This window comes from Paenarthrobacter sp. RAF54_2 (assembly GCF_052113945.1).
Taxonomy (GTDB): domain Bacteria; phylum Actinomycetota; class Actinomycetes; order Actinomycetales; family Micrococcaceae; genus Arthrobacter.
Window position 1 is genome coordinate 168,847 of sequence record NZ_JBFRDV010000006.1, and the last position, 57,671, is coordinate 226,517.

The window sequence follows — 57,671 nt, forward strand, 5'->3', positions numbered from 1 at the left end:
AGCACGGCCTCCTTCCATTTGGATCGGTTGGTCAAGGACGGCGTCCTGCAAGTGGAGTTCAGAAAGTCCTCCGACAAAGCCGGGCCCGGTTCCGGCCGGCCTGCCAAGCTCTACCGCCCGGCCATGGACGAGGTTGTGGCCTCAGTCCCTGAGCGCCAGTACGATCTCGCTGGGGATCTGATGGCTACAGCGATCACCCGTTCCCTCAAAGGCGAGCTGCCCGTGCGGGACGTTTTGATGGATGTTGCCGACCGCAAGGGCCAGGAAGCGGGCCGGCCCGGCGATTTCCTGGGTGCCCTGGCGGACCTTGGCTATGAGCCAACCGCTGATGACGCCGGAGGATACCGCCTGCTTAACTGCCCTTTCCATCGGCTCTCACAGGATCATGAGGAGGTGGTCTGCGCCATGAATGGCGCGTTCCTTAAGGGCGCGGCCACCGCATCCGGTCTTAGTGCTGACAACGTCCTTCCGGAACCTGGTTCTGGTCATTGTTGTGCCCGGATTAGCAGCCTGGAACCGGGCTCCAAGACCTGACCCCAAAACTGGACACTGACGCCGTCGATGGAATTACGCCGCCGGTAGAATTGCAACGTGCCTGTATACCTCGATCACGCCGCCACCACACCTATGTCGGCCCAAGCCCTTGCCGTCATGACGCGCGAGCTGGCGCGAACCGGCAACCCGTCCTCCCTCCATGGAGCCGGGCGTCGGGCAAGGCGCGCCGTTGAAGATGCACGCGAAACGCTGGCGGCGGCCGCTGGCGCCCACCCGTCCGAGGTAATTTTCACCTCGGGTGGGACTGAGGCCGACAACCTGGCCGTCAAGGGCCTTTTCTGGGCCCGCCATGACGAAAACCCACGCCGGACCCGAATCCTGTGCTCCGCCGTCGAACATCATGCGGTCATGGACACGGTGGAGTGGCTTGAGCGTCATGAGGGGGCCGAAGCCGTGTGGCTGCCTGTCGATGCAGACGGTGCGGTGCAGCTCGATGCCGTGCAGCGCGAACTGGAGCGCGACCCCGACTCCGTTGCGCTTGTCACCGTGATGTGGGCCAACAACGAAGTGGGCACCATCCAGCCCGTTGCAAAGATCGTGGAACTGGCCAGCCGATACGGCATTCCCGTGCACTCGGATGCTGTCCAGGCATTCGGTTCCGTTCCGGTCGACTTCCGCTCGTCCGGGCTCGCCGCGATGTCAGTGTCAGGGCATAAACTCGGCGGGCCCGTCGGAGTCGGCGCGTTATTCCTTGGGCGAGCGATCAAGTTGACTCCGGTTCAACACGGCGGCGGGCAGGAGCGCGATGTGCGCTCGGGAACATTGGATACGCCGGCGATTGCCGCCTTCGCGGCGGCTGCGGAGGCCGCTACGGCTAATCTGGCCGCGGAGGCCGAGCGAATCAGCAGGCTGCGGGACCGACTCATTGCCGGGGTTCGGGAGGCCGTGCCGGACGCGGTGCTCCGTGGGGCACCCGGGGACGGTCGGCTGCCCGGCAACGCCCACTTTACTTTTCCCGGTTGCGAGGGAGATTCTCTGCTGTTCCTTCTGGACCTCGCAGGTGTTGAGTCATCTACGGGTTCGGCCTGCACGGCAGGGGTGCCCCGCCCCTCCCACGTCCTCCTGGCCATGGGGCTGGATGAAGATACTGCCCGTGGTGCCCAACGCTTCACCCTGGGGCACAGCTCAACAGATGCCGATGTTGAGGCACTGCTCAATGCCCTGCCCGAAGCTTGTTCGCGGGCTCGCCAAGCAGGCATGGCCGGTCATGAATCCAGCATCCAGACAGCGGCAACGGTAGCGCGACGGGGCACCACGGAGTTTTAGCCAGGAAATCAGTCGCCAGGCAAAAGCTCCTCAAGGGGAACATCGGGATTTGTCAGGCGGGTTACGTCTACGGGCACCCGGCCAGAAATCAGCGACTTGATCGGCTTCTGCACGCGGCGCATATTCACGCTCATGCCGGCCACCACTTCGCCCTGCTCCTTCTGGCCATCGCGTAGCCAGAACGCGATGAAACTGCCGTCATCGAGCGAACCGCGGATTACAGGCTCTATGCCGGAGGTCAGTGTAGGGAAACCCGAGTATTCCATGCTGAGCGTGAACTGGTCCGTATAGAAATAGGGGACAACGTCCAGGGCGGCATTTTGGTCCAGCATCGTCTTGGCGGCCACTTTGCCGCCGTTAAGTGCGTTTGCCCAGTGCTCACTGCGATGATGCTCTCCGGTGAAGGGATGCAGGGCGTTGGCAACGTCACCTGCTGCAAGGATGTCCGAGGCGCTTGAGCGAAGTGCGGAATCCACCAGGACTCCGTTGTCCAGACGTAGCCCTGCTGTCTCAGCCAACGATGTGTCAGGCACTACCCCAACGGCAATGATGACGATATCTGCGGGCAGGACTTCGCCCGTGTTGGTTCGCACCGCGGAGGCCTGGCCCTCCTTCCCCTCGATGGCAGCAGCGCTCGCGGGCAGCCTGAAGCTCACGCCGTTCTCTTCGTGGAGTGCCCGGAAGTAGTTTCCCAGTTCGGGGCCGATGGCGGCACTGAGGGGGATTTCTTCCAAACCGAGCAGGACCACATCATTGCCGTAGCTGCGGGCCGCCGCGGCCAGCTCCATGCCGATCCATCCGGAACCCACCATGACAACACGCCTGCCGCCGTCCCTGAGCAGGGATTGCAGGCGCAGGCTGTCCTCAAAGGTCCTGAAAGTCATCACGCCCTCCAACTCGCCGCCGGGCAGCGGAATCTGCCGCGGTTGCGCTCCGGTGGCTATCAGCAGTTTGGCGTAGTCAAGGGTTCGGTCGTTCCTTAGGGTTACGGTCCGGTTTCGCGCATCGATGCCCTTTGCGGGGTTGCCCAGCAGGAGTTCGACGTCGTTTTCTTCGTACCAGCCGGCCGGCATCACCGGGACGCTATCTTCGTCGGCCTTGCCCAGAAGGAACTCCTTGGACAGAGGTGGCCGAAGGTAAGGGATCCGTTCCTCGGATGCCAGGAGGGTGATGGGTCCAGTAAAGCCTTCTGAGCGAAGGGTTTTTGCTGTGGTTGCACCGGCCAGCCCGCCGCCGGCGATGACCATCCGTTCATGTGTCATTTCAGCCCACCTTTGTGTTGGCATATTCTAAAACAACTTACTTTGACTTTAGATTTGGTCCTATGGCCAGTCAAGGGATTTAGCGCGGGCATTGGTGCGGGAGCTAGAATAGTTGGGCGTGCCGGCTCGCCTCAGCCGGAATCAAGAGCCAAAACTCCCTAAAACACAGAAAGCCAGCATGCGAGTACTTGCAGCAATGAGCGGCGGAGTCGACTCCGCCGTGGCAGCCGCCCGCGCCGTCGAGGCCGGACACGACGTCGTCGGAGTCCACCTTGCGTTGTCGCGCATGCCTGGCACCCTTCGCACCGGAAGCCGGGGCTGCTGCACCATTGAAGACTCCCGTGATGCGTGGCGAGCCTGCGACGTCCTGGGGATTCCTTACTACGTGTGGGACTTCTCCGAGCGCTTCAAGGAAGATGTCGTTCAGGACTTCATTGACGAATATGCTGCCGGGCGCACGCCGAACCCGTGCATGCGTTGCAATGAGCGCATTAAGTTTGCTGCCTTGCTGGAAAAGGCCATTGCCCTGGGCTTTGACGCTGTCTGCACCGGGCACTACGCCAAGGTAATCGAAGATGCGGATGGCAACCGCGAACTGCATCGTGCGGCCGACTGGGCCAAGGACCAAAGCTATGTCCTGGGCGTCCTGACTCATGAGCAGCTCAAGCACTCCATGTTCCCGCTGGCGGACACCCCCTCCAAGGCCGAAGTAAGGGCCGAGGCCGAGAGGCGTGGTTTGTCGGTGGCCAACAAGCCGGATAGCCACGATATTTGCTTCATCTCCGACGGAGATACGCGTGGCTGGCTGGCCGAGAAAATCGAAATGACAACCGGCGACATCGTGGACGAAACTGGCACGAAGGTAGGCGAGCACCCAGGTGCCAACGCCTTCACCGTGGGCCAGCGCCGGGGACTGAAGCTGGGCACCCCGGCCTCCGATGGCAAGYCCCGGTTCGTCCTGGAAATCCGGCCTAAGGAAAACAAGGTTGTTGTGGGGCCGGAAGCGCTCCTTGCCATCGATGAAATCCGTGGAATCAAGGTGTCCTGGGCTGGTTTGCCCATCTCTGAGGTTGGGACCGGTGCGGAATTCGAGTGCCACGCCCAGGTGCGGGCTCATGGTGACCCTGTGCCGGCCCATGCACACATTGAGCCGGTTGCCGATGACGAGGGTGTTGAGCGGGCCGAACTCGTGGTCACCCTGACCGAACCGCTGCGGGGAGTGGCACCTGGCCAGACCGTTGTGCTGTATCAGGGCACCCGGGTACTGGGACAGGCAACCATCGACGCCGCTCGTTCCCTGCAGAGGGCAATTCTCTAGCCGTTACCGCATTATTGCCTCCGGGTTTGAGGGCCCCCATACTGGCCTAAGCAGCGCACCGCTGCGGTATGTTGGGGTCCGCACTCGGGATGGCGATGACTGTGGCATTTCCAAAGAAGAGCCCTGGAGACATCAAAGCCGGGCAGATGGTCTCCGTGATGGTCCTTGCGGAGGGGCCGATAGGCAGCGGCGGCGCGCCACCGCTGACAGCCCAAGTGCGGATACCCGTAGAGCGGCTCCGGCGTGGTCCCACTGGGCACCGCTACGCGATCCACATCCGGAAGTGGCGTGGAACCAATGTCTCGCCAGTTACCCTGACGCGCCAAGGCGACCCCTGGCAACTGGTTTCAGAACCTCCGCCCACGGACCTTCGCGAACTCCTGGACGATACCCGTTTCCTTGCCCAGCACGTCTACGGCGTGGCCATGAGCACCTTGGATATCTTCGAATCCACGCTCGGCCGGCGGATGCCCTGGAACCCGGAGGGGCGGGTGGTCCTGAAGGCAAGGGATCGCGTCACGGCCATCGACACCGGATATGAGCGCGGTACCAACACCATCCGCTTCGGTTCAGTGGACCGCATGGGCTACAAAGTACCCACTGCGCTGTACAGGGACATCGTTGCCCACGAAGTCACCCATGCGATCCTTGACGGCTTCCGGCCAGCATGGGCAGACCAGCTGGCCACCATGGAGCAACTTGCCATGCACGAGGCACTGGCAGACCTGGTGGCCATACTGTCGGTGTTTTCTTCCCGTGAGGTGGTCTTCCGGGAACTTGAAGCTGCAGGGGAAGGCTTTGAGGCAGGGCAGATCGTGGACGACGCGATCCTGATAAGGTCCCTCTTTGACTTTGCGAGGGACCTTTTCGCCCGTGGTCCCTTGAGGGAACCATTTGTTGGCTCCGTTCCTGAGGGCTGGCAAACCATGCTGGACCCGCACGCCCGCGGGGCTGTGGTGGTTGGGGCAGTACTCCGGGCCGTCCAGCGGTTGTGGTCGGAAAGAAATGCCCGTTTTGGGGACAACCAAAGCCTGCAGCAGAAAGCTGAATCCGGTTCAATTGTGGCCATGAGGGTCCTGCGCATGGTGATCAGGGGCCTTTCCTACATGCCACCCGTGGACGTTACCTGGCGGGATCTCTTGCGTGGCATCATTGCCGCGGATCTGGACATGGTCCCGGAAGACACCTACGGGTATCGGGATGCCCTCCAAACGGAATTCTCGGCCATTGGGATCCGCCGGGTGTCGCTGAACAACATCAGCGGGGTGGATAACTACCAGGGACTTCGCTATCCCATTCGGCTTTCGGCACTGGGATCCGACCCCCAGGAAGTGCAACGCTTCGTGTGGGAAAACCCGAGGCTCTTGGACGCGGCCCGGCTGGAGCGACGTACTCCGCTGAGCTCCACCCGGGTGCGTACGTCCGAACGCGTATCACCGGACGGCTTCGTCATCTCCGAAATCGGGGCATCATTCATTCAAACGGTGCGGATGAGCCGTAAGGAGGCCTACGTCCGCCTTGGCCTGAAGACGCGGCGGGAATTCGTGGACGTCCGTGGAGGAGGAGTCCTGAGGTTCGACGCCGGTGGCCGCCTGGTATACGCCGCCCTCAAACCAGTAATGGACCGGGAGCGGCAGGGAATGCTGTTTGGTTCCGATCAACAGCACGACGCCGAGGAAGCCGCGTCTTCCGGCGTCAGGGACAAGTTCCACGGCACTGGGGAATAAGGGCGCGGAAATAGCTGATGCCCCTGAGGCGACCCCAGTGAAAGTCAGCTGCCCCAGGCAGCCTTGCGTGCCGCCGTCGTGCCTTCCAATTGGGCGACTTGATCAAAACCGCCGCCTTTGAGCCCCTTGCTCACCAGCTTCAGTACTTCCGCCCGCCCTGCTGTGCCGTTGCCCTGCAGGGTCTTCACAAAGTGATAGGTGAAGGCTCCGTTGTAGCGGCCCTCGATCAGGGCGTCCGCAGCCGTCTGATCCGATCGGCAGGCTGCCATCAGCACGGGCTTGGATAACTTTGCTGATTTCACAAGGTCGCGGAGGGTGCGGGAGTCACTGGACTCGTTTGCGACCACAGCCCGGGGCGTTGGGGCAGGCAGGAAACGCGGGCGTCGGCCCGGCAAGAGGTCCAGGGACTTCAGTCCAGTGCCACTGTGGCAAGTGTCCAGGACGACATCCATGAGGACGCCCTCCGGCAGCCGCCCGAAGAGCGTTGCCAACTCGTCATCACTGATCACCGTCTCCGGGTCCCATGAGTCGCCGGCATTGTTGATGTCGTAGCAGGCGAAGGCCTCGTCCAGCCGATCCATCTCATCGCCGCTGGTATCAGGTATCTGCGTGCCATGGCTGGAGAAGGTGAAGACGATGTGGTCGGACTTTCCGTCCACCGCGCTATCGACCAACTTGTTGAGTTCAGCCATCACGGACTTTTTGTTGGCCTTGGCATCCCTCAGGACCTTGATGCTGGAGGAGGCGAACCCATACTGCGCCTCAAGGAGGGCGGCCAGGTCTTCAGCGTCATTAACACAACCGTGAAGCCAGCTCGATTCGGGTAAATACTTGAACTTGTTGATCCCCACACAGAGGGCTGCCTTGCTCATGTTCCTGTCCTTAGGACTGGTACTTGCACCCATTACCGCGGCGGCCCCCTGAACCGCCGCCTGGATGCTGTCCACGGCCGCATTCTGCCTGTCCGTGATCAGCGCTTATCAACTCGGAATAAAGATATTCCGGCGATCCTTCAGTGGCAATCCTTTGGCGTCCCCCGGAAAACCTACTCGTAGGTAAATATTGTGTCTCGAATCATAAAATCAAGGACCCGGCGGCGCTGAAGTCTGATTGAATCGTGGAATCAAGAGTGCGCCCCGTCACAAATATCCCACGGCGGTGCGCCTAATCCATCGAACAGAAGGTTCACAGATGGCACTGAAGAAGAAGGCCCTGCATGGCGTTATCGCGCTGGCGGGCGTTTCCGCCCTCGCTTTGACTGCATGCACGGGCCCCTCCGGCGGCGGTTCCTCGTCCGCCCCGGCTGCCGCCGGCCCGATCGCCTACGGCACCACAGATAAAGTCACGTCATTGGACCCGGCCGGATCCTATGACAATGGTTCGTTCATGGTGATGAACCAGATCTACTCGTTCCTGTTGAACTCCAAGCCAGGGGGTGCTGAACCGGTCCCGGACCTTGCGGAGTCGTCCTCGTTCACGGCACCTTCGGAATACACGGTCAAACTCAAGTCGGGCCTGAAATGGGCCAATGGACACACGCTGGACTCCAAGGACGTCAAGTTTTCGTTCGACCGACAGGTTGCGATCAACGACCCCGCCGGCCCGGCGTCCCTGCTGACCAACATCGCGAGTGTCAGCACTCCTGATGCCACCACGGTGGTCTTCAAGCTGAAGAACGCAAATGACCAGACCTTCAGCCAGATCCTCAGCAGTCCTGCCGCGCCCATTGTTGACGACGAAGTCTTCCCGGCGGACAAGGTCCTTCCGGACGACGAGATCATCAAGGCAAAGGCTTTCTACGGCCAATACACGATCGATAGCTACAAGAAGAACGAACTTGTCAGCTTCAAGGCCTTCGGTGACTACAAGGGTGTCCTTGGCAAGCCCGCCAACGACGAAGCGACCATCAAGTACTATGCCAGCCCCACCAACCTCAAGCTGGACATCCAGCAGGGCAACATCGACGTCGCCTTCCGCAGCCTCAGTGCCACGGACGTCGATGACCTGCGCAAAGACTCCAAAGTCAAGGTGTTGACGGGCCCGGGCGGCGAGATCCGCTACATCACCTTCAACTTTGACACCATGCCGTTCGGCACCAAGGCAGCCGGCGCTGATACCGCCAAGGCGCTCGCCGTCCGGCAGGCCGTAGCCAACCTCGTGGACCGGCAAGCCATCGCCGACCAGGTCTACAAGGGCACCTACCTGCCCCTGTACTCCAACGTGCCCAGCGGATTCCTCGGCGCCAACGAATCGTTCAAGGATGCCTATGGAGACAACGGAAAGCCGAGCCTGGACAAGGCAAAGAAGGTCCTGGCGGACGCCGGAATTACCGAACCCGTTGCCTTGAACCTGCAGTACAACCCGGACCACTATGGCGGATCTTCAGGCGACGAGTACGCCATGATCAAGGAGCAGCTGGAGAAGTCCGGCCTCTTCAAGGTCAATCTGCAGTCTACGGAATGGGTTACTTACAGCAAGGCGAGCCGTGCTGACGAGTATCCCGTTTTCCAGTTTGGATGGTTCCCCGACTTCAGCGACGCCGACAACTACCTCACTCCGTTCTTCCCGGAGGGCGGCTTCCTGAAGAACCACTACAACAACCCCACTGTGAACGACTTGATCGCCAAGCAGCTGACCGAGGCTGACAAGACCAAGCGGGAAGCAGACATTAAGGATGTCCAGAACGCATTGGCCAAAGACATCTCAACCCTGCCCCTGCTGCAGGGCGCTCAAGTCGCGGTGGCCGGAAGTAGCGTGAACGGCGTCGACAAGACGCTGGACGCATCCTTCAAGTTCCGCCTCGGAACAGTTTCCAAGTAACCACACCACTGTGATGGAAAGGGGCGGGACACTGATCCGGTGTCCCGCCTCCTTTGCTGACCACCCTCGTGGCCGGCATGCATGAGCCAATCCCGCGCAATCCACGGGCAGGAAATACAGGTAACAATGACAACAGTTATAGAGGTACCCGAGGCGGAGCCCGGGATAGTAGCTCCCAGGAGCAAGTCCAAGGCCGGGGGAGGCCTTGGAAAGTACATCGTGATCCGGTTCTTCCTGATCATCCCCACCGTCTTCATTCTGGTGACGTTGGTCTTCTTCCTGATGAGGGTCATTGGAGACCCCATCACTGCTGCCCAGGGCGGACGCCTCCCACCGGATGTCCTGGCACAGCGAATCCACGATGCCGGCTATGACAGGCCGATCCTCATTCAGTACTTCGAGTATCTGGGCCAGTTGGTCACTGGTAATTTCGGCACCACCATCACGGACCGCAGGCCAGTAGCCGAGATGATCACGACGTTTGGCGCCGCGACACTTGAACTCAGCATTAACGCCATTGTGGTTGCCCTGATGGTTGGCATTCCCCTCGGGCTCATCGCGGCCTACCGCCGCGACAAGGCCGCGGATGCAACATTGCGCTTCTTCGCGATCCTTTGCTACGCCACCCCTCCCTTCTTCTCCGGACTTCTCTTGAAGCTGACGTTTTCCACATGGCTTGGCTGGTTCCCGGTCGCCGGACGTGCGTCGACACGAACGGAACTTGCAATGGGAAGCCTTGCTGCGCCGTCGGGCATTTATTGGCTCGATGCCCTCCGCAGCGGCAATTTCACAGCCTTGGGCGATGTCGTCTCGCACGCCGTGCTGCCCGCGGCAACCTTGGGCCTGCTCACCGCCGGCGTCTTCCTGCGGCTTGTACGTACAAACGTCATCGGGACTTTGGGTAAGGACTACGTAGAGGCCGGGCGGTCGCGTGGTGTCAGCGAATTCCGGCTGGTCACAAAACACGCCTACAAACCAGCGCTGATTCCCATCATCACCGTTATGGGCTTGCAAATCGCCTTGATGCTGGGCGGAGCCGTCCTCACCGAGACAACCTTCGAGTGGAAGGGCCTGGGGTACCAGCTGGTGCAATACCTCAATGCCCGTGACTTTGTAGCTGTCCAAGGCATTGTCGTGCTGCTGGCCATCATCGTCGCCGTGACCAACTTCATCGTGGACATCATTGCCGCGCTCATCGATCCCCGAGTGAGGTACTGACCATGAGCACTCCTTCACTGACTGCTCCCAAGCAGCCCCTCTTCTCCCGGCTTCCGGTGGTGTCCCACCTCAGGAAAAGCGTTGGCCTCCAACGCGGCATGCTGGTCGTGGGCGTTGTCCTCAGTGGATTGTTCCTGCTGACAAGCATTTTCGCCCCGCTTCTGGCCCCCTTCGGCTACTCCCAACTCAGTGATGCGTCCGGTTCCTTCCCCACCCAACAGGCACCGGGTGGCAAGCACCTGCTTGGCACCACTGTGGGCGGCTATGACGTCCTGTCCCGCGTCCTGTGGGGATCCCAGACGGCCGTGACCGTCATCATCGTGTCCGTGGCAATGTCGCTTTTCCTCGGCGTCGCCCTGGGCCTGCTCAGCGGCTACTTCGGCGGCTGGTTGGACAGGATCCTTGTAGTAGTGGCGGACGCCATCTATGCGTTCCCCACCCTGCTTTTGGCAATCGTCATCTCGATTGTGATCAGCCGTGGCCAGTCCAGTTTCTGGGGCGGTATTTTCTCTTGTGCCTTCTCCATCACCGTGGTGTTCGTGCCTCAGTATTTCCGGGTCATCCGCGCCGAAACCATCCGGCTCAAGGCTGAGCCTTTCGTCGAGTCGGCCAAGGTACTGGGTGCGTCCAGCCTGCGTATCATCGGACGGCACATCTTCAAAAACGCAACGCGCACCCTGCCCCTGATGTTCACGCTCAATGCCTCCGAGGCGATCCTTACGCTTGCAGGCCTTGGCTTCCTGGGCTTCGGCATCGAGCCAACATCCGCTGCAGAGTGGGGTTTTGACCTGAACAAGGCGCTGGCGGATACGTCCTCAGGTATCTGGTGGACCGGTGTCTTCCCTGGCATCGCAATCGTGCTGACGGTCCTTGGCCTGACCCTGGTTGGCGAAAGCATCAACGACCTCAACGATCCCCGGATCCGTGGACGCAAGCGCGCAGGGACAACGAAATCCCCGGCAACTCCAACATCTTCAGAGGCAGGTAAGCCATGACCACCAACCTCGGAAACATTTCCGATGCCGGGGCCACCGGTGAACCGGTCCTCACCATTGACCGGCTCAAAGTCACCTTCGCCACAGACAGCGGGGATGTCTATGCGGTGAAGGATGTCAGCCTGGACGTCAAAGCCGGGGAAGTAGTGGCGATCGTGGGGGAGTCCGGCTCCGGGAAGACCGTGACGGCCAAGACCATCCTTGGCCTGCTTCCGGAAACTGCCATCAGCTCCGGCGCGGTGGTGATCAATGGCAACAACGTGATCAGCGTCAGCAAATCCGCACTACGAAAGATCCGTGGCCGCGACGTAGCCATGGTCTTCCAAGAGCCATCCACTGCTTTGAACCCCGTGTTCACCGTTGGCTGGCAGATTGCCGAGGGGATCCGTGCCCACGCCAAGGACGGCCATAGGGTTTCTGCCAAGGAGGCCAAGGAACGGGCCACGGAAGCGCTGCGAAAGGTGGGCATTCCGGACCCCGAGACCCGCGTCAACTACTACCCACACCAGTTTTCCGGCGGGCAGAAGCAGCGCGTGGTGATTGCTGCCGCGTTGGCTTTGAACCCGGGCCTGATTGTGGCCGATGAGCCGACGACGGCCCTGGACGTCACAGTGCAGGCGGAAATCCTGCAGCTACTCCGGGACTTGCGGGACAACTACGGCACATCCATCGTGTTGATCACCCACAACATGGGCGTCGTGGCCGACCTCGCAGACCGCGTGGTGGTCATGTACCAGGGCGACGTGGTGGAAGAAGCGCCCTCAAGGGTGCTGTTCGCGGAACCGAAGCAGGACTACACGAAAAAGCTCCTCGCCGCGGTCCCGCACCTGGGCCGGAACTCAGCCTCTGAAGGCGCCCGCGGTAGGTTGCATCAGGATGGCAAGATCCTCGTCGAAGCGAAGAACCTCACCATTGAATACCCCGGCCGGTTTGGCCGTCATGGCTTCAAAGCCGTGGACAACGTCAGCTTCACGGTCTCGGAGAACGAGGTTTTTGGCTTGGTGGGCGAGTCCGGTTCCGGAAAGTCCACCATTGGCCGGGCAATCGCAGGCCTGAACCGGACAACGGGCGGCAGCCTGAAAGTCCTCGGCTACGAGATGCTGGACTTCAAGGAGCGCACCTTCCGTCCGCTGCGGAAGGAGATCGGCTTTGTTTTCCAGGACCCGGCCGCTTCCTTCAACCCTCATCTCACCATCGGCGAGTGCGTGGCCGAGCCGCTGATTATCCACACGAAGCCCAGCGCGGCTGAGGCGCGGAAAAAGGTAGGCGAGCTGCTTGAGTCAGTCCAGTTGCCGGCGTCGTACGCGCAACGCTACCCGCACGAGCTGTCCGGTGGACAACGGCAGCGGGCCTCGCTTGCGAGATCGTTGGCGCTCAATCCGCGCCTGCTGATTGCCGACGAACCAACCTCTGCGCTGGACGTCTCAGTGCAGGCCAAGGTGCTGGACTTGTTCAAGGACATCCAGGAGCAGTTCGGCTTCGCGGCGCTCTTCATCAGCCATGACCTCGCAGTGGTGGACATGCTCTCGCACTGGGTTGGCGTGCTGTACAAGGGCCAGTTGGTGGAGCAGGGCATCGGGAACCATGTGATGGGCTCGCCCCAGCATGATTACACCAAACGGCTGATCGCCTCCTTGCCGGTTCCGGACCCTGATGAACAAGCACGACGCCGGGAGGCCCACCGGGCGCTGTTGGGCGGCTAGGTCCCAGAAACCCGGCGGCTGCGAAGTCCGTGAAGTTGTACCGAAGGTCCGTTCTCCACGCTGGGGAGCGGACCTTCGGTGCCTCCATCGCGGACGGCGCTTCCTGACCTATTCCGAGACGATGGCGATGTTGAACATCTTTCCCTTTGGCTGCTGCATGAAGATCCTTAGCCACAAGGGCAGCCACATTTCCATGCCGCGGGCAGCATCGAGTCCACCAAGGTCCCTGATGTGCTCGGGTGCCCAACCAAACTCCTGCAGCAGGACTGACACTGTGGATTTGGCATCCGCGTCGTTTCCGGCCATAAACATGTCATGTGGGCCCGGAAGGCGCCCTGGATCCACCATCACGGGGGCGCTGACTGTGTTAAGGGATTTCACTACCCGTACCTCGGGGTAGGTCCGTTGAATGGTCTCGGCGATGCTGTCGGTGTTGCAGATGGTGAGAGATGGCGGGAAGCCGGTGGATCCATCAAGGGCATTTGCCACATCCAACAGGATTTTGCCGCTGATGTTGGCCTCGCCGGCTTCAGCGAGGACCGCCAGGCTGACCGTACCGGGTGTGGCGTTGATGATCAGCTCGGACTGGGCGCACGCTTCCGCGAAGGAGCCGGCATGGGCGCGTGGACCAGTCTGCTGCGCCCATTCCTCGCCCTTGGGATTGCCTGATTCACGGGAACCCATCATGACCTCGTGGCCCAGCAACACGAACTTGCCAGCGAGGGCGTGGCCCACCATTCCTGTTCCCAGAACAGCGATTTTCATGGAAGCTCCCTTGGTCGACGTGCAGTGATGCTGCCATTCTGCACCGATTCGCGCGACGGGAACACGGTTCTACCGGCGCCGGCAGGTAACACCCGCAACGCTACCGCCCCACACCATAGACTGGGGATCATGACCGAGCAGAACAATACCCTCCCCGAAGACGACGATTCCTTCAACCCGTCAGCGAGTTCCCTCGCGGGCCAGGTGGATCGCGGCGTCATGGATGAGCTGCTCTCCATCCGGTCCAGCATCGACAACATTGATGCCACACTCGTTTTCCTGCTCGCGGAACGCTTCAAGGCCACCCAGAAAGTAGGAATCCTGAAGGCCACGCACAAGCTTCCCGCGGGCGACCCCGGACGGGAAGCAGCCCAGATCGCCCGGCTTCGCCGCCTTGCCGAGGACGCGCATCTTGACCCCGCATTTGCCGAGAAGTTCCTGAATTTCATCATCAGTGAAGTGATCCGCCATCACGAGGCCATCGCAGAGGATCACCAGATCTCCAGCCAGCAGGCCTGAAAGTATGTCGGGAGAAGTGCAACGGGTCAGCGCTACGGCGCTGGGCCCATGGCCAGGGATTGACCCTGCCGAATCCCTGCGAATCATTCGGGGCGAATTGGGCGACCCCCACCTTCCGTTCCTGCCCGAACTGCCGGACCGCGGTGTCGGATCCGACGCCGTTGGCCGGACAGCTTCGCTGCTGGTGGACTTGGCCGTGGACGTTCAACCCCACGGATGGAGATTGGTGGACCGGGCAGGAAAGGACGCGCAGCGGGCACGATCCGCGCTTGCCACCGACATCAACATCCTGGCCGACATCGCTGGAACAGAGGAAGTTTCAGCCACCGGGATCAAGATCCAGCTGATGGGTCCCATGAGCCTCGCAGCCGGTTTGTACCTCCACAACGGCGAGAGAGCCCTTCTCGATTTTGGGGCGCGCCGTGACATTGCCGAGTCACTGGCAGCTGGAGTCGCAGAACACCTTCAGCGGATCTCGGGAGCTGTCCCCGGAGCGGGCGTCGTGGTCCAGTTGGACGAGCCGGACATTGCCGCAGTTATGGGCGGAACCATCCCGACGGCGAGTGGTTACCGCACTCTGCGCTCCATCCCCGGTGAGGAAGTGGCGGGAGCCTGGCGGTTGGTGATCGACGCGCTCAGGGCAGCGGGCGCCGTCGAAATCGTGGTGTCCGTTGCGGAGATCGAGGCGCCAATCGATCGCATACTCGAAGCGGGCGCCGATGGCATTGCCGTGCCGCTGAAAGCCTTGACAACCCGCCAATGGGAGCACCTTGCCGGGGCAGTGGAAGATGGCAAACGTGTGTGGGCCGGTGCTATGCCCACAATGGGCGCTGATGCCATGCTCCCGCGGACTGCGGACGTCGTGGAAAGCATTTGGCGGCCTTGGAGCCAACTGGGCCTCCCGGCGTCGGCGTTGTCGGCACTACGGGTGACCCCGGCAACGGGACTCGCCCACGTGAAGCCCTCCACAGCGAAGGAAGTGCTCGCTCGACTCACCCAAGTGGCCGACGGCCTGGACCAACTGTCACAGGGCTGATCGGCAAGGGCTAGATCCTCTTTTCCCAGCGATCCGGTTCTGCATAGCGGGGGAGCGATGTGCCTTGGGCGGCCCCGGGCAGGTAGGGCGCCAACCGGTAATCGAAGCGGCCGGCATAGACCAGCACTACGCCGATCTGGGGTTGGATGACCTTGACCTGGATCCGGTGCTTGCCCTCGTTCTCGTCCCACCATTGCTCCGCGAAGGCCCTTGCATCCAGCGCCGCCGGCAATGGAATGCGCAGTGGGCCCAGGAAGAGCCGGCTGGCTTTCGATACGCCCCGCAGCCGGCCGTTGGGCGTGACATTTACGTCAAGGTCCGTCACGAGGCGGCGGTAACGACCAACATGGTCCACTAAGCGGGTCGGCGAGGGCGTGTCGGAGCTGGTATGCGGCGTGGTGATAGCGCTCGTGGTGTCGTGGAACAACCGTGTCCCGGATGGGAAGTAGATTTCGCGCCGTGCCGTGAGGGCTTGCCGGCCAAAGGGATCCACGTGGGCGTGGTTTTCAATGCGGAACGGAATGCCTTCACCGTATTCAGGGAAGAAGGCCTCTTCGCTTCCCGTCAAGGCCAGCAAAGGACGCAGCCATTTTTGCTGGCACCCCACGACGTCAAAGACCCCTTCGCCGATTCCATATGAGCCGGAGCCTGCAGCGAGGGAGAAGTACTCCTGGAGTTCGGGGGCCAGCTTGGTGAAATCATTGCCCAGGGCCAACCGGTAGATAGGTTCGTTCATTGGAATCCTTCCTAGAGCCGTCCGGCCGCTTTTAGCCGGATGTAGGTGTCAGCCAGCAGGGGAGGGACCTCAGAGGGTTCGGCGTCCACCACTTCAGCGCCGAGTTGCCGCAGTTGTTCTGTGACGGCAGCGCGTTCCAGGAGTGCGCGTTCCGCGGCGGCGGCACGGAAAACCTGGCTGGCGGTGGAACGTCCGGCTTTCATGGCTGCCAGCAAGGGGTCCCGGACAGATGCGACCACCACTACGTGCTGGCGGACCAGTTGGGCCACCATGGGGAGAAGGCCTTCCTCGGGGGCGCCGCCGTCGAGGGCTGTCAAAAGCACCACAAGAGAGCGGTGTGCCGAGACAGCCCGCACCTGGCCTGGGATCTGCTGCCAGTCCAGTTCGATGAGCTCGGCCTCCAACGTCGCCATGGCTTGAACGAGTTGGGCCAGGAGATTGCCTTTCGAAGCGGATTCGACCCTCGCGCGGAGCATCCGGTCGTAGGCGAGGAAGTCAACCCGATCCCCGCCCCGTTCCGCGAGAACCGCGAGCAGCAGCGCAGCCTCAATCCAAGTATCGAGCCTCGGCTCGTCGTCAATCCTGGCCGCTGCGGTTCGCGATGTGTCCAGAACGATCACAACCCGCCTGTCCCGCTCCGGACGCCAGGTACGCACCACCACAGATGTGCGACGTGCGGTTGCACGCCAGTCAATGGATCGGACGTCATCCCCACGAACGTAGTCCCGCAGGGAATCGAACTCCGTTCCCGCGCCCCGGATCTGCACAGCGGCCCTGCCATCAAGTTCGCGCAGCTTGCGTAGTTTCGATGGCAGATGCCGCTTGGAATGGAAGGGCGGGAGCACTCGAAGCCGCCCGGGAAGTGCCCTTGTTCGCTGCCGGGCAGCCAGCCGCAAGGGCCCATAGGAACGGATCGTGACGTGTGGGCTCTCAAGATCCCCGCGGCGCCGTGGCACCAGGGACACCGTCATGCGGCGACGTTCGCCAGGTGGAACGTCCAGCGGCTGGGCTGGGTTAAGGGCTCCAGCGGAAGGTTGCCAACCATCCCGGACCATCGCCCGCAGCTTCCTGCGGCCCAGGTTGGTTACCGTGAGGACGGAATCAACGTGACTCTCCAAAGTGACGTTGCCCGGTTGCTGACGTACCAAGCCCAGTTTGGCTGGGGAAGCCGCCAGGACAAGGTCAAGGGTCAGGAACAGCAGCAGTCCGATAGCGACGAACAGCACCGTGCTCCACGCGGGAAACAGCAGCAAAGGAACCAGCCCGGCAACTGCCAGCAACACAAAACGACCCGTGATGGCCATCAGGGCACCCTTGCCATTGCTGTCATTTGCATCATCTGCATCACCGGCAGAATCAACGAGGCACCGGAACGGACGCGAGGATGCTGCCCAGGACGTCGTCAACGTGGATGCCATCCATCTGGGCCTCAGGACGCAGGCCTACCCGGTGCCTGAGGCAAGGCAACGATAGCGCTTTGACGTCGTCCGGCGTCACGAAGGGCCGCCCGGACAACCAGGCCCATGCCTTTGACGTGTTCAAAAGAGCAGTAGCGCCTCGAGGGGAGACGCCCAGTTGGAAGGAAGGGGCTGATCTGGTGGCCCGGACTACGTCCACAATGTAGCCCAGGACTTCCGGGGCGACGGCCACTTGCGCCACAGCCGCGCGGGCATTGGTAAGCTCGACGGCGCCAGCCACCGGCCGCACGCCGGCTGCGGCGAGGTTTCGGGGATCGAAGCCGCCCGCGTGCCGGCGGATCACTTCGATTTCCTCGGCCCTGCCCGGCAAAGGCATGGTCAGTTTGAGGAGGAATCTGTCCAATTGGGCCTCGGGCAGGGGGTAGGTTCCTTCGTATTCGACGGGATTCTGGGTGGCTGCCACGATGAAGGGTGCCGGCAGCGGCCTGGACACGCCGTCTACGGAAACCTGGCGTTCCTCCATTGCTTCCAGGAGCGAGGCCTGCGTCTTGGGTGGCGTTCGATTTATTTCATCGGCCAGCAGGATGTTCGTGAAAACAGGCCCTTCCCGGAAAGTGAATTCCGATGAATGCGAGTCATACACCAAGGAACCCGTGACGTCTCCGGGCATGAGATCCGGGGTGAACTGTACGCGCTTGGTTTCCAGGCTCAGGGCAGTTGACAACGCCCGGACCAACAGGGTCTTGGCGACTCCGGGCACACCTTCCAGCAGGACATGGCCGTCGCAGAGAAGGGCGATGAGCATCCCGGTCACTGTGGGATCCTGCCCCACCACGGCCTTCCCAACCTCGGTCCGGACGTTCAACAGGGACTGCCGGGCAGGATCCTCCACCCCCGGATGGGCCGCGCCTCCGGAGTATTGGTAGTTGCTGTCCGTATAGCTGTTCGGCTGGTTGCTCATCGGGCCGTCGCCTCCTGTTCGATTCGTTCGATCTGTTGTGCCCACTGCACCAGTTGTCCTTCTGTCTGCGGCTTGGAATCAATTAACGACCACCGGATCGCCGGTGCTTGCCGTCCAAGGCGCCGGGCCACGGCGTCGACGATGACTTCCGCGGTGGCGTCGGTCCCCAGATTGAAATGCTTGGCCAACCGGGCCAGGGTTCCTGCCCGCAAATTGTCGGCCGCGCGTTCAACGGCACGTGAATCCTGATAGAGACGTGCACGGCCTTCGGCCGTTTCGGCTGCCTCAACCACCACCGGAAGCGGTTCAAAGACCAACGGTCCCAAGCGTCGTCCGCGCCAGAGAATGGCAAGGATAGCTACGACACCCAGCCATGGGCCGGCAAACGCCAGCCATGCAGGTGCAAGTTCGTTCAGCGTCGGGGCGGATCTATCGGACGCTACATCCGTGAGGCCTGGTGTGTACCAGACCAAGTCGGGCGCGCCTCCCAAGGTCCGGATGGCCAATGCGGCGTTGCCTTCGGCAGCGAGGTGTTGGTTTTCCAGCAACTCAGTGCTCCCCAGCACCACCACGCGCCCATCCGCCGAGGCCACATAAAGTCCAGGTCCATCGCTGCGGGTGGCGTAGCAAATTACGGGACCCAGGTAGACGGGTCCTTGTGCTGCAACGGCTCCCGCCCGCTCTGCGTCTTCCTGGCCGCAGCCAGGTTCAAGGATTTTCGTTGCTTCGGGAACCACTCCGCCGGGACGGATGCCCGGCTCAAGGCCGTTCAGCGTGGGTAGTCGTGGTGCGACCACCACCAACCGGTCGGCCTCGGACCTGAGATCTTCCAACTGCGACCTGTCCAGGAAACCGCGGGGGTCATAGAGCAGCACGGTGGTATGGGTGTCGTCGGAAATGGCTGTCAAGGTGTCTTCGAGGGTATCGGTGGGAGTTATGGCAACACCGTGGCGCCCCAGTATTTCGGCCAACGCCATGGCCCCGTCGGGAGCGGGATTACGGGTAGACAAGGCCCGGGAGTCGTTGGGCGCCGAGAACCGCTCCACTGCCAGGAACGTCACGAACGCGGCAAACACTACGCCCAGCGCAATCCAAACCAGGTGCTTTCGGAACCAACTCCACATGGCGCTGGTCCGCCGTGGAGGAGGAGTTCCTTCCTGCAAAGCTTCAGGCACCTGTTCCTGGAGGGTCATCGCGGCACCGCGAATCCCTGTTGGTACTGGCCGCTGAAGTCAGGTGTCAGGGCCAGGAGGTCTGTATCCAGCTTGCGCAGCTCATCATAATCCGAGCGTGTCGCGGCCTGTTCTCCGTAGCGGACCGCATCAAACAGGCGGGCGGCATCAACAAGCCGGAGCTGGGCGGGAGCGAAGGCCTGGCCCAAGTGATTAGCGGCTTCATCGGCCGTCCGTCCAGCCCGCGCTTCAATAACATCGCGCTCCTCCGCGGAGCGCACCAAGGCCCGGAACTGATCGACGACGGCGGACGGCCAGTCGCCGTCGTCGGCCGCGGCCAAAGCGCGCTTCCGATATGTGGCAGCGTCCACAACCGCGTCCTTGCCGTAGATGCCGGCAACGGAGGTTTTTCGCGTTGCATTCAGCCTGGGACGGACTACGAAGATAGCCACCACAATGAGTACCACAGCCAAGGCAATGATGAGGGGAACAGCGATGTTGCCGGCCGGGGAAGTTCCGTCCCCGTCCAGGGAGCTGAGCCAGTCCAGGAAATCGCGCCAAAGCTGGTCCAGCCAACTGGGTCGGGCTTTGGCATACTGCGCCTTGGATAGTTCCTCCTCGGCCCAACGACGTGCTTCGTCCCGGTCCGGACTCACCGGCGGCTCAGTGCCGGCCAAAGCGGGAATGACATGGAGTAAGACTTGACTCATGCCTGCGGCCGGCGCCCGGGAGGAGTGCCTGGCCATTGTCCGCCGCCAGGGGGCCATGTGCTGCCCTGGAACTGCGGGGCAGGACCACCGGGGATTCCCCCCGGATCTGCACCACTTTCCATCAGGCGCATCAACTCCACGTCCAGCCCATCCCGACGCATTCGAAGATCCATATAGATGAGCGCGGACACCGATGTTTGGAAAGCGAAAGTCACAGACCCTACCAAAGCCCCAATTGCCATCGAGATCACAGTCGTGAGGACCAGGGTGGAGGCCACTGTCCCGGCGTCGGGGTGGGGGGAGACTACGGAGCCTATCGCGGTAGCAGCGAGAGACGCTGGAATCTGCACTATCTGGGCGATGATTCCCACCATGACGCTCACCAGCAGCGTTATGCCGAAGATGCGCCACCAATTGCTCTTCGTCAACTGCCAGGATCGCAGGAGTCCGTCATAGACGCCGATCCGTTCCACGACGATGGCGGCGGGGGCGAACATGAGCTTCAGTCCAATCCAGACAAAGACGACGATGGCCCCGAAGCCCAAGGGAAACACAATCAAGAAGGCAGCCGGTCCCAAGGCCGTGAACAACAGCACGGCAATCCCGACGACGGCAGCTGCGGCCAGCAGTCCACCGAAAGTGAGCACGGCTGCTACTCCCAGGAGAGGCAGGATCCGCCCGACAGCCAGCTTCCACATTTGACCGAAGCCCGTCCGCCGGTTGAGGACAGAACGGGAAACCGGAATGACCATGACGCCCTGGAGAACGGCGCCGAGAAAGCCGATCAACACGGAGACTCCCACCGAACCCGCCATGACGGCCACGAACGGGCCGAAGAACCCAGCCGCGTCCCCGCTGAAATCCGTCGCTTCCAACGAATCCATAAGCTCGTACATGGCGACGGTGACAACACCCAGAAGGGCAGCGGCAACGGCCTGGACGATCAGGGCTGAACCAAACATGGAGGCGGCATTCCGGCGTATGGTCTGGAAGGAGCCATCAAGCAGCTCCCCGAATTGCAGGGGCCTCAAGGGAATGACACCTGGTTTGGGTGGGGCAACGTACATTGGTTGGCCATAGGGCGGACCGCCGGGCGCTCCATAGTATGGACCGCCGGGCCCAGCCGCAGGCCATCCGCCCGCTGGCCCTGGTCCGGGCGGAGGGTAGCCCGGCCAATTGTTGGCGCCACCCTGTGGGTGTGACCATGTGGGTGGCCCACCCCACTGGGGCTGGTTGCCCCAGGCAGGCTGACCGCCCGGATATGGCTGCTGGCCGTGCTCTGGCTGTGACACGATTTCCTCCCCAAGAGACCCGGCCGCCGACATGCGACGTCCCCCACATTGGACCTTCGCCCCAAGCCTATAGTCCCGGTGTCCTCCCTCATAGCTTGAAGCCCTCACTGCCCTGGCCAGCGGAACTACGTCGAGCCAAGCGCGGACGTGCAGTACGGTGGAAGTGCCTTGGGGGACGCCATGCCGTGCGGCCGCCCAACAGGACAAAGGCTGGGCGATAAGGGAATATATAACTATGAAGGCACGCATTCTGGTAGTTGACGACGACGAAGCGCTCGCAGAGATGATTGGTATTGTCCTGCGCAATGATGGCTTCGAGCCGGTATTCTGCGCAGACGGCGGCCAGGCTCTTGAAGTGTTCCGTTCGTCCAAGCCCGATTTGGTCCTCTTGGATCTCATGCTTCCGGGTTCGGATGGCATCGAAGTTTGTCGGCAGATTCGTGGAGAATCGGACGTTCCCATCGTCATGCTCACCGCAAAATCGGACACCTCGGATGTTGTCCGCGGCCTTGAATCCGGTGCTGACGACTACGTGCCCAAGCCTTTTAAACCCGCTGAACTCGTGGCCCGAGTCCGTGCACGCCTTCGGCCGGGCGAACAAAAGGCGCCTGAAACCTTGCGGATTGCTGATGTAACCATCGACGTCGCCGGGCACCTGGTCACCCGCGGTGGAGAGCGAATCTCGCTTACACCCTTGGAGTTCGACCTCCTGGTAGCACTGGCCCGCAAGCCGTGGCAGGTCTTCACGCGCGAACTTTTGCTTGAACAGGTATGGGGATACCGCCATGCCGCGGACACCCGGCTGGTCAATGTCCACGTTCAGCGTTTGCGCTCCAAGATTGAACGGGATCCGGAAGCGCCCGAAGTTGTATTGACGGTGCGTGGTGTCGGGTATAAAGCAGGTTCCTGAGTCTCCCACCGGCAAGACCGGCACTACGGACAAGGACCAGAGGGCCGACAGTCCGGAGCAGCGGGCCCAGGAGCAGACCGCAGCCCAGGAACAGACCGCAGAGACTTCGGCGTCCGGGAATTCACCCTCCGCTCCCAGCGATCCAGTAAGAAGGAATCTTCCCTGGCTGATGTGGCGCGCCAGGATATGGACGCGACGTGGCCTGATTCTGGTTCTGAGGGTTTCCCGACTCGTCTCGATCGGTGTCCGGCAGATACGGCCGGGTCTTCGCTTCCTCTGGCGTTCTTTGCTGAGGCGGTGGCGCCGGTCTTTGGAGTTCAGGACCGTGCTGACGACTCTCCTGCTTGCCGTGACGTCTTTTGCGATCGTCGGAGCTTACCTTTCCAACCAGATCGCGAATAACCTGTTCCAGGAAAGGCTGGCCCAGGCGGAGTCGGAATCCCGCTACAACGTCAAACAGGTTCAGGACACCTTCGACGGCGCACAGGTTACTGATCAATCAAGCGTCATCACGTTGGTTTATGACACATTAACCGCCGTAGAGGGCCGGGGCTCTGTGATCCAGCGGCGCTACGTCTTTGAAGCAGTGCCGGAACAGACCAAACCCCGTAACCGCTGGGTTGAGTCGCGCGCCTCGGACCAGCTCACTGTCCGCGTCATCCCGCCGGAATTGCGAAAGGCTGTCCAGGAAGGCGGGAAGCAACAATTCTGGGCCTCCATGCAATTCCCGGTCGGAAACGAGGACCGCCCGGGTATTGCTGTAGGAAACAAAGTGACCTTTAACGGCACTGCCTACGAGCTGTATTTGATCTATGACCTGAACACTGCCCAGAAGACCCTGGACGAAATCCAGAACGTGCTGTGGGCAGGTGGTGCGGCGCTGGTGCTCATGATCGGTGCCATCGCCTGGTACGTCACCCGCAATGTCGTCAGCCCTGTGAGCCACGCTGCCGTGGTGTCGGAAAAGCTTGCGGCAGGCCAACTCCAAGAGCGCATGGTGGTTAAAGGCGAGGATGAGGTAGCCAGGCTTGGTGCGTCGTTCAACCATATGGCCGCCAGCCTGCAGGAGCAGATCACTCAGTTGGCCACGTTGTCCCAAATGCAGCAAAGATTCGTCTCGGATGTTTCCCACGAACTTCGCACCCCCTTGACCACCGTTCGCATGGCTGCCGAGGTCCTTTACGACGCCCGTGAAGACTTTGATCCTATGAACAAACGCTCGGCCGAACTCCTCTATCACCAGGTGGAGCGGTTCCAGTCCTTGTTGTCGGATTTGCTGGAGATTTCGCGCTTCGATGCGGGGGCCGCCGTCTTGGACGCCGAACCCCAGGACATCTTCCAGGTGATTTCGCACGTCATGGAGGGTGCAGCACCCGTAGCCGCCGAATACGGCTCTGAGGTCCGCCTGAACGCCCGTCAGAAGAGCATCATTGTCGAAATGGACTCGCGCAGGATTGACCGGATCCTGAGGAACCTGCTTCTCAACGCCCTTGAGCACGGCGAAGGAAAGCCGATCCACATATCCGTGGCAGCAAACCATGACGCCGTCGCCGTGGCCGTGCGTGACCACGGTATTGGAATGAGCCAAGCGGAAGCTGCCAGGGTTTTCGACCGATTCTGGCGGGCCGACCCGGCACGCGCCCGTACCACTGGTGGCAGCGGACTGGGCTTGTCCATCGCCGCTGAGGACACCAAGCTGCACAACGGCTGGCTTCAGGCATGGGGCCGCAAAGGGGCGGGCTCAAACTTCAGGTTGACCTTGCCGCTCAAGCAGGGCGGAACCATCCTCAAGTCGCCACTTCAGCTGGAACCTGCAGACATCGAATTGCCCGGAGCCGGCAGCGAGCGCCAGATGCTTGTCCTGGGTACGGGTTTTGGCGCCACAGAGGGCAAGTCCGACGTCGGAACGCTTCCTTTGGGTGACAAGGGAAAGGGCGATGCATCATGAGGGTCCTTGGCACCGCACGCAGACGGGCTGTCGTTGCCGTGCTGGCGGCGCTCATGGTCTTGCTGGCTTCATGCGCCCAGATTCCCCGCTCCGGCCCAGTGGGAAAAAGCCAGGATGAGGGAGCAGGAAACCCCAACGCCCCTGTATTCTTCCCCGCAGCACCGCGCGCGGGCTCCACACCTGAAGCCGTCATTGAGGATTTCTATATGGCCGGCAGCGGCTATGAGGACGACTATCCCGTAGCACGGCAATATCTGACCCAGGCCCAGGCCGTTACGTGGAAACCGGATAAGCGGGCCGTCGTGTTCCGCGGGGCGCACGTGGTCAAGACGGCCGTGGAGAATGAATACCTTTACGAGGTCGATCTTGCCTACACGGTGGATGCGGACGGAATAGCCACGCAGTTCCCACCTGGGACCAAGGAGACCATCCCCGTCTCGCTGGAGAAAGTGGAAGGGGAGTGGCGGATCTCCAAAGTTCCGGATGGTACTGCGATTCCGGAAGAAACGTTCAAAGTCATTTACGGCGCCTTCCCCATCTACTTCTATGACCCGACGTTCACGTATGCGGTGCCGGACTACCGATGGTTCATCAAGAAGAAGACTGTTAAATCCATGACCAGCGCCCTTCTTGCCGGGCCTGCGCCCTACTTGCGTGGGGCAGTGGTGAGCGCCTTTCCCTCTGGAATGAAGTTGGCCCGGGAATCTGTCCCGGTAGTTTCCGGAGCAGCCCAGGTGGATTTGTCAGCCAAGGAACTGTTCGACGCATCGGCAGAAGACCGCCAACGCATGCAGAACCAGCTGGCACTAACGTTCAGGGGGCAACCGGACGTCATTAATGTCCAGCTTCGCGCCGACCAGGACCTGGTCCGAGTCGAGGACAACGGGACAGTTCTGCCGCCGGTTGTGGACAAGAATGTGCCTGCCCGCCAGATTGCGGTCAATAACGGCGACTTGGTCCGCTACGAGAACAATCGTGTTTCACCATTGCCTGACATCCAGTCGGTTGCAGGCCTTGGGCCCCATTCACCCGCCGAATCGCCTGTATCCCAAACCGTTGCCTTCCTCAACGGCGACAAAACCACCTTGTACTCCATCGAGCCGGGTCAACCGGCCCGCCAGTTGACCACCCGAAGCACGTTGACCGGGCCATCGTTCAGTCCTCATGATTGGGTTTGGACGGCGGGACCAGGCGCCAGCGGGAATACTGAGGTTGTGGCTTTCAAACCCACGGGCGTTGCCCCCGGAATGGCCATACCCACGGCGACCATCTCTCCCACGTGGCTGTCCGGACGGATTGTCAAGGATTTTCGGATCTCGCGCGAAGGCACCCGGGCCCTGGTGATATCCGAGGCGAACGGTAAATCAGTGGTTCAGGTGACGGGCATCGTCCGGAATGCAGACGGCGCGCCGAAGGATCTTACGGCTCCTGTCACTCTTTTCACCTCCACCTCGCCTGACCAGGGAGTGTGGGTCAACGGATCCACGGTTGCCGTCATGGCCAGTTCGGCGACGGCTACAGTGGTTCCGGAGTTGCTCTCCCTTACCTCGGGGGAGCCGCAGCAACTGGCACCCTGGGACGGCCTCATGAGCCTGAGCGCAGGGAACGGGTCAGAACAGATCTACGGCCAGTCCGCAGCGGGAATTTTCCAACGTGTCGGAAATGGTTGGGAGCTTCAGCTCAAGGGCCCAACGGAGCCGGCCTTCCCCGGCTGAGCCGGAGCGCCCTGGAGGCGCTGCCGCAACAAGACGGTGGTTGTTCACACAGCGGGTTCCAGGGCTGTCACCGGAACAAAAAGTGCTCAAGGCTACCAGCATGATCGTTTCCTTGAACAACCTTCCATCTGCCGTCAATTGTCCTGGATCTGCTCAACGTATCCGACGCCGGCTTGACCCGGATGTTGGTGCCCCGGACTCCTCAGGACCCCGGCGACGCGGAAAAGACAGGCGCTTGCTTGGGCGCCTGATCGCGAACCTGCAAGGGGCGTTGATGGAGTTGCTTGCACTACTGGTTCCCGCTGATTGCGTCTGCTGTGGTGTGGAAGATACCGTCCTGTGCAGGCATTGTGCCAAGCGGGTGCGTCAGCTTTGCAGGAAGCCCTTCAGGGCCGAACAGGAATCGCCTGCGCTGGTTGATGTGGATGGCACCGTAAAGCTGGGCGTGGTGGCCGCGGGGCCCTACAGGGATGAACTTTCGCAGTCCCTGTTGTCCTTCAAGAGCTTCGGCCAGAGGCGACTGGCTGAGGTGTTGGCGCCCTGCCTCGGAAACGCAGTTCGGCTGGCCACTGGTGACCGGCCAGGCTTTTGCATTGTTCCTGTTCCCAGCAGCGCGAAGGCCTTCCGAAGCCGGGGTTTCAGCCCCATACACGTTCTGCTCCGCTGCATGAAGAGACGAGGGATGTTGTCCCGGTGTCCGGGTTTTGATGCACTTGAGAAGACCGGGAGTCTCCTGGAAAACAGGGGGCTGGCCGCAACGTGCAAAGACCTGATCGGAAATGGCGTCAGGGCCATCCTTGGCGCGGAGGGGAGGGATGGTTCCACAGGCCAAAAAGGACTCGGCAGGGGTGAGCGGGCCAGGCGTGTCCGGGGTTCCATGAGGGTTCGGCCCCGCTACAGGGAACAGATCCGTGGGCAAAGGTGCCTGATTGTGGACGATGTTCTCACCACTGGAGCCACGCTTGCGGAGGCTGCACGGGCAGTGTCTGCGGCCGGAGGGATAGTCTGCGGCGCCGTTGTTCTCGCGGCCACGAGGCCACCAGCCTACGCCTCGCACACCGCCGGAGACGAGCCCCGGGGTGGGGTTAAGACGCAAACAAAAAATAAGTGGCCAAAGGGTGAATAACTCGTGCCGATGAACTAACGTCGGTTGTGGGTACCAAGAACAGATGTACCTGTCGATAGCGGCTCGGAAAGGGGCTCGACTGTCCGTCAGACCAGCCCCCTACAGCGTCGTTGTCGTGTCACCTGAGTTATTTGGAGGGCACCATGGAGTTCATGATCAGCGGACGAAATCTGACAGTTTCTGACCGCTTTCGCGAATATGCCGGCGAGAAAATCTCAAAGATTGAATCGTTGGGGGACAAAGTCCAGCGAGTCGACGCCAAGGTTTCCAAGGAGACCAACCCCCGGCAAACGCCGGGACAGCTCACCGTTGAAGTGACAGTTCTGGGCCGAGGCCCCGTTATCCGTGCCGAGGCCACAGCCGCTGACAAATTTGCTGCCTTCGATCTTGCGTACAACAAGCTGCTTGAGCGGTTGCGTCGCGCAAAGGACAGGAAGAAGGTGCACCATGGGCGACACACGCCCAAGGCCGTTCGGGAAGCAACGGCCGCCCTTGAGCCCGCGAGTGCCAGCGAGCCAATTTACGTAGAGGCCAACAGCCACCAGGAGCCTGCACCGCAGGCCGATGTGCGGTCGCCCTACGAGATCGAGAACGACATTCCAGCGGGAGATTCACCCGTTTTGATCCGTCGGAAGGTTTTCCCTGCAGCATCCCTCACGCTCGATGATGCGGTGGACAACATGGAACTGGTGGGACACAACTTCTACCTGTTCCTGGATAAGGAAACCAATGCGCCCTCGGTTGTGTACCGGCGCAATGGCTGGACTTATGGTGTCATAACCCTGGACTCCACCTGCGAGCCCGGCGAGGAAGCCGTGGAGGAGAAGATCCACGCGTACCGCTCAGATGACCAGGCGGCCACCGCCAAGTAAGGCTTGATCGCCGTGAAGGGACTTCAATGACCGCTTCGCTGAGCCTCTCACAGGCACGGCGGATCGCATTGGCAGCCCAAGGATTGGCGAAAGTCCGGCCCGCCGGCCCCGTGACCTCACGGGGGGTGGGCCGGACCTTTGCCCAGATCCAGCTTGTCCAGATCGACTCCGTGAATGTGTTGGCCCGGAGCCACTATCTGCCATTCTTTTCCCGTTTGGGAAACTACGATCCGGCAATCCTTCACTCCATGGCAGGTAGAAACCCTCGCAAAATGATGGAGTACTGGGCACACGAAGCCAGCTATATCCGACCGGAGCATTTTCAGGATCTCCTTCTCTGGCAAAAGCGGGCGTGGGTGGGTGCTCATCACTTGGAGCCCACCGTGCGGATTGCCATGGAGGAACGAATCCTCGCTGCCCTGGAGGGTGGACCGCCGATGACGGCGTCTGCCTTGACTGCACAACTTGGGCACACAGGGGATGCTGAAAGCGGAAATTGGGGCTGGAACTGGAACACCGTAAAGCGCGTTCTAGAGCATCTGTTTGAAGAAGGCCGCGTTTCGGCAGCTTCGCGCACACCCCAATTCGAACGCCTCTACACGCTTACTTCCAGGGTTCTGCCGGGTTCGGTGCACGGCGGGATGGATGCAGATGCCGCCCTTGACCGGCTCATGGATGCAGCCGCAATGGCACACGGCATCGGAACGGTCCGCTGTTTTGCCGACTATTTTCGGACCCCGCTGAAGGCTGGGGAGGCGTCGGTGCAGCGCCTTCTCCAGGCAGGCCGGTTGGAGCGCGTTTCCGTTCGCGGTTGGGACCGGGAAACCTACCGGCACGTCGAGGCCAGATTGCCACGCAGGGCCGAAGGCCGGGCGCTGCTGAGCCCTTTTGACTCGCTGGTCTTCGAGCGGCGGCGCCTGGAAGAGTTGTTCGGATTCCACTATCGGATTGAGATCTACACGCCCGCTGCCAAGCGCCGTTTTGGCTACTATGTTTTGCCCTTCCTGCTCAGGGAAGGCATCGTGGCTCGGGTCGATTTGAAGGCTGACAGGGCCGCAGGCCAACTCCTGGTTCGGTCCGCCTTTGGTGAGCCAGGAGCGCCACCGGATACCGCCGTCGAGCTTTCCGCCGAATTGTGGCTCCTGGCCCAATGGCTCGGCCTTCAGGAAGTTGTTGTGTGGCCCGTGGGGGATCTCTCGGTACCGCTCGCCGAGGCAGTAGGCCGGGGCCCTGTCGGACGCTGTGAACCAGAGGGGCAAAGCAGTCCGCTCACAGGGGAACCGGATAACGTGGCGATACTCTCTCCCGTAGACTGAAACAGCCAGAATTCGGCAGCATGAGACTGGGAGCAATTTCACGTGGCATCACTAATCGAAAAACTTCTCCGCACGGGTGACAAGAAAACACTCAGGCAACTGCGGAACTATGCCGATTCCATCAATGCCCTGGAAGACTCTTTCAAGACGTTCTCTGACGCTGAAATTCGGGAGGAAACGGACCGTCTGCGCTCGCGGCACCAGGACGGCGAGACCTTGGACGCTCTCCTGCCGGAGGCATTCGCTGCAGTCCGCGAGGCCTCATCCCGAACGCTGGGCATGCGGCACTTTGACGTGCAGCTCATGGGTGGCGCCGCCCTCCACCTGGGCAACATCGCCGAAATGAAAACCGGTGAAGGCAAGACCCTCGTGGCAACTGCACCGGCATACCTCAATGCCCTTACGGGCAAGGGCGTCCACGTGGTCACGGTGAATGATTACCTAGCCGAATACCAGTCCGAGCTTATGGGACGTGTCTACCGCTTCCTTGGCCTCACAAGCGGCTGCATCCTCTCCAACCAGGATCCGTCCGTGCGTCGGCAGCAGTACGCGGCAGACATCACCTACGGGACAAACAACGAATTTGGCTTCGACTATTTGCGCGACAACATGGCCTGGGACGCCAGTGAGCTGGTCCAGCGCGGCCACAACTTCGCCATTGTGGATGAAGTTGACTCGATTCTGATTGATGAAGCGCGTACCCCCCTCATCATCTCCGGCCCGGCCCAAGGCGACACAAACCGCTGGTTCAGCGAATTCGCGAAGGTCGTACTCCGACTTCAACCAGAGGTTGACTACGAAGTCGACGAGAAGAAGCGGACTGTTGGTGTCTTGGAAGCCGGAATTGAAAAGGTGGAGGACTACCTCGGTATCCAGAACCTGTACGAATCGGCCAACACCCCACTCATTGGTTTCCTGAACAACGCCATCAAGGCGAAGGAACTCTTCAAGCGCGATAAGGATTACGTCATCCTCGACGGCGAGGTCCTGATTGTTGACGAGCACACAGGCCGTATCCTCGCCGGGCGACGATACAACGAAGGCATGCACCAGGCCATTGAGGCCAAGGAAAACGTCGAGATCAAGGCCGAAAACCAGACTCTGGCAACGGTAACGCTGCAGAACTACTTCCGCATGTATTCCAAGCTGTCCGGCATGACGGGTACGGCCGAGACCGAGGCAGCCGAGTTCATGAGCACGTACAAACTCGGCGTTGTGCCGATCCCCACAAACCGGGACATGCAGCGCATTGACCAGTCGGACCTCGTCTACAAGAACGAGATTGTCAAGTTTGACGCCGTCGTCAAGGACATCGCGGAACGCCACGAGAAGGGCCAGCCCGTACTGGTTGGCACCACCAGCGTTGAGAAGAGCGAGTATCTGTCCAAGCTGCTGGCGAAGGAAGGAATCCGCCACGAGGTTCTCAACGCCAAGAACCACGCGCGGGAAGCCTCCATCGTGGCTCAGGCCGGACGTAAGGGTGCTGTCACGGTAGCCACCAACATGGCAGGCCGCGGTACCGACATCATGCTTGGTGGCAACGCCGAATTCACCGCTATCGCAGATCTCGCCAAGAGGGGCCTGGATCCGGAGGAGAACTCGGAAGAGTATGAAGCAGCATGGCCGGAGGCACTCGCTGCGGCCAAGCAGGCGGTTAAGGACGAGCACGAGGAAGTACTGGACCTTGGCGGCCTCTACGTGCTGGGCACCGAGCGCCACGAATCCCGCCGGATTGATAATCAGTTGCGGGGCCGCTCCGGACGTCAGGGCGATCCCGGGGAATCCCGTTTCTACCTTTCACTGACCGATGACCTCATGAGGCTGTTCAATTCCGGTGCTGCCGAGCGGCTCATGAACAGTTCCGTGCCCGACGACGTCGCGCTGGAATCAAAGCTTGTCTCCCGTGCCATTGCCTCGGCTCAAGGTCAGGTGGAAGCCCGCAACGCGGAGCAGCGTAAGAACGTCCTCAAGTACGACGACGTCCTGAACCGCCAGCGTGAAGCGATCTACGGGGACCGTCGTCGGATCCTCGAAGGCGATGACCTCCACGAAAAGGTCCAGTTCTTCCTGGAAGACACCATCAACGCCCTTATTGACGCCGCTACGGCAGAAGGCAACGGCGATGACTGGGACTTCAACCAGCTCTGGTCCAACCTGAAGACGCTTTACCCGGCCACCGTAACTGCCCAGGAAATCATTGATGAGGCCGGCGGCAAGTCCAGGGTCACTGCCGAATTCCTCAAGGAAGAGATCCTCTCTGACGCGCGGCTGGTGTACCAGGCCCGTGAAGAAGCCATTGGCTCTGAAAGTATGCGGGAGCTCGAGCGCAGGGTGGTTCTCTCGGTGCTTGGGCGTAAATGGCAAGAGCACTTGTACGAGATGGACTACCTCAAAGAGGGCATCGGGCTGCGGGCCATGGCTCAACGGGATCCGCTGGTTGAGTACCAGCGCGAAGGCTTCGTGATGTTCCAAAGCATGATGGAAGCCATTCGCGAGGAAAGCATTGGCTTCCTCTACAACCTTGAAGTTGAGGTAACCCCCGCCGAAGATGTCGTTGTTGCCGACGATACTGTGGCAGGTGCACACACCGAGCACCACGATCCCCAGATCCGGGCTGCCGGTCTGGAGACACCCGAAAAGCCGGCCCAATTGCAGTACACAGCCCCAGGCGAGGACGGAGCGAGCCAGACCCGCATCGAAGGCCGTTCCTCGGGCCGATCCGGTAATCCTGCCAAGGCAGCCACCCAGGAGCAGCGCAAAACTGCCAAGAAGAAGCGACGCTGATCCAGTGCCTATGAAAACGGACCCCGGACACATGTCCGGGGTCTTTTTTCGTGGATCCGCCTTCTCCTGATCGAGGCAACCTGCCTGGTTCAGGGGTGACTAGTCAATCACGGGTGACTAGCCAATCACGGGCGCCTAGCCAATCTGGGTGACTAGCCAATCTCCAGGGCGGTGACCTGCCACGTCCCGTCGGAGTGTTCCAACCTCATGGCAATAGCGCGGGAGCGCTGCTCCTCAGAAACAACGATGCTGACCTCGTAGATGGAGTCTGAAATGGCGCAAGCACGGACGGAACGGACCATTGGGCTTCTGTGAACCTGTAGCGAGCCGCGGGTGCGTGCAGAGTGTTCGCGTGTAAGGGCGGCCCGATGCTGGAGCGAGAGAAAGCATTGCTCATCGAGGGATCTGGACAGCTGGACAACGGACCGTGTCCCGGCAAGGACCTCGACCGCAGCTTGGGCGATGCTTCGTGCCACCAGCCTTACGTCAAGGGTAGAAGGGTTGGCTCCGGCGTTCGTTGCAGGATGTTTTGTTCTTTGGCGGTCTGCGTGGCGGCGTGCAGTTACAACAGTCATGGTCAATCCTCATGAGTTCACTCTGTGAGCCGTTGCGCGGGCATCGCTTGGCTCAGGTTGCTACGTCTGGGATGACAATGGGACTGCTCTTAGGTCATGAACGAGTGCCCCTGAGTGGGTGCCGTTCAATACAGTCGGATTCTTTACGGGCGGCGAGGACCTCAGCCGGGCGTTGGGGGCTGCAGGACTTGTCCCGGGCGCAACGTCGCGGGATCGTTGCCAATGATCCCTCGGTTGGCTGAATACCACATCGGCCAATGGAGAGCTATATCAACGTCGGTTGCGAAGGGTCCAAGGTTGTCTGCGGCAATGGACCACAGCGTGTCACCCGGCTTGACCACAGCGCTGGCTTCAGCGTGATGTTCAAACGCCCTGTCGCGAGAGCCTTGTCGCGACAGGAGGCCGGGTTCAACTGTGGGAGCCTGTGGCTGCCAGGCAGGCCCTGACCGATTTGCCTCGTGGCTTTCTTCGGTGGTTCGCGCAGGGGCCATCACCACAGCGGGCAGGGGTTCTTGTACGCCAGCGGACGGATGCCACGCTGCCCTGCCTATGGTGCCACTGGAAGTGGCCTGCCATTGAGGTTCCGGCGTTGCCGCAGCCTGAGCGGCCTGAATTCCGAGGAGATTCAGGCTTAGAAGGGCAAACGCCAGTCTCAGCATGAAAGCTGGACTGAACTTGGCGATGGCGTTGGCGCTGCCCCTCCTCCCCGCACTTTGCAGAACTGCAGCCCAAGCTGCGAGGCCAAGTGAGAGGACCCACCAAGACACGATGGCAATTCCCGAGGCGCTGGACGCAAGGGCGAGGAGGTGGTCGAACGTACTTCTCTGCCCGTGGGCTGCATCCACCTGCCACTGCCGCAAGAGATTCTGCCCAACGATTAGCAGCAAAAGTCCCAACGCGAGGAGTACGGCGGCCAACGTGGCATCGTGGCGGACCCTTGCCGGATCGCTGCTCATACTTACCCTTTCGGCCGTTTAATGCTGTTTGATGTCATTTAGTATTGTTTGCCCATTCTCAGCATAGTCGAAGGACTTTGTCCAATCATGACGGGAAAATCCCATTGCGCTTGGCGCCACGCGCTACGGGTCCTATTGTGACCATATGAGATGGGACTCTCTCTTTGAAGATCTGGAAGCGCAATTTTCTGCTGAGCGCGCATTGGCCCGTGAATCGGAAATATCCGAACGCGCGAGAGTCGAGCTAGCCGGCCTTGACCTTGTGGACAGGCTTCGGGGAGTCGGCGGAGCTGAGATCGCTTTGGTGCTGAGCGGCGGTATTTCTCTCCAGGGAACGTTGGGTCACGTCGGTGGGGATTGGTTTGTGTTGATCGACAACGGGCGGCAATGGCTCATTCCATGCGCATCGGTACGTCTTTACGACGGACTCGGAAGATTGGCTAGAAAACCTGTTTCCCAGATCCAAAGTTCGCTAAGGCTTGCCAGCGCCCTCCGCGGACTCTCGCGTGACAGGACCCAGGTGACGGTCGTCTTGGCTACTGGCCCGGAGGGAGGCCACAGGCTCCACGGCGTCATCGACAGGGTTGGGCGTGACCATTTCGATTTTGCCGATACGAGGGGCGAGGTGCGGCGCGGCGGTGCAGTGGCCGCCGTGAGGACTATTCCATTTACATCACTTGAGGCGATCTGCTCGAGCGGCAGCCAGGGGTTCTAGCCGTTCATCGGCCCGTTTGGCTCCCCAAAACTATCCCGACTTGGACTTGGCCTCTTCGATCATTCGGCTGGCCTCGGCATACCGCTCCTCGATGTATTGTTCCAGCATCTTTTCCTCGATGCGCCATTGACCACGTCCTCCGACCTGAATGGCTTTCAACTCACCGCTGCGCACCAGGGCATAGGCCTGCGGCGAATTTATCTGCAGTTGTTCGGCGACGTCCGCCAGAGTCAGGAATCGGGGCATGGGACTATTTTGGCACCTGTTGGCCCCGTTTGGCACAGTTATCCACAATTTCCCATGATTTGGAGTTCTTGACTTTGGCGTAGGCCATGTCCCGGCAACAATGAAGAGGCGGCGCGGGTAACCATGCCATGAGAACTTCAATGGGGAGCAGGAAAATGGATCCGAGTGCAGGCGTCGCCGGCAACAGGTTGAAGAAGCCATCTTGGAGGGATCCACGACTACTGGTGGGAGTACTGCTCATGCTTGTATCCGTCGCCGGAGTCATCTCAGTTGTCAGTACCGCTGATCGGACCACTCAGGTTTATGCCGCACGGGAGGGTATTTCGGTTGGGCAAACCGTGGTTCCTGATGATTTAACCGTCGTCCAGGTTCGCTTGGATGACGTCGAGTCCGGCTATGTAACCGTGGAGGACGGAATTGACCAGGGCAAGGTAGCTCTACAGAGAATTGAGAAGGGCCAACTCGTTCCACAAAAGAGCCTCGGACAGTCTGACGTCCTGAACCGCAAGCCTGTTGCCATATCGATGGAAGAGTCACTTCCAGCGCAGGCGGTTCCCGGGGCGAAGGTGGACGTCTGGGTCGCAATGCCCGGTTCCCAAAACGCTTTTGAAGAACCACAGCTATTGCTGCCCGGCGCCGAAATCGCAGAAGTAACAGCGGGTTCGRGTGCTCTCGGTGCCTCAAAGACAACGGTCGTGCTGGTGCTGGTCACGGACAAGCAGATGCCTAAGCTGCTGGGCGCCAAGGCCAACGCCGCCAAGGTGTCTGTTGTTTGGAACCCTGCGGGCATCAGCCAATGAGCATCCCGGTCATCACTGTTGGCCAGGCACAGGAAGCCGTGGTTGGCGGGCTGGAGCGCTTGCATGGCCCCGTCACTGTGGTCCGGCGGTGTTCAGAGCTTGCAGAGTTGATGGCTGCCTGCCAAAGCGGGCTTGCCCTGGCCGCCGTCGTTGCCGAAGGCTCCGAAGAATTAACCGTTACATTGGTGGACCGGCTGGCCGCCGTAGGTGTGTCCATTCTCGCCCTGACCGTGGACCCCCTGGAGGTCTCCAGGCTCACCGCTATTGGTGTAGTAACAGCGTCCACCGATATTGAGCCCGCCGCCCTTGCCCTGAGGATTTCCGAAGCAGTGGGCCGCCACGGTGGGCCCGTTGGAGCCCGCAAGTTGCCAGACGCCGGCTTCGCGGATTCATCTGCAGGATTCCAGTTGGCGCCGGAAACCCCAGAACCAGAAGCAGCAGGCGGGGGGAGGGTGATAGCAGTGTGGGGACCAACGGGCGCTCCGGGAAGAACTCTGGTTGCGGTAAACATGGCTGCCGAGTTGGCGGCCGAAGGCAAGTCCGTGATTCTTGTGGATGCGGACAGTTACGGTGCGAGCGTATCGGCCATGCTTGGGCTGCTGGAGGAGTCGGCGGGCCTCGCCCAGGCGTGCAGACTCGCTGACCAAGGATTGCTGGATGCGGATGCACTGGACAGGGCTGCTACGCCTGTCTTCATCAAGACTGGTGGATTTCGAGTACTCACTGGAACCACAAGGGCGGACCGCTGGACTGAACTGAGGGCCTCCGCACTCTCGCTTGTCCTCCAAAGGGCCAAGCAAGTGGCCGAGGTGGTTGTCGTGGACACCGGCTTCTGCCTGGAAGCAGATGAGGAACTGAGCTTTGACACTATGGCGCCACGCCGCAATGGCGCTACCCTGCGCAGTTTGGAGCTGGCAGACGAGGTTTTTGCCGTTGGGGCTGCGGATGCAATCGGCGTCCCGCGATTGGTCCGGGGCCTTGCCGAGCTCGAAGCTGCGGTTCCACAGGCAACGCCACGGGTGCTCCTCAATAAGGTGAAGCGGGCCACGGTGGGCCGTTCGCCCCGACAGCAGTTATCCGAGGCCTGGGAGCGCTTCGGCCCTGGCCATGGCGTTGATGCCTACTTACCTGCAGACGCGGAAGCGTGCGATGCTGCATTATTGTCGGGATCTGTCCTGTTGGAATCATCGCCCGACTCTCCCTTGCGAAAAGCCATCGCGGGGTTAGTCTGTGCACCTATCCAGCAAAATCGGAAATCCCTTGGCCGATCTACCAGAGCCTTCGGTCTGCTTAAGCGCTAGGCTCGCCATGTGGGCTGCAGAGTCGCAGCAATCAACATGTGATGGAGGCGTTTGTAGATGTCGTCAGGATCCAGCGTGGAGGATCGGTCCGATGCAGCAGTTGTCCGTGAAGGGTTCTTCGGTGACTACTATGAGCATCTCGCAGAGGAGGACTCCCGGGCGTACGCGCCCGAGCTGCTGATTTCGCGGGCAAGCACACATAGGAAAGTTGCCCATTCCCGGCGACCTGGAAATGCCATTGTGGAAATCGGCGTCGAAACCGACCGAAACGTCGTATACATCGTTACTGATGACATGCCGTTCCTTGTTGACTCCGTAAACGCCGAACTCGTTCGCCAAAACTGCGCGATCCGGCTGGTGATGCACCCGCTTTTCGTGGTTACCCGTGACCGCGTTTCCGGCGAGCTCACCGGAGCTTCCAGGGTTCCGTCAAATATCGGCATTTCCAGCGGCGACACCGCTGCGCTGCCCAGTGTCGCCCACCTGCTCGGCGACAACGATAACGCCTCGCACATGGAGTCCTGGATCGCCGTCGAAATTGACCGCGTCAGCGAGGAAGCCCGAGCAGAATTGGTTGCCGGCTTACAACGCATCCTGGGCGATGTCCGTGCCGCAGTGGAGGACTGGCCGAAAATGCGCAGCAAGGCGCTGGAGCTGGCAGAAGCGCTTGGAAAGGTCTCGCACCCGGAACAGATTGCCGAACTCAGGCAGGCGCAGGACCTTTTGCGCTGGCTGGATGACGGCAACTTCACTTTCCTCGGGTACCGCGAATACGACCTCGTGAACGAAGATGGCGAGGACGTCCTGGAACTTCGTGAGCACAGCGGACTTGGCTTGCTCCGCGAGGGCGACAACACCCGGCAGATCCAGCACCTCACTGACGCCGGCCGCAAGCGCGCCCGTGAAAAGCGGGCCCTGGTTATCACAAAAGCGAACTCCCGCTCAACCGTGCACCGTCCGGCATACCTGGACTACATCGGAGTCAAGAGTTTCGACGTCGCCGGAAACGTCAACGGCGAGCGTCGCTTCATCGGGCTCTTCGCCACAAGTGCCTACACGGGATCGGTTCGCAACATACCCATCGTCCGCGACAAAGTGGATGCAGTGTTGCGTAACGCAGGCTTCCCGATGGACTCACACTCGGGCAAGGACCTCCTGGGCATCCTGGAAACATACCCTCGCGACGAACTGTTCCAGATCGAAATCCCGGACCTTGCGGCTACGGCCACCGGGATCCAGCGACTCCAGGAACGGCGCCGGACCAAGCTTTTCCTGCGCCCCGACATTTACGGACGATTCATGTCCGCCGTCGTCTACCTGCCGCGCGATCGGTACACCACGAGCGTCAGGCTCCGTATTGAACAGGAACTGCGCGAGACCTTCCAGGCCGAGAGTATTGACTACGAAGCGAGAATCACGGAGTCCGCGCTTGCGCGTGTCTTCTTCAGGATCAGGCTGCCACGCACAGCGGAACTTGCCGAAGTCAACGTAGAAGAACTCGAGCACCGCCTGATGCGTGCCTCCAGGTCCTGGAGCGAAGGCATCGCCGAGGTACTTCGGGAGAACCGTCCCGCCGAGAGCGCCGACGTACTGTCCGCCCTGTGGGCTGAGGCATTCCCTCCCGGCTACCGCGTTGACTACGAGGTTGAAGACGCGCTTGAGGACATCGAACGGTTTGAAGAGTATGGAGCCCAGGCCGAACGGGCAGGGGAAGCGAGCAAGGAACTCCGCCCCGGCGTGCACGTGTACCTTCCCGAAGGTGCCGGTGACGCACTGGAGGAGGATGCGCGCGTCAAGCTCTACTTGATGGAGCCCAAGAGCCTGAGCCAGATCCTTCCTTACTTCCACAACCTTGGCCTCGAAGTCCTGGACGAACGGCCCTTCGAAATCGAAACTGCGGATCACCGCGACTTTTTCCTGTATGACCTTGGGCTGAAGTACCCGGCTGGCATAGACCCACTCGCCACCGGAGATCTCCTGGCTGACTCATTTGGTGCTGCCGTCACCGGGGCCGTCGAGTCTGACAACTTTGACCGCCTCGTGCTCCGCGAGGGCATGCACTGGCGCCAGGTGGCGGTCCTCCGCGCTTACGCCAAGTACATGCGCCAGATGGGCAATACCAACTCCTTTGGGTTCATCGCCGATACCCTCTTGGCCAACCCGGATGTTGCGCGGGGTCTGACCGTCCTGTTTGCTGCCCGTTTCGATCCCAGCGTCGAGGAAAGCGAGCGTCCCCACCAGCAAGGTGCCGCAAGGGCAGCCCTCGCAGAAGCTATCGACCAAGTCGCTACGTTGGACGCGGACCGCGTGCTTCGGACCTTCGTCAACCTTATTGAGTCGACGTTGCGCACCAACTTCTTCCAAAACAAGGGTTACCTGAGCTTCAAGCTGGATCCCACCACCATCGATGGTTTGCCGTTCCCGCGACCCATGTTCGAAATCTGGGTTTACTCTCCGCGCGTGGAAGGCGTCCACCTCCGCTTTGGCAAGGTGGCCCGTGGTGGTCTTCGCTGGTCCGATCGCAGGGAGGACTTCCGTACTGAGATCCTGGGCTTGGTGAAGGCCCAGACCGTTAAGAACGCGGTCATCGTACCGACCGGTGCCAAGGGTGGCTTCTTCGCGAAGAAGCTGCCCAACCCCGCAGTTGACCGCGCGGCCTGGATGGCCGAGGGCGTGGAAAGCTATAAGACCTTCATTCGCGGCTTGTTGGACATCACCGACAACCTCATTACTACAGCGGAGGGCGAACGGCTTGTGCCGCCGTCGGACGTTGTTCGCCATGACGGCGATGATTCCTATCTGGTGGTGGCAGCCGATAAGGGAACCGCGACGTTTTCAGACACAGCCAACGGATTGGCGGCCGAATATGGGTTCTGGCTTGGCGATGCTTTCGCGTCGGGTGGATCCGTAGGCTATGACCACAAGGCCATGGGTATCACCGCCCGCGGCGCCTGGGAGTCTGTGAAGAGGCACTTTAGTGAACTCGACCTCGATACCCAGACTGAAGAGTTCAGCGTTGTGGGCGTGGGCGACATGTCAGGTGATGTTTTCGGCAACGGAATGTTGCTTTCGCGGCACATCCGGCTCGTGGCCGCATTTGACCACCGTCATATCTTCCTGGACCCCAACCCGGACACCGCCGCCTCATATGCAGAGAGGCAGAGGCTCTTTGAGCTCCCGCGGTCTTCGTGGGATGACTATGATCGGGCCCTCATCAGCGAAGGGGGTGGCGTCTACCCACGCCAAGCCAAGACGATCCCCGTGTCCGACCAAGTACGAAAGGCCCTGGGCTTGCCGGACGGAACCACCCAGCTGAGCCCTCCCGAATTGCTTCGGGCAATCCTGCTTGCCCCGGCGGATCTTCTGTACAACGGCGGCATCGGCACTTACGTCAAGGCCAGCACGGAGACGCATGCTGCCGTAGGGGACAAGGCCAACGACGCCATCCGCGTGGACGGCAAGGACCTCCGCGTCAAGGTGGTCGGCGAAGGCGGCAACCTGGGGTTGACCCAGCGTGGTCGTATTGAGGCTGCGTTGCAGGGTGTCATCCTTAATACGGATGCGATTGATAACTCAGCGGGCGTTGACTGCTCCGACCACGAGGTCAATATCAAGATCTTCGTTGATCGTATGGTGGCGGCCGGGAAGCTTAAGGCCGCAGAACGGGCAGCATTCCTGGCTGACATGACCGAAGAAGTCGGCCGCTTGGTCCTGCAGGACAACATCGACCAGAACATCCTGCTCCTTAACGACCGTACTCGCGTTGCGGACTGGAGCCCCAGCTACGAGCGCCTGATGGACTGGCTGGAAAAATCAGCCGACCTCAAGCGTGACCTTGAGGCACTGCCCACTACAGAGACATTGCGGCAGCGCCTGGAACAGGGACAGGGACTGACGTCTCCCGAGCTGTCTGTCCTGGCCGCCTACGCGAAGATCGAGTTGGCGGGTGCACTTCGGGACAGCAACCTGGCCGACGACCCCTGGTTCAAGGACACGATCCGGGCCTACTTCCCGAAGCAGTTGCGGGAGAGGTTCGACGCCGAACTGGACACCCACCCGCTGCGGCGCGAAATCATCGCCACGGTCGTGGCCAACGACATCATCAACCTCGGTGGGATCACCTTCGCCTTCCGGGCGATCGAAGAAACGTCCGCCAACGAGGTAGCCGTAGCCAAGGCATTCGTGGCGCTGCGTGAAATCTACGATCTCGATCCGATGGTTGAGGAATTGAATGCCCTTCCGGCATCGTTCCCCACCGAACACTGGAGCGAAGTCCATCTCGATGTCCGCCGGCTCCTTGACCGTGCGGTCCGCTGGGTGCTCGGGCAGGGTATGGCATCCCGCCCGATCGCGGACGTCGTGAAGTCATTCAAGCCGATGATGGTGCCGCTTCGGGCCAAATTGTTGGATTATCTGCGTGGGGATGACAAAGTTCGAATCACTGGCTGGCTGGAGAAAGCCCGCACTTGGGAGCTGCCGGATCACCTGGCCCACAGGTGGGCGGAGCTGTTCGAGAGCTATGCTTTGCTGGACATCGCAAAGATCGCCCAGACCGGAACCAACAGTGTCGAGGAAGTGGCACATGTCTACTACACGGTCTTCAACCGCTTCCACGTTGACTCGCTGCTGGAACGGATCAGCGCCTTGCCACGCGACGACCGCTGGCAGGCACTTGCCCGTGCGGCGCTCCGGGACGACCTCTACTCAACGGTCGCGGACATGACGACGTCGGTGCTTGAGTCGAGCACGCCGGGCACCCCTGCCGAGGATCGACTGAAGACGTGGGAAGGCCTGAATGCCGAACAACTCGGACGGGCGAAAACCATGTTTGATGAGGTCAATTCCCTCGAAGCCGATGACATGGCTTCACTATCGGTAGCATTAAGGCTCTTGAGGTCAATCGTTCGACGCTAGGGGCTGGTCCCGGCGTCGCAAATGGAGGTGCAGTGGCAATCTTTACAGACCCCATCAGGGAACACGCTGATTTCGGGCCTGGAGATGCTGAATGGCTGCACCTCCWGGTAGGCGATTGGCAAATGGTCGCCGACCTCGCGTTTGCCGACCTCGCCTTGTGGTTTCCGCATCCGGAGTTTGGGTACATCGCCCTCGCCCACGTACGTCCGTCAACATCGCACACGGTGTTTCACGCGGACTTCGTGGGTGAGGGCATCCGCTCGGATCTTCGTCCACTCGTGGAAAAGGCCTGGAACAGCCGCTCCATTGAGCGCTCCAGTGAGACAAGCTGGAGCAGCGAGATGGCGCTGCGTGTCGAAGCCGTGCCGATGGTGCGCAACGGCAGGACCCTGGCCGTTGTCACGTCCCATATGGACCTGTCCAGTTCCCGTATGCCATCCAGGCTGGAACTCACGTATCGGCAATGCGCCTACGACCTCCTTCGCATGGGAACTCTCGGGTTGTGGCCTGATTTCGCATCGCCCACCGGATCCCGCAGAGGTGCTCCCCGTGTGGGGGACGGACTCATCCGGCTCGACGCTGAAGGCATCGTGCAGTACGCAAGTCCCAATGGCGTATCTGCTTTCCGGCGGCTGGGGGAGGTCGAGTCCCTGGAAGGACGTTCCCTCGCTGAAGTGACGGCCGGATTGCTGAAGGATCGGCGCATGGTGGACGAAACACTGCCGTTGGTTGTCACCGGACGAATGCCGTGGCGCAGCGAGATTGAGTCCAGAGGGGTCAGCCTTTCCCTGCGTGCCATTCCCTTGCGCGACGAGCAACATCGCTTTGGCGCCCTTGTTTTGTGCCGCGATGTGTCCGAGTTGAGGCGCCGTGAAATGGAGTTGGTCACCAAGGACGCGACAATCCGCGAGATCCACCACAGAGTAAAGAACAACCTCCAGACCGTTGCCGCCCTGCTGCGTATGCAGTCCCGACGTATGGTCAGCGACGAAGCAAAACAGGGACTGGAACAGGCCATGCGCCGGGTGGCTACCATCGCGCTTGTTCATGAGACCCTTTCCCAAGGTCTGACCCAAAGCGTCGACTTCGATGAACTCATCGGGCGCCAGTTCAGGCTTTCTGCCGAAGTCGCTTCGCCTTCCCAGCAAGTACGCACCGAAAGGTCCGGGATGTTCGGCGAGCTCCCCAGCGATTTCGCCACGCCCCTGGCACTGGTCATCAACGAACTGGTCACCAACGCTGTTGAGCACGGGTTGGAGGGGAGGACGGGAACCGTTTGGTTGCTGGCTGATCGTGCAGCAGGAGACGGAAATGACGAATTCCTGACGGTGACAATTGCCGACGACGGCGTTGGGCTGCCGGACGGGCAGTACACGGAGGGCCTGGGCCTGCAGATCGTGCGTACCCTCGTCACAAGTGAGCTTGGGGGATCCATTCAATGGAGCCCGCGGGAGGGTGGCGGTACCGCCGTCGAAATTGTCCTGAACCTGGCTCGCGCATAGGGCGTTCCGGAGGTCGACGGGTTTAACAGGCAACTGTCTTAAACGCAGAAGGCCGTGGACCATGTGGTCCGCGGCCTTCTGCGTTTGGTGCTTGTACTGCCTGCTACGAAGCGCGCCGGGCGCGTGCTGCGCGACGCTTGAGTGCGCGGCGTTCGTCCTCGCTCATGCCGCCCCAGACGCCTGCATCCTGGCCGGACTCAAGAGCCCATTGAAGGCAAGTGTCCACGACGGGGCATCGGCGGCAAACGCTCTTTGCTTCCTCAATCTGCAGAAGTGCTGGTCCCGTGTTGCCGACTGGGAAAAAGAGCTCCGGGTCCTTGTCGAGGCAGGCTGCGCGATTACGCCAATCCATGCTGATCAGTCACTCCATTCGTGAGAACTAGTTTGAGCCTTTTGTGAAAACATTCACGAGAGGCTCCAAAGGAAAGGGGCCCGCATGGGCCCCCTTGGTCGTCTGAGTCAAGCGTTTCATGTTAACGCCTTGTAAACAAGGGGTATTAGTCGTTGAAATGCCCTGAATCCGTGAGCGATGCATCACATCAGCCGCCAGTGCCCTCACTGCTAGATGACTATGTCCGGTAGTGTGCCAGTGTGTCAAGACCTCCTGTTAACCCGGCCCAACCAAACTCTGGATCAGATGGAAACGACGGTCCAGTCAGACCTGTGCCTGAGGACCCGATATCTGGGGGGCTGAAATCCGGTGGCAAGAAGCCCCCTGGAATCCTGATTATCTCGATCGTTGTCGTGCTGGAAGCACTGGCCCTCCTTGGTGCAGCTGCTTGGTACGCTTTCGAACTATTGACAGGAGCCCCTGTCCTGACGTTTTGGGGAGCGGTCTTTACTCTGGGCCTCTTATTGGCCTTCTCGGCCTGGCTGTTCGCAGTGGGCCATTTCCTGTTCCGCGGGTACAGATGGACCCGCGCCGCCGCTCTGGTTGCTCAGTTGTTCGTCCTCACCATTGGGTTCCCAACGATGACCGGCGGCTTGGTTCTGCCAGGGTTGGCTATGATTTTGCCTGCACTGGCTGCGATCGTGTTTTTGTTCCAAAGGAGCGTTATCGGATATGCGTCACGAGCAGGAGGGACGCAGGGCGCGCTCTAGCGAATGCTGCCATGACTTCCGATCGTGCTGATGTGCTTTCTGGTGTCGGACGTGAAAGCCACCTGCACCTGGACCACATGGTTTCCGCGGACAATCACACCCCGACCAGCACGCGGTGAGGTTTCTATTTCCAGCCTCACGCCGAGGATGTCGCCGTCCAGGGGAGTCCTCGGAGCCAGAATGAGGCCCATGCCATTTGCTTGGACCTCTGCGGCCAGTGGCAGGCGCTGAAGCAAAGCGGGACCCGACGTGGCAGTCAAGATCACTCCTCGTGTCCGGCCAGCCAGTGCGGCGAGAGCTACCCGCCCCTCCGGATCCAGGAGATCGGCGTCATCGACAATGAGGATGCTTGCAGGATCCAGCGATCCCGTGGTCGCTGAGCGGGCCACAGTTGCCCAGAAAGCACCAGCCGTACTTCCGACTCCCGGGAAGACCCACGGAACCTGGGGATGAAGGGACTTCAGGGATGCCAGCACTGAAGTCTTGCCGGAGCCGTGACTCCCAATGATGATGCTGACGCCACGCGGCCCAAGGGGAAATGAGACGGGAACTGATTCGTCATTTCCGATGCCGATCCACAAGGGGATGGAGTCCGGCGTCATCCGGCAGTCCAGGTCTTCAGCCGCAACCTCGTTGCTGGCGGACTGCGCCGATCCCGAGGACGGCCCGGACGGTCTTGGGATCGCAGCCATCGCAACATCGAAATCAGACTTGCTGAGGGATTCGGGGAGCGGCCGCACTCGGAAAGGCGGTTTTGACGAAGGCTGAAGGTCAATGAACGGCCAGGCTTTCCCGCTTGGTGCAGTGCGGAAATGAGCTGCCGTGGCTGCGCCCTGAACAAATGCACCCATGGCAACAGCGCGCCCCTGGACAGGCTCGACTTCCGGAAGGCGTGGCCAGTGATATCGTGACTCTTCCGTGGCTCCCGTTGGAAAAAATACCCGGTTTGGGATGGCGGCAAAAAAGCGTGAGCTGACCAGTTCGCGTTCGCCGCATATCAGGACTGTTACTCCAAGGGGGGTCCCGTCCCGGATGATGTCCCTCAAAAGGTCCTCTGCCCACGCGAATCGCCCTGATCGGAGCGCTGCGGCCCATGAGCACCAGCCAGTAACTATCAGGACCAGACGGGGACTTGCGGAGACGTCCTCGCCCGCCACGCGTCGACGTGCCATTTCTTCAGTGAGCCGCTCAAGGACCCGAACGGCCAATGCCAGCTGATGCAGGCCCAAGGTGGCGCCATAGCTGCCTCCCCGGCGGAGCTTTCCCAGCATTCCAGCCGAATCCAGGATGTACAGATGTGGTGGGGTGCCATGTGCTGCCAGCATCGCAGAAGCAGCCTTGAAACATTCGTGCATTCCACTGGAACTGCTGCCGATCATGGCGAAATGACCATGGTCAGGAGGTGACCATTCCAGGGCCTCAACTGACTGCTGTTCCGGCCTGTCCACGATCCCCAATGGACCTACGGGGGCCATCGACGTGTCCAGTGTGTCTTGAACGTCCTTGCCCGCAACACCGAAAGCGGACAGATCTTCATTCCACCCAATGGATGACGGCAAGAGTGGGGCTACAGGTTGCCGGGGATCGGCCCGCCCCAGGGAGCGCCAGACTGTTCGGGTTGCCGAGACCACCGCCTCCGCCCTTGCCTCCGCCTGGGCTGCTGACTTACCAACCATTGGCTGTTTGTTTTGAGGAGCGTGCAAGGCCTCGATGGCCGACTGAACGATTGCTGCCCCCGGAGCGCTCCGGCTGACCGTGGCTGACACAGCAAGGGACGCTCCCTGGAATTCTTCGGGGGAACCCGTGGCCCTCACAAGATACGCCCGCCCCGGGACATCAACGCCGATGGATGCTGCAGCTTTGGAATTGATGATGTCCATTGACTCCGCATCCGACTGAACTCGCAGGGCGATGCTTGAAGTGACGTTGGCGCGGATGTCGGCGGTCAACGCACCCTGCGGCCTTTGAGTAGCCATAACCAGATGAATGCCCAAGGACCGCCCAATGGCGGCAACACGCATCAGCTCACGAAGGGCTCCGGGGGCTTCGTCGACCAACATTCGGAACTCATCCACAACGAGTACCAGATGGGGGATCGCCACCTCTACAGCCGCACGTGAACGTTGATATGCAGACAAGTCTGAAGTCCCCGCGTCCGCGAACAGCTTCTCGCGACGGCGGATCTCGCCTCGAAGGGAAGTAAGCACGCGGTCAAGATGATGACTTCCAAGGTCAGTAAAAAGGCCGACGCAGTGCGGAAGCCCAAGTAAAGGACTTAGGCCGGAGCCGCCCTTGAAATCGACGAAGAGGAATGTCACCTGGTCCGGCGAATGATTCAATGCCATGGATGCCACGATCGTGCGGAGGAGTTCTGACTTCCCGGCGCCGGTGGTCCCGGCTACCAGGAGGTGGGGTCCGTCGACGTGGAAGTCAAACGTCAAGGGGCCCTCCTGGCCCTGACCCAGAATCGCCTGCAGTTCATGCTGCCCGTTCTCGCCAGTCCATCGCCGCAGTATGCCTCGAGGTCCGCCTGGAAGCAGGTCATCCAGAGAGCAGGATCCTGGTATGCCGTCGCCGGCAGGACCTTCCCCGTGTGGATTGGACACCACTGTGCGGCAAAACTGTTCGAAGGCCTTAAGCGGAACCATGTCCGGGATGAACTCCTGGCGGCCACTGGGAACCTGCAAAACGGCGGATGTACCAGAGCGTCCTATCTCAATGGCCACACCCGTGGGTCCGGCATGGGGGCCGGAATGCCGCAACACCTGCCACGAAGCCTCGATGGCGGCATCCAGGAGTTTGGTACAGCGGTTACCCGAGCCCTGCGAGTCACAGAGAACTATGAGCCTGCCCTGGTTGGTTCCCTTCAACCTTCGAAGAGCTGCTGTCGCTGCCGCCTCATTCGTGGCAAGTGTCAGGTATGGCAGGAACCGCGCGCTGAGAGGTAGCCGCCCTATTGGTCCGAGAAGAATGATCGGTGTGGAGGACGAGCTTGGGAAACTTGCCAGTTGCATGACGATGAAACGGATCAGGGCGTCGATGTGCTCGGTCTGGCCATGCAAGGCAACAATGGCAGGGTGCGAGCCCAGCGTCACTGGCATGGGGCCGATTGCGGGCGGACGGAAATGGGGATCTGCTGGGACGAGCCGCACATTGGCCAGACTGGGCGCGGTACCCAGCCGGATCCATGTTGCTGACCCGGCGGTCGGATCTTGTCGTGATGCATCGGGCGGTCCTGCCCCAGAGCCAGGCAATGTCAGAGGTGCTGGAGGCTTCAGGATCAAGCCTCCCGCGGGGGCCAAGGTGGCAACAATGATTTCCGCCGCAGACGGCGAACATCGGCGGCGGCGTTCGGAGTCCTGCCGCACCGCCTCTGCGACGGCACGCCTGAACTCTTGGCGTCCCTTCCTTCCTGTGATCGTTGGAACAATGAGGCTCACCGCGGAAACGGCCGTAAACCCCAGAAACATCCACATCCCCGTCGCGAGTGCCAGGCCAACGCCTGCTATGAGCGGGAGCCCCGCCGCAACGGCAACCGACCAGCGGTTCAAGGAGCCCGTGTGGCGCTGGACTTCAAGGGGCTCGGCAACAGAACGTCCGGCGTCGGCATGAATCCCGGGGGTGGAGCTGCTTGGCGTAACGATGGTGAAGGTAGTGTTTCCGCAGCGAATTCTCGACGACGATGTCACCGTCCTTTCCCGGGCACGCTCCCCGTCAACGAGTACCGAGTTCCGGCTCCCTTTGTCCGTGACGCTCAGTGCGGTGCCGGACACCTCCAACACGGCGTGCTCACGGGACATCCCCGGATCAGGGATGCAAATATCGACAGCGCCGCGGCCCATGCGGTGGAAACCCCGCTGGAGTGCAAAGACTGAGCCGGCCCCCGGCCCGGTATGTGCCAGGAGCAGGAGCGGCGTTGCCGGAGAGTCCGACTTTTCCGCAGGACAATGTCCGTCCACCAGAACGGCCCCGGCTACGAGTGGGGGGTGTCCGACGGTCAGGGCGGATAGGTCTTCCCCGGCAACTGACAGGGGACCGACCCCGCGGGCCTCCTGCAATTGCCGCTGAAGTTCTGAGCCCGGCATTCCGCTGGAGACAGTGATCGTCAACTCTTCCGGTGGCGCCGGTGATGCGGCATTCGGGCCGCCAACGAGCGTGCACTCAAAGATCATTTGCCCGCTCCTTCCTGAATTCCCGTAGCCGTCCAGAACTGAGGCTATGGAATTCCCGGGCAGGCTGCTGCCCCTTTCCTGGGCTATGTGGACAACTCTCGGCGATACCGGCTGAAGGCGCCGACTTGACGCGAGGACATGGCGTCTCGGCTAAGATGAAACTCGTTGTCGCGTGTGCTCAATGAGAAGGGACCTTCACCGGTGATAGTGGTTGCAGAGAGCGCCGATGTTTCAGACGAGGCGGTAATTGGTGATGGATCCAAGATCTGGCATCTGGCCCAAGTCCGCGAGAAAGCTGAATTGGGTGTCAATTGCATCGTCGGACGCGGCGCCTACATAGGCACTGGCGTCAAGATGGGGGACAACTGCAAAGTCCAGAACTATGCACTTGTCTACGAGCCCGCAGAACTGGAGGCCGGCGTGTTTATCGGTCCGGCAGTAGTGCTGACGAATGATACTTATCCCCGTGCTGTAGGTCCGGACGGAAGTCTGAAGAGTGCGCACGACTGGGAGCCTGTGGGCGTCACTATTCGTGAAGGAGCGTCCATTGGTGCCCGCGCCGTGTGCGTCGCTCCCGTGACGATCGGACGCTGGGCCACCATAGCCGCCGGAGCAGTTGTTGCCAAAGATGTCCCTGATTTCGCGCTGATGGTCGGGGTTCCGGCCAAGCGGCGGGGCTGGGTCGGTAAGGCGGGCTTCCCGCTGCAGAACATTGGCGGGAACTGGGTATGCCCGGAAACCGGCGCCACATATGTTGAACAGAACGAGACACTTCGAGAGGTAGAGGCATGAGCCCCGAATTCATTCCCCCCGCCAAACCCATCATTGGCGACGACGAGCGCAAGGCCGTAGAGGCAGTTCTGGCCTCCGGCCAGCTTGCCCAAGGCTCGGAGGTTGCGTCCTTCGAGCAGGAATTTTCCCAAGTACTTCTGGACGGCCGCGCAGCTGTCGCCGTCAACTCTGGCACCTCAGGGCTGCACCTTGGCCTTCTGGCTGCCGGCATTGGCGCCGGCGACGAAGTCATTGTTCCTTCCTTCACCTTCGCAGCCACGGCCAACTCGGTGGCGCTGACCGGAGCCACGCCGGTCTTTGCCGATGTTGACCCGGATTATTACACGCTGGACCCTGCGTCCGTTGAGTCGAAGATCACCGACCGCACGGCTGCGATCATGCCGGTCCACCTCTACGGTCACCCCTTCGACGTCGATGCCATCGGCGCGCTCGCTTCGAAGCACGGGGTTAAGGTGTTCGAGGATGCGGCCCAGGCTCATGGTGCCGCTGTCAACGGCCGGAAGGTCGGAACCTTCGGCGACTTCGCCATGTTCAGCCTCTACCCCACGAAGAACATGACCTCCGGCGAAGGTGGGATGGTCAGCACAGGCCTGGCCGACGTCGAACGCCGCCTCCGCCTCTTGCGTAACCAGGGCATGGAGCGCCAGTACGAAAATGAGTTGGTTGGCTTTAACGCCCGCATGACCAACATCCATGCAGCCATCGGGCGCGTCCAACTGACAAAGGTCGAAGGCTGGACCAAGACCCGGCAGGAAAACGCAGCATTCTTTGACGCAAACATCGAAGGCGTCATCACCCCGAAGGTAGCCGAGGGCTATGAGCACGTCTACCACCAGTACACCATCCGCATTACCGATGACCGTGATGGTTTCGCTAAGGCATTGCGTGAGGAATACAACGTCGGTTGTGGCGTGTACTACCCCATCCCGAACCACCGCCTTGCGCCCTTCCAGACATCGGATGAGCTGCCTGTAACCGAGGTATCTGCAGCCAGCGTGCTGTCCCTCCCGGTGCACCCATCGTTGAGCCAGGATGATCTGGACCGCATCGTGACGGCTGTCAACGCCATCGCAAAGGCAGGAAGCTAGTGGCAAACCTCCGGGCAGGCCTCATCGGACTGGGTATGATGGGCCGCCACCATGCCCGCGTAATCCGCGAGCTTGATGGCGTTGACCTGGTTGCTGTCGCGGATTCGTTCGGTGATCCACACAATGTTGCTGATGGCCTGACTGTCTACAACACAGTTGAGGAACTGATTGAGCAGGGAATCGACATGGCAGTGGCTGCCGTGCCGACCATCCTGCACGAGGAAGTGGCGTTGCGGCTTGCTGAGGCCGGTATCCACTGTCTCGTCGAGAAGCCGATCGCGAATGATTCCGAGTCGGGCGGACGCATTGCCAAGGCCTTCGAAGCCAATGGCCTCATCGGCGCGGTCGGTCACATCGAGCGCTTTAACCCTTCCCTGCAAAGCCTTCGCGAGCGGCTCGGGAATGGTGACCTTGGTGACGTTTACCAGATCAGCACAAGACGGCAGGGACCCTTCCCGGCGCGCATCGCCGACGTCGGGGTGGTCAAGGATCTTGCGACGCACGATATCGACCTCACCGCATGGCTGGCGCAGAGCAACTTCGTGAACGTCGTAGCGCACACGACCTCCCGCAGTGGCCGCGAACATGAAGACATGGTTACAGCCATTGGCCACCTCAGGAGCGGTGTCGTAACCAACCACATCGTGAATTGGTTGTCACCCATGAAGGAACGTACAACGGTCGTTCTGGGCGAACGGGGGGCGTTCATCGCCGACACCATTTCTGCAGACCTGACCTTCGTGGAGAACGGAACGTTCCAGACTGATTGGGATTCCGTCGCAGCCTTCCGCGGAGTATCGGAGGGATCCTCCACCCGGTTCGCCCTTGCCAAGCGGGAGCCGCTAAAGATGGAACACGAGGCGTTCCGCGATGCAATCCTCGGAAAGTCGATGAATATCGTCACGATGGCCGAAGGCCTTGAGACCCTGCGGGTTGCTGAGGCCGTGTTGGACTCCGCCAAATCGGGCTCTGTCATCAGCCTCTGAGACGCCAAATCAAGCATCGCCTTTGGGGGAGGCTGGCCACGTGCCAGCCTCCCTCTGGTGTTTGTGGACCCCAGCCGCCCCTGCTTGGCCAAGGGCCCGGATACGGGGAACGCACGCCATGTCGGGTAGCCTTGACCAGTAGACGTGGGCACTTCTGTGCCCGCACGCCAATACACAGGAGAGTTTGTGAACGCTGATCTCGTCGTCGTCGGCTCGGGTTTCTTTGGCCTGACCATTGCAGAACGCGCCGCTACCGAGTTGGGGCTAAAGGTCGCGGTTCTTGATCGCCGCCACCATATTGGAGGAAACGCCTACAGCGAGAATGAAGAGAAGACGGGCATCGAGGTGCACCGCTACGGAGCGCATCTCTTCCATACTTCGAATGAACGTGTCTGGGAGTACGTGAACAGGTTCACCAAGTTCACGAGCTACCAGCACAAGGTTTACACCAGCCACAAGGGCGAGGTGTACCCCATGCCGATCAACCTCGGCACCATCAACCAGTTCTTCCGTGCAGCAATGAGCCCCACCGAAGCTCGTCAGCTGATTGCCGAGCAAGCGGGCGAGCTTGCCGGCACTGATCCCCAGAACCTGAATGACAAGGGAATCCAGCTGATCGGACGGCCCCTGTACGAGGCATTCATCAAGCACTACACGGGCAAGCAGTGGCAGACGGATCCGAAGGACCTTCCCGCGGAGATCATCTCCAGGCTCCCCGTACGCTACAACTATGACAACCGTTACTTCAATGACGCACATGAAGGCCTCCCGGTTGACGGTTATACGGCCTGGATCGAACGCATGGCGGACAACCCCAACATTGAAGTTGTCCTGAACACGGATTTCTTTGACGATGGCGAATTCGGCCGTTCATCCGTTCTTGGGCAGGTTCCAGTCATCTACACAGGCCCGGTTGACCGCTACTTCGACTACGCCGAGGGTGATCTCTCCTGGCGCACGATCGACCTCGAAGAAGAAGTGCTGCCGATTGAGGATTTCCAGGGGTGCCCGGTGATGAACTACCCGGACCCGGAGACTGCTTTCACTCGCATCCACGAGTTCCGCCACTTCCATCCTGAGCGCGACTACACGAAGGACGCGACGGTCATCATGCGCGAATTCTCGCGTTTTGCGGAGAAGGGCGACGAGCCTTACTACCCCGTCAACACGTCAGAAGACCGCAGCAAACTGCTCGCGTACCGTGATCTTGCACGTGGCGAGAAGTCTGTACTGTTTGGCGGGCGTCTTGGAACGTACAAGTACTTGGACATGCACATGGCCATCGGCTCGGCCCTGTCCATGTTCGACAACAAGATCAAGCCGCACTTTACGGGCGGCGCCAAGCTGGAAAGTGGTGGAGTGGACGCATGACCGCCACAACAAATGAAAGCCAGGAGACTGCCATGACGGCCACAACAGCCGCAGACAGCCCGGCCTCGACTCAGCAGAACCTTCGAATAGTCCAGCGTGTGGTTTTCCCGGCCAACCGCGACCTCGATACCCTGCCGCTCTATGTCGATCCGGACACCAACAAGGTCCGCAAGCAGGATGACAACGGCTCAGCAATTGTGCAGGCAGTGGGCATGGCCCGCAAACTCCACCCGGAGGACATCCTGGACCGTGGGTCGGTACAGGTGCGCCGGGGCGAGCGTCTTTCCTTTGGGTCCTACTTCAATGCCTTCCCGGCCAGTTACTGGCGCAAATGGACCATCGCCACAAAGACGGTTCTCCACATCGAGACCGAGGGCGAAGGAACGGTCATCGTTTACCGGTCGAATGCGCGCGGCGCGTCGCAGCGGGTCGACTCGATCCTCGTTGAGGGAACTGCGTCGAACAACTTCGAACTTACGCTCGCTCCCTTTGGCGATGGCGGTTGGTACTGGTTCGACCTCATTGCCGGCGGCGATGGAATGACGCTTAAGAGCGCCCACTGGGCTGTTCCTGATGAAGGCAGGCCCCAGGGGAAAGTCACGCTGGGTGTTACAACGTTCAACCGTGCCGACTACTGCCTTGAAACCATCAAGTCAATCGATGCCGACTCCGGTCTCCGTGAAATCCTTGCGGAACTGATCATCGTGGACCAAGGCAACAAGAAGGTTGCCGACGAAGACGGGTTCGACGCCGTCGCCTCATCCATGGGCGAGCAGTTGCGCATTATCAACCAGGGCAACCTTGGTGGTTCGGGTGGGTTTGCCCGCAACATGTACGAGATGCTCGTCTCTGACAAGAGCGACTACGTCATGCTGCTCGACGACGACATTGAACTTGAAACCGAAGGTGTACTCAGGGCGGTCGCATTTGCCGACCTCTGCCGTAAGCCCACCATCGTCGGTGGACACATGTTCGATATGTACAATAAGTCCGTATTGCACGCCTACGCGGAAGTGGTGAATTTTTACCGCTTCCTCTGGGGACCCGTCGAGGGCCTGGGAAATCACGACTTCTCCGCGGAGGGCCTTCGCTCAACGCCTTTGCTGCACCGCCGCTGGGATGCTGACTACAACGGTTGGTGGATGTGCCTCATCCCCAAGACCGTCGTGGAAAACATTGGACTCTCCCTTCCCGTTTTCATCAAGTGGGATGACGCGGAGTACTCCCTGCGCGCCCGTGCCGCAGGCTTCCCGACGGTTACGCTGCCGGGTGCAGCGGTTTGGCACGTCTCCTGGGCTGATAAAGATGACTCAGTGGACTGGCAGGCCTACTACCACGAACGCAACAGGCTCATCGCCACCCTTCTGCATTCGCCGTTCCCCAAGGGTGGCCGCATTTTCCGCGAAAGCCTGAACACGGACATCAAGCATTTGGTGTCGATGCAGTATTACCCGGAGCAAGCCCGCGTCATGGCTCTTCGGGATGTCTTGGAGGGCCCAGGCAAGCTCCATGAGCAGCTGCCCACCACAATGCCCAAACTTCGCGCCATGCGCGAGGAATTTGTCGACTCACAAGTCAAGACTGATCCCGGCGCCTTCCCTGAGTCCTTCCGCAAACGTCCGCCGAAGAAGCCGCAGTCCTACAAGCAGCCGGGTGCCCTTGGCCTGCTGCCTTGGGCGGTTAAGACCGTCCTCAAGCAGGTCCTTGCTCCGGTTCGCGATTCTGCCAAGACCAACCCTGAGGCCCACGTTGCACATCAGGACGGCAAATGGTGGAGCTTGGCGCACCTGGACAGTGCAGTTGTCTCCAATGCCGATGGCACAGGTGCCTCGTGGTACCAGCGCGATCCCAAACTGGCACGCCGGCTTTTGGTTGAAACGACGCAGTTGCACGCTCAGCTTTTCTCGAATTGGGAGACGCTTCGGGCCCAGTACCGTGCAGCACTGCCGCAGATCACGTCGATGGAGTCCTGGCGCGAGACATTCGATGCTTCGGAGCCCAAAAAGTAGCGATGGCCAACTCCACTGATATTTATGCTGTTCCCGGGGTAGGTGCCGGTCTGCTGGATGTTTTCCGGCGCCGGTACCTCCTTAAGCTGATCGTCCGCAAGGAACTCAGGGTCCGCTACCGGGGTTCCGTGCTGGGTCTGGCTTGGTCATATGTGAAGCCCTTGGTCCAGTACTTGGTTCTGTTCTTTGCACTGGGCATCGTCCTTCGCGTGGGGGATCAGATTCCCAACTACGCCCTTTACATGTTCTCCGGCGTCATCGTCGTCAACTTCTTCACTGAAGCGTTTTCAAACGCTACGCGCTCCATAGTCTGGAATGCGGCCCTGGTGAAGAAGATCTACCTGCCTCGGGAACTTTTTCCCGTGGCGTCGGTCTGGGTCGCTGCCGTGCATTTCCTTCCCCAACTGGTGGTCTTGCTGGCTGCTGCCCTTTTCAACGGGTGGCGACCTGATGTAATGCAGCTGGTTGGTGCAGCGCTGGGTTTCGTCATTGTTGCCGTAACCGCCACGGGCCTGGGCCTCCTGGCAGGTGCCGTCAACGTATTTTTCCGCGATGCAGAGAACATCGTGGACATGTTGATGATGATCGTCACCTGGACTTCACCCGTCCTCTATGACTGGACCATGATCCGCCGTCTTGCACCGGACTGGGTCTTGACGATCTACCAGCTCAACCCCGTGACCGTGGCGGTGGAGTTGTTCCACTGGGCGTTCTGGTACCCGACGGTCACTAAGCCGGTCGAACTGCCCCCTCACCTGATGTTGACGGGGTTGGCTGGACTGGGGATGGCCGCAGTTTTCCTTATCATCGGCCAGCTGGTGTTCCGCCGGCTCGAAGGCCATTTTGCGCAGGAGGTCTGAGTGGGCGCCGCCGTCATAGTCAAGGGCTTGAAAAAGACCTTTAATCTGCGTCACTCGCACTCCCTTAAAGAGACGCTTGTGTGGCTCGTCAAGGGTCGCAAGGGTGATCTCACCAAGAAATTTGATGCCCTGCACGACGTCAGCTTTGAGATACAGGATGGGGAGACTGTGGCCCTTCTGGGCTTCAACGGCTCCGGTAAATCCACGTTGCTCAAGTTGATCTCCGGTGTCATCCTTCCCGATCAGGGCACTGTGCGGACCAAAGGCAGGGTCGCGGGCCTGATTGAGGTTGGGGCCGGGTTTCACCCGGATTTGTCCGGCCGTGAGAACGTCTTCCTTAACGCCGCGATCCTTGGAATGACAGAGCAGGAGATCAACGAGAAATTCGACGAGATCGTCGCCTTCTCGGAAATCGAGCAGTTCATCGACACGGAAGTGAAGTTCTATTCTTCCGGAATGTTCCTGCGCCTTGCTTTTGCGGTGGCAGTTCATACGCAGCCGGATATCTTCCTTGTGGACGAGATCCTGGCTGTTGGAGATGAACCTTTCCAGAGGAAGTGCCTGGCCAAGATCAAGCAGCTGTCCGACGAAGGCAGGACCCTCGTGGTTGTCAGCCATGACCTGGACATGATTTCGCGGATCTGCGACCGGGGAGTCGTCTTATCCTCCGGCACTGTCCAATTCGAAGGTCCGGCTGATCAGGCTGTCGCCTGGCTGCGGGAACGCAACTAAGTCCCGCATCCAATAGCAAGAGTCGTCTGTCAAGGGATGGCTAGTGGAAGCATCTAGGAAAGGCGATCGTAGGAATGGGTATCGGCCCACTGCTGTTGTGTGTAGTCCTGATCATTGTGTTGTGGTGGGGTCCAGGCTGGCTTCTCGGAGAAGCGCTGGGAGTGCGCCGAACCCTCCTGCCCGTCGTGGCACCATTGTTGGGCATGGGTGCCCTGACGGTCATCGGTGTGATGGGCAATTCCTTGGGCTTGAGCTGGCAGCTGCTTCCGGTGTCCGCCGTTCTGCTGGTGTTGGCTGGTGTCCTGTTGGCTCTGCGCCTCGTGTTGAGGCGCAGATTCCCCGACAAGTTCCAGACACCCCTGCGAACACAGCCAAGCATTTTCGGTAAGCACCGATTTGCGGGCTCCTGGTGGATCCTGCTTGTGGGCCTTGTTGCGGGCGGAGCCGTCGCCGCCGTGGCATGGTTTGTCGGCACTGAGGGCCTCCTGGGCATAAACCAGGACTGGGACATTCCTTGGCACGCCAACATGATCCGGCTTATCTCCGTGAATCATGAATGGGATCCCGCCATTGCGGGCAACTTCGCCTACTACGACACCACAATTTCTGATGCTCCCATCAGGAGCTACCCTATTGCGTTCCACGCAGTGCTCTCGCTGTTCTGGCCGATGAGTGGTGTCAGCATCCCGGTCTTCCTGAATGTTTTCGTCTTGGTGATGATGGCCGTTCAGTTGCCCCTCAGCGCCATGGCCTTGACCATGATCCTCACGCGCCGCCCTGTTGCCGTGGCCGCCGCGGCTGCAGTGTCGGGATGGTTCACGGTCTACCCCTACGATTTACTGTGGCGTGGCCCGCTGATTCCGTTTTTCGCTGGCATGCTCTTGGTGGGTCCATTCGTCTTCCTGGCAGTCAAAGGTGCCTTGGAGCGGCAAAAGTTCTGGGTCCTGGGCATTGCCTTCGGCGCAGTGGGCCTTATTGCCGTCCACCCCTCGTTGGCGTTCGTAGTACTGCCGGTCCTCGTCTTCTGGCTGCTCTCCGCATTGATACGACGCAAGGGCCGGATCCTGGGCATTACCGTTTACCTGACGGTGTCAGGGGTTCTCGCGGCGATCATCGGCCTGCCGATCATTACCCAGATGCTTAAGGAATCTGAGCGCGTCTCCAAGATGATGTGGGCTCCGGATACTGATCGAAACGGTGCCATTCAGAATATTGTTTTCCTGAACCATGGCTCCATGGCAATGCCGATCCTGACAACGCTTGTCGCACTTGGCTGCCTTGCTGTTGTCTTCAGGATCCGCATGTGGTGGTACTTCGGCCCGGTCCTGGCTTTTGCGTTTCTTTCGGTTTACACCATGGGCAGCGACAGCCCCCGTTTCCTGAACCTGACAGCCCCCTTTTACGACG

46 protein-coding genes (2 of these 46 only partly in view) are annotated in these 57,671 nt (G+C 60.7%); 31 read left to right on the forward strand and 15 right to left on the reverse strand.

What is annotated here, in order from left to right; all coding sequences use genetic code 11:
* Together AB4Y87_RS07370 and AB4Y87_RS07375 are read left to right on the forward strand one after the other, a co-directional pair.
* Positions 1–534: the 3' portion of a helix-turn-helix transcriptional regulator gene (locus tag AB4Y87_RS07370; protein WP_442003754.1), read on the forward strand. 150 nt of this gene lie to the left of the window's left edge; only the last 534 of its 684 coding nucleotides appear in the window; the start codon falls outside the window, past its left edge; it ends in the stop codon at positions 532–534.
* Between the two features lie 57 nt (positions 535–591).
* Positions 592–1,821 carry a cysteine desulfurase family protein gene (locus tag AB4Y87_RS07375; protein WP_442003755.1) on the forward strand — a complete coding sequence of 410 codons (1,230 nt, stop codon included), beginning with the start codon at positions 592–594 and terminating at the stop codon, positions 1,819–1,821.
* Positions 1,822–1,829: 8 nt separating this feature from the next.
* On the opposite strand, the gene AB4Y87_RS07380 is transcribed toward AB4Y87_RS07375, so the two are convergent.
* The gene (locus AB4Y87_RS07380) at positions 1,830–3,083 is read right to left on the reverse strand and encodes an NAD(P)/FAD-dependent oxidoreductase (protein ID WP_442003756.1); all 1,254 of its coding nucleotides are present in this window, start codon (positions 3,081–3,083) and stop codon (positions 1,830–1,832) included.
* Positions 3,084–3,279: 196 nt separating this feature from the next.
* Between AB4Y87_RS07380 and mnmA the strand changes: the two genes are divergently transcribed.
* Both mnmA and AB4Y87_RS07390 read left to right on the forward strand, forming a co-directional pair.
* A complete protein-coding gene (gene mnmA, locus AB4Y87_RS07385) occupies positions 3,280–4,401 on the forward strand; it encodes a tRNA 2-thiouridine(34) synthase MnmA (RefSeq protein ID WP_442003975.1) in 1,122 nt (373 codons plus the stop codon).
* A 95-nt stretch (positions 4,402–4,496) separates the two neighbouring features.
* A complete protein-coding gene (locus tag AB4Y87_RS07390) occupies positions 4,497–6,128 on the forward strand; it encodes a hypothetical protein (protein ID WP_442003757.1) in 1,632 nt (543 codons plus the stop codon).
* A gap of 44 nt (positions 6,129–6,172) precedes the next feature.
* On the opposite strand, the gene AB4Y87_RS07395 is transcribed toward AB4Y87_RS07390, so the two are convergent.
* Positions 6,173–7,000 (reverse strand): caspase family protein, encoded by an 828-nt coding sequence (locus AB4Y87_RS07395; RefSeq protein ID WP_442003758.1) that lies wholly within the window; start codon positions 6,998–7,000, stop codon positions 6,173–6,175.
* 319 nt (positions 7,001–7,319) lie between these two features.
* Here AB4Y87_RS07395 and AB4Y87_RS07400 point away from each other — a divergent pair, with 319 nt between their 5' ends.
* From AB4Y87_RS07400 to AB4Y87_RS07415, 4 genes are all read left to right on the forward strand, one after another.
* Positions 7,320–8,948 carry an ABC transporter substrate-binding protein gene (locus AB4Y87_RS07400; RefSeq protein WP_442003759.1) on the forward strand — a complete coding sequence of 543 codons (1,629 nt, stop codon included), beginning with the start codon at positions 7,320–7,322 and terminating at the stop codon, positions 8,946–8,948.
* 126 nt (positions 8,949–9,074) lie between these two features.
* Entirely contained in the window at positions 9,075–10,166 is a 1,092-nt protein-coding gene (locus tag AB4Y87_RS07405; RefSeq protein WP_442003760.1) for an ABC transporter permease, read from the forward strand.
* A gap of 2 nt (positions 10,167–10,168) precedes the next feature.
* On the forward strand, positions 10,169–11,161 hold the full coding sequence (locus AB4Y87_RS07410; RefSeq protein WP_442003761.1) for an ABC transporter permease: 993 nt from the start codon (positions 10,169–10,171) through the stop codon (positions 11,159–11,161).
* Positions 11,158–12,864, forward strand: a complete 1,707-nt coding sequence (locus AB4Y87_RS07415; protein ID WP_442003762.1) for an ABC transporter ATP-binding protein — start codon at positions 11,158–11,160, stop codon at positions 12,862–12,864. The genes AB4Y87_RS07410 and AB4Y87_RS07415 overlap by 4 nt, the downstream gene beginning before the upstream one ends.
* A 108-nt stretch (positions 12,865–12,972) precedes the next feature.
* Here AB4Y87_RS07415 and AB4Y87_RS07420 read toward each other — a convergent pair whose 3' ends face one another.
* Positions 12,973–13,629 (reverse strand): NADPH-dependent F420 reductase, encoded by a 657-nt coding sequence (locus tag AB4Y87_RS07420; protein ID WP_442003763.1) that lies wholly within the window; start codon positions 13,627–13,629, stop codon positions 12,973–12,975.
* A 129-nt stretch (positions 13,630–13,758) separates the two neighbouring features.
* Between AB4Y87_RS07420 and AB4Y87_RS07425 the strand changes: the two genes are divergently transcribed.
* Positions 13,759–14,148, forward strand: a complete 390-nt coding sequence (locus tag AB4Y87_RS07425) for a chorismate mutase (RefSeq protein WP_442003764.1) — start codon at positions 13,759–13,761, stop codon at positions 14,146–14,148.
* 4 nt (positions 14,149–14,152) lie between these two features.
* A complete protein-coding gene (locus AB4Y87_RS07430) occupies positions 14,153–15,184 on the forward strand; it encodes a hypothetical protein (RefSeq protein WP_442003765.1) in 1,032 nt (343 codons plus the stop codon).
* A 10-nt stretch (positions 15,185–15,194) separates the two neighbouring features.
* Here AB4Y87_RS07430 and AB4Y87_RS07435 read toward each other — a convergent pair whose 3' ends face one another.
* Genes AB4Y87_RS07435 through AB4Y87_RS07460 form a run of 6 tightly spaced genes read right to left on the reverse strand, consistent with a single transcriptional unit; the run spans position 15,195 to position 21,248 of the window.
* Complete coding sequence (locus AB4Y87_RS07435; protein WP_442003766.1) at positions 15,195–15,920, reverse strand: DUF4166 domain-containing protein; 726 nt, start codon at positions 15,918–15,920, stop codon at positions 15,195–15,197.
* Between the two features lie 11 nt (positions 15,921–15,931).
* Positions 15,932–17,224: a DUF58 domain-containing protein gene (locus tag AB4Y87_RS07440; RefSeq protein ID WP_442003976.1), complete on the reverse strand. Its 1,293-nt coding sequence runs from the start codon at positions 17,222–17,224 to the stop codon at positions 15,932–15,934.
* 52 nt (positions 17,225–17,276) lie between these two features.
* A complete protein-coding gene (locus AB4Y87_RS07445) occupies positions 17,277–18,299 on the reverse strand; it encodes an AAA family ATPase (RefSeq protein WP_442003767.1) in 1,023 nt (340 codons plus the stop codon).
* The gene (locus AB4Y87_RS07450; protein WP_442003768.1) at positions 18,296–19,492 is read right to left on the reverse strand and encodes a DUF4350 domain-containing protein; all 1,197 of its coding nucleotides are present in this window, start codon (positions 19,490–19,492) and stop codon (positions 18,296–18,298) included. Before AB4Y87_RS07450 ends, AB4Y87_RS07445 begins: the two co-directional genes overlap by 4 nt.
* The gene (locus AB4Y87_RS07455) at positions 19,489–20,181 is read right to left on the reverse strand and encodes a DUF4129 domain-containing protein (protein WP_442003769.1); all 693 of its coding nucleotides are present in this window, start codon (positions 20,179–20,181) and stop codon (positions 19,489–19,491) included. Before AB4Y87_RS07455 ends, AB4Y87_RS07450 begins: the two co-directional genes overlap by 4 nt.
* Positions 20,178–21,248: a glycerophosphoryl diester phosphodiesterase membrane domain-containing protein gene (locus AB4Y87_RS07460; RefSeq protein ID WP_442003770.1), complete on the reverse strand. Its 1,071-nt coding sequence runs from the start codon at positions 21,246–21,248 to the stop codon at positions 20,178–20,180. Before AB4Y87_RS07460 ends, AB4Y87_RS07455 begins: the two co-directional genes overlap by 4 nt.
* A gap of 460 nt (positions 21,249–21,708) precedes the next feature.
* Between AB4Y87_RS07460 and mtrA the strand changes: the two genes are divergently transcribed.
* From mtrA to AB4Y87_RS07475, 3 genes are all read left to right on the forward strand, one after another.
* Positions 21,709–22,383: an MtrAB system response regulator MtrA gene (mtrA, locus tag AB4Y87_RS07465; RefSeq protein WP_144649950.1), complete on the forward strand. Its 675-nt coding sequence runs from the start codon at positions 21,709–21,711 to the stop codon at positions 22,381–22,383.
* Positions 22,384–22,552: 169 nt separating this feature from the next.
* Positions 22,553–24,331, forward strand: a complete 1,779-nt coding sequence (gene mtrB, locus AB4Y87_RS07470) for an MtrAB system histidine kinase MtrB (RefSeq protein ID WP_442003977.1) — start codon at positions 22,553–22,555, stop codon at positions 24,329–24,331.
* The gene (locus AB4Y87_RS07475; protein WP_442003771.1) at positions 24,328–26,046 is read left to right on the forward strand and encodes an LpqB family beta-propeller domain-containing protein; all 1,719 of its coding nucleotides are present in this window, start codon (positions 24,328–24,330) and stop codon (positions 26,044–26,046) included. The genes mtrB and AB4Y87_RS07475 overlap by 4 nt, the downstream gene beginning before the upstream one ends.
* Before the next feature lie 289 nt (positions 26,047–26,335).
* On the opposite strand, the gene AB4Y87_RS07480 is transcribed toward AB4Y87_RS07475, so the two are convergent.
* Positions 26,336–26,698, reverse strand: coding sequence for a hypothetical protein (locus AB4Y87_RS07480; protein ID WP_442003772.1), 363 nt, complete (start codon positions 26,696–26,698; stop codon positions 26,336–26,338).
* Positions 26,699–26,923: 225 nt separating this feature from the next.
* Between AB4Y87_RS07480 and AB4Y87_RS07485 the strand changes: the two genes are divergently transcribed.
* The 4 genes from AB4Y87_RS07485 (at position 26,924) to secA (ending at position 32,144) form a co-directional block, all read left to right on the forward strand.
* Positions 26,924–27,172, forward strand: coding sequence for a phosphoribosyltransferase family protein (locus tag AB4Y87_RS07485; protein ID WP_442003978.1), 249 nt, complete (start codon positions 26,924–26,926; stop codon positions 27,170–27,172).
* A gap of 143 nt (positions 27,173–27,315) precedes the next feature.
* Positions 27,316–28,044, forward strand: a complete 729-nt coding sequence (gene hpf / locus AB4Y87_RS07490) for a ribosome hibernation-promoting factor, HPF/YfiA family (RefSeq protein ID WP_442003773.1) — start codon at positions 27,316–27,318, stop codon at positions 28,042–28,044.
* 26 nt (positions 28,045–28,070) lie between these two features.
* Entirely contained in the window at positions 28,071–29,360 is a 1,290-nt protein-coding gene (locus AB4Y87_RS07495) for a winged helix-turn-helix domain-containing protein (protein ID WP_442003774.1), read from the forward strand.
* Between the two features lie 42 nt (positions 29,361–29,402).
* The gene (gene secA, locus AB4Y87_RS07500; RefSeq protein ID WP_442003775.1) at positions 29,403–32,144 is read left to right on the forward strand and encodes a preprotein translocase subunit SecA; all 2,742 of its coding nucleotides are present in this window, start codon (positions 29,403–29,405) and stop codon (positions 32,142–32,144) included.
* A gap of 152 nt (positions 32,145–32,296) precedes the next feature.
* Here secA and AB4Y87_RS07505 read toward each other — a convergent pair whose 3' ends face one another.
* Together AB4Y87_RS07505 and AB4Y87_RS07510 are read right to left on the reverse strand one after the other, a co-directional pair.
* Positions 32,297–32,719: an Rv3235 family protein gene (locus AB4Y87_RS07505; protein WP_442003776.1), complete on the reverse strand. Its 423-nt coding sequence runs from the start codon at positions 32,717–32,719 to the stop codon at positions 32,297–32,299.
* 161 nt (positions 32,720–32,880) lie between these two features.
* A complete protein-coding gene (locus tag AB4Y87_RS07510) occupies positions 32,881–33,675 on the reverse strand; it encodes a LysM peptidoglycan-binding domain-containing protein (protein WP_442003777.1) in 795 nt (264 codons plus the stop codon).
* A 145-nt stretch (positions 33,676–33,820) separates the two neighbouring features.
* Between AB4Y87_RS07510 and AB4Y87_RS07515 the strand changes: the two genes are divergently transcribed.
* Positions 33,821–34,390, forward strand: a complete 570-nt coding sequence (locus AB4Y87_RS07515; protein WP_442003778.1) for a hypothetical protein — start codon at positions 33,821–33,823, stop codon at positions 34,388–34,390.
* A 30-nt stretch (positions 34,391–34,420) separates the two neighbouring features.
* Here the strand turns inward: AB4Y87_RS07515 and AB4Y87_RS07520 are convergent, their stop codons facing one another.
* A complete protein-coding gene (locus tag AB4Y87_RS07520; protein WP_442003779.1) occupies positions 34,421–34,636 on the reverse strand; it encodes a helix-turn-helix domain-containing protein in 216 nt (71 codons plus the stop codon).
* A 155-nt stretch (positions 34,637–34,791) separates the two neighbouring features.
* Between AB4Y87_RS07520 and AB4Y87_RS07525 the strand changes: the two genes are divergently transcribed.
* Genes AB4Y87_RS07525 through AB4Y87_RS07540 form a run of 4 tightly spaced genes read left to right on the forward strand, consistent with a single transcriptional unit; the run spans position 34,792 to position 43,153 of the window.
* Positions 34,792–35,436, forward strand: coding sequence for an SAF domain-containing protein (locus AB4Y87_RS07525; protein WP_442003780.1), 645 nt, complete (start codon positions 34,792–34,794; stop codon positions 35,434–35,436).
* Positions 35,433–36,737, forward strand: a complete 1,305-nt coding sequence (locus AB4Y87_RS07530; RefSeq protein WP_442003781.1) for an AAA family ATPase — start codon at positions 35,433–35,435, stop codon at positions 36,735–36,737. The genes AB4Y87_RS07525 and AB4Y87_RS07530 overlap by 4 nt, the downstream gene beginning before the upstream one ends.
* Positions 36,738–36,794: 57 nt before the next feature.
* Positions 36,795–41,651 (forward strand): NAD-glutamate dehydrogenase, encoded by a 4,857-nt coding sequence (locus AB4Y87_RS07535; RefSeq protein WP_442003782.1) that lies wholly within the window; start codon positions 36,795–36,797, stop codon positions 41,649–41,651.
* 32 nt (positions 41,652–41,683) lie between these two features.
* Entirely contained in the window at positions 41,684–43,153 is a 1,470-nt protein-coding gene (locus AB4Y87_RS07540; RefSeq protein ID WP_442003783.1) for a sensor histidine kinase, read from the forward strand.
* A 103-nt stretch (positions 43,154–43,256) separates the two neighbouring features.
* On the opposite strand, the gene AB4Y87_RS07545 is transcribed toward AB4Y87_RS07540, so the two are convergent.
* Complete coding sequence (locus tag AB4Y87_RS07545; RefSeq protein WP_003804966.1) at positions 43,257–43,505, reverse strand: WhiB family transcriptional regulator; 249 nt, start codon at positions 43,503–43,505, stop codon at positions 43,257–43,259.
* A 311-nt stretch (positions 43,506–43,816) separates the two neighbouring features.
* Here AB4Y87_RS07545 and AB4Y87_RS07550 point away from each other — a divergent pair, with 311 nt between their 5' ends.
* Complete coding sequence (locus AB4Y87_RS07550) at positions 43,817–44,254, forward strand: hypothetical protein (protein ID WP_442003784.1); 438 nt, start codon at positions 43,817–43,819, stop codon at positions 44,252–44,254.
* On the opposite strand, the gene AB4Y87_RS07555 is transcribed toward AB4Y87_RS07550, so the two are convergent.
* Positions 44,251–48,426, reverse strand: a complete 4,176-nt coding sequence (locus AB4Y87_RS07555; protein WP_442003785.1) for an FtsK/SpoIIIE domain-containing protein — start codon at positions 48,424–48,426, stop codon at positions 44,251–44,253. The two genes, AB4Y87_RS07550 and AB4Y87_RS07555, sit on opposite strands and share 4 nt — an antisense overlap.
* A 174-nt stretch (positions 48,427–48,600) precedes the next feature.
* Here AB4Y87_RS07555 and AB4Y87_RS07560 point away from each other — a divergent pair, with 174 nt between their 5' ends.
* The 8 genes from AB4Y87_RS07560 to AB4Y87_RS07595 form a co-directional block, all read left to right on the forward strand.
* Positions 48,601–49,218: an acyltransferase gene (locus AB4Y87_RS07560; RefSeq protein ID WP_442003786.1), complete on the forward strand. Its 618-nt coding sequence runs from the start codon at positions 48,601–48,603 to the stop codon at positions 49,216–49,218.
* Positions 49,215–50,306 (forward strand): DegT/DnrJ/EryC1/StrS family aminotransferase, encoded by a 1,092-nt coding sequence (locus AB4Y87_RS07565; protein WP_442003787.1) that lies wholly within the window; start codon positions 49,215–49,217, stop codon positions 50,304–50,306. The genes AB4Y87_RS07560 and AB4Y87_RS07565 overlap by 4 nt, the downstream gene beginning before the upstream one ends.
* The gene (locus AB4Y87_RS07570) at positions 50,306–51,292 is read left to right on the forward strand and encodes a Gfo/Idh/MocA family oxidoreductase (RefSeq protein WP_442003788.1); all 987 of its coding nucleotides are present in this window, start codon (positions 50,306–50,308) and stop codon (positions 51,290–51,292) included. The genes AB4Y87_RS07565 and AB4Y87_RS07570 overlap by 1 nt, the downstream gene beginning before the upstream one ends.
* A gap of 186 nt (positions 51,293–51,478) precedes the next feature.
* Positions 51,479–52,663, forward strand: a complete 1,185-nt coding sequence (glf, locus tag AB4Y87_RS07575; protein WP_442003789.1) for a UDP-galactopyranose mutase — start codon at positions 51,479–51,481, stop codon at positions 52,661–52,663.
* Entirely contained in the window at positions 52,660–54,672 is a 2,013-nt protein-coding gene (locus tag AB4Y87_RS07580; RefSeq protein ID WP_442003790.1) for a glycosyltransferase, read from the forward strand. Before glf ends, AB4Y87_RS07580 begins: the two co-directional genes overlap by 4 nt.
* A 2-nt stretch (positions 54,673–54,674) precedes the next feature.
* Positions 54,675–55,532 (forward strand): ABC transporter permease, encoded by an 858-nt coding sequence (locus AB4Y87_RS07585; RefSeq protein ID WP_442003791.1) that lies wholly within the window; start codon positions 54,675–54,677, stop codon positions 55,530–55,532.
* Positions 55,533–56,264 (forward strand): ABC transporter ATP-binding protein, encoded by a 732-nt coding sequence (locus tag AB4Y87_RS07590; protein WP_216924014.1) that lies wholly within the window; start codon positions 55,533–55,535, stop codon positions 56,262–56,264.
* 74 nt (positions 56,265–56,338) lie between these two features.
* Positions 56,339–57,671, forward strand: partial view of a DUF6541 family protein gene (locus tag AB4Y87_RS07595; protein ID WP_442003792.1) — the 5' portion only. Its footprint extends 782 nt past the window's final position; only the first 1,333 of its 2,115 coding nucleotides appear in the window; the start codon lies at positions 56,339–56,341; its stop codon lies off the right edge, out of view.

Excerpts from the sequence above, each read along its gene's own strand:
- AB4Y87_RS07380 (WP_442003756.1), bottom strand. The coding sequence starts at position 3,083 with ATGACACATGAACGGATGGTCATCGCCGGCGGCGGGCTGGCCGGTGCA.
- AB4Y87_RS07390 (WP_442003757.1), top strand. The coding sequence starts at position 4,497 with ATGACTGTGGCATTTCCAAAGAAGAGCCCTGGAGACATCAAAGCCGGG.
- AB4Y87_RS07395 (WP_442003758.1), bottom strand. The coding sequence starts at position 7,000 with ATGAGCAAGGCAGCCCTCTGTGTGGGGATCAACAAGTTCAAGTATTTA.
- AB4Y87_RS07400 (WP_442003759.1), top strand. The coding sequence starts at position 7,320 with ATGGCACTGAAGAAGAAGGCCCTGCATGGCGTTATCGCGCTGGCGGGC.
- AB4Y87_RS07405 (WP_442003760.1), top strand. The coding sequence starts at position 9,075 with ATGACAACAGTTATAGAGGTACCCGAGGCGGAGCCCGGGATAGTAGCT.
- AB4Y87_RS07410 (WP_442003761.1), top strand. The coding sequence starts at position 10,169 with ATGAGCACTCCTTCACTGACTGCTCCCAAGCAGCCCCTCTTCTCCCGG.
- AB4Y87_RS07415 (WP_442003762.1), top strand. The coding sequence starts at position 11,158 with ATGACCACCAACCTCGGAAACATTTCCGATGCCGGGGCCACCGGTGAA.
- AB4Y87_RS07420 (WP_442003763.1), bottom strand. The coding sequence starts at position 13,629 with ATGAAAATCGCTGTTCTGGGAACAGGAATGGTGGGCCACGCCCTCGCT.
- AB4Y87_RS07425 (WP_442003764.1), top strand. The coding sequence starts at position 13,759 with ATGACCGAGCAGAACAATACCCTCCCCGAAGACGACGATTCCTTCAAC.
- AB4Y87_RS07430 (WP_442003765.1), top strand. The coding sequence starts at position 14,153 with ATGTCGGGAGAAGTGCAACGGGTCAGCGCTACGGCGCTGGGCCCATGG.
- AB4Y87_RS07435 (WP_442003766.1), bottom strand. The coding sequence starts at position 15,920 with ATGAACGAACCTATCTACCGGTTGGCCCTGGGCAATGATTTCACCAAG.
- AB4Y87_RS07440 (WP_442003976.1), bottom strand. The coding sequence starts at position 17,224 with ATGGCCATCACGGGTCGTTTTGTGTTGCTGGCAGTTGCCGGGCTGGTT.
- AB4Y87_RS07445 (WP_442003767.1), bottom strand. The coding sequence starts at position 18,299 with ATGAGCAACCAGCCGAACAGCTATACGGACAGCAACTACCAATACTCC.
- AB4Y87_RS07450 (WP_442003768.1), bottom strand. The coding sequence starts at position 19,492 with ATGACCCTCCAGGAACAGGTGCCTGAAGCTTTGCAGGAAGGAACTCCT.
- AB4Y87_RS07455 (WP_442003769.1), bottom strand. The coding sequence starts at position 20,181 with ATGAGTCAAGTCTTACTCCATGTCATTCCCGCTTTGGCCGGCACTGAG.
- AB4Y87_RS07460 (WP_442003770.1), bottom strand. The coding sequence starts at position 21,248 with ATGTACGTTGCCCCACCCAAACCAGGTGTCATTCCCTTGAGGCCCCTG.
- mtrA (WP_144649950.1), top strand. The coding sequence starts at position 21,709 with ATGAAGGCACGCATTCTGGTAGTTGACGACGACGAAGCGCTCGCAGAG.
- mtrB (WP_442003977.1), top strand. The coding sequence starts at position 22,553 with ATGTGGCGCGCCAGGATATGGACGCGACGTGGCCTGATTCTGGTTCTG.
- AB4Y87_RS07475 (WP_442003771.1), top strand. The coding sequence starts at position 24,328 with ATGAGGGTCCTTGGCACCGCACGCAGACGGGCTGTCGTTGCCGTGCTG.
- AB4Y87_RS07485 (WP_442003978.1), top strand. The coding sequence starts at position 26,924 with ATGAGGGTTCGGCCCCGCTACAGGGAACAGATCCGTGGGCAAAGGTGC.
- hpf (WP_442003773.1), top strand. The coding sequence starts at position 27,316 with ATGGAGTTCATGATCAGCGGACGAAATCTGACAGTTTCTGACCGCTTT.
- AB4Y87_RS07495 (WP_442003774.1), top strand. The coding sequence starts at position 28,071 with ATGACCGCTTCGCTGAGCCTCTCACAGGCACGGCGGATCGCATTGGCA.
- AB4Y87_RS07505 (WP_442003776.1), bottom strand. The coding sequence starts at position 32,719 with ATGACTGTTGTAACTGCACGCCGCCACGCAGACCGCCAAAGAACAAAA.
- AB4Y87_RS07510 (WP_442003777.1), bottom strand. The coding sequence starts at position 33,675 with ATGAGCAGCGATCCGGCAAGGGTCCGCCACGATGCCACGTTGGCCGCC.
- AB4Y87_RS07515 (WP_442003778.1), top strand. The coding sequence starts at position 33,821 with ATGAGATGGGACTCTCTCTTTGAAGATCTGGAAGCGCAATTTTCTGCT.
- AB4Y87_RS07520 (WP_442003779.1), bottom strand. The coding sequence starts at position 34,636 with ATGCCCCGATTCCTGACTCTGGCGGACGTCGCCGAACAACTGCAGATA.
- AB4Y87_RS07530 (WP_442003781.1), top strand. The coding sequence starts at position 35,433 with ATGAGCATCCCGGTCATCACTGTTGGCCAGGCACAGGAAGCCGTGGTT.
- AB4Y87_RS07535 (WP_442003782.1), top strand. The coding sequence starts at position 36,795 with ATGTCGTCAGGATCCAGCGTGGAGGATCGGTCCGATGCAGCAGTTGTC.
- AB4Y87_RS07545 (WP_003804966.1), bottom strand. The coding sequence starts at position 43,505 with ATGGATTGGCGTAATCGCGCAGCCTGCCTCGACAAGGACCCGGAGCTC.
- AB4Y87_RS07555 (WP_442003785.1), bottom strand. The coding sequence starts at position 48,426 with ATGATCTTTGAGTGCACGCTCGTTGGCGGCCCGAATGCCGCATCACCG.
- AB4Y87_RS07565 (WP_442003787.1), top strand. The coding sequence starts at position 49,215 with ATGAGCCCCGAATTCATTCCCCCCGCCAAACCCATCATTGGCGACGAC.
- AB4Y87_RS07580 (WP_442003790.1), top strand. The coding sequence starts at position 52,660 with ATGACCGCCACAACAAATGAAAGCCAGGAGACTGCCATGACGGCCACA.
- AB4Y87_RS07585 (WP_442003791.1), top strand. The coding sequence starts at position 54,675 with ATGGCCAACTCCACTGATATTTATGCTGTTCCCGGGGTAGGTGCCGGT.